The organism is Mesorhizobium sp. M1428 (assembly GCF_040317515.1).
Lineage (GTDB): Bacteria > Pseudomonadota > Alphaproteobacteria > Rhizobiales > Rhizobiaceae > Mesorhizobium.
Genome location: NZ_JAMYKT010000001.1, coordinates 1 through 54,363, shown reverse-complemented (window position 1 = coordinate 54,363; position 54,363 = coordinate 1). Strand labels below are relative to the sequence as shown.

Annotated in this window: 61 protein-coding genes (1 of these 61 only partly in view); 15 read left to right on the top strand and 46 right to left on the bottom strand. The window is 63.0% G+C overall.

Features of this window, described 5'->3' with window-relative positions:
• The 5 genes in view from NKG60_RS00305 to NKG60_RS00285 are tightly spaced (at most 9 nt apart) and all read left to right on the top strand, a layout consistent with a single transcriptional unit that may run on beyond the window.
• Positions 1-1,020: the 3' portion of a xanthine dehydrogenase family protein molybdopterin-binding subunit gene (locus tag NKG60_RS00305; RefSeq protein WP_352564312.1), read on the top strand. 348 nt of this gene lie to the left of the window's left edge; 1,020 of the gene's 1,368 nt are visible here — the last part of the coding sequence; the start codon falls outside the window, past its left edge; the stop codon is at positions 1,018-1,020.
• A 1-nt stretch (position 1,021) separates the two neighbouring features.
• Complete coding sequence (locus tag NKG60_RS00300) at positions 1,022-2,026, top strand: xanthine dehydrogenase family protein molybdopterin-binding subunit (RefSeq protein ID WP_254820526.1); 1,005 nt, start codon at positions 1,022-1,024, stop codon at positions 2,024-2,026.
• Positions 2,027-2,035: 9 nt separating this feature from the next.
• A complete protein-coding gene (locus tag NKG60_RS00295; RefSeq protein WP_352564310.1) occupies positions 2,036-2,917 on the top strand; it encodes an AAA family ATPase in 882 nt (293 codons plus the stop codon).
• Positions 2,914-4,047, top strand: coding sequence for a vWA domain-containing protein (locus tag NKG60_RS00290; RefSeq protein ID WP_352564309.1), 1,134 nt, complete (start codon positions 2,914-2,916; stop codon positions 4,045-4,047). The genes NKG60_RS00295 and NKG60_RS00290 overlap by 4 nt, the downstream gene beginning before the upstream one ends.
• Positions 4,047-4,934, top strand: coding sequence for an amidohydrolase family protein (locus NKG60_RS00285; protein WP_352564534.1), 888 nt, complete (start codon positions 4,047-4,049; stop codon positions 4,932-4,934). Before NKG60_RS00290 ends, NKG60_RS00285 begins: the two co-directional genes overlap by 1 nt.
• A gap of 215 nt (positions 4,935-5,149) precedes the next feature.
• Here NKG60_RS00285 and NKG60_RS00280 read toward each other — a convergent pair whose 3' ends face one another.
• From NKG60_RS00280 to NKG60_RS00180, 21 genes are all read right to left on the bottom strand, one after another.
• The gene (locus NKG60_RS00280; RefSeq protein WP_352564307.1) at positions 5,150-5,557 is read right to left on the bottom strand and encodes a carboxymuconolactone decarboxylase family protein; all 408 of its coding nucleotides are present in this window, start codon (positions 5,555-5,557) and stop codon (positions 5,150-5,152) included.
• A gap of 377 nt (positions 5,558-5,934) precedes the next feature.
• Entirely contained in the window at positions 5,935-7,431 is a 1,497-nt protein-coding gene (locus NKG60_RS00275; protein WP_352973784.1) for a sugar ABC transporter ATP-binding protein, read from the bottom strand.
• Complete coding sequence (locus NKG60_RS00270; protein ID WP_352564305.1) at positions 7,431-8,489, bottom strand: SMP-30/gluconolactonase/LRE family protein; 1,059 nt, start codon at positions 8,487-8,489, stop codon at positions 7,431-7,433. Before NKG60_RS00270 ends, NKG60_RS00275 begins: the two co-directional genes overlap by 1 nt.
• Entirely contained in the window at positions 8,486-10,609 is a 2,124-nt protein-coding gene (locus NKG60_RS00265; protein ID WP_352564303.1) for an ABC transporter permease, read from the bottom strand. Before NKG60_RS00265 ends, NKG60_RS00270 begins: the two co-directional genes overlap by 4 nt.
• 83 nt (positions 10,610-10,692) lie before the next feature.
• Positions 10,693-11,718, bottom strand: a complete 1,026-nt coding sequence (locus tag NKG60_RS00260; RefSeq protein ID WP_352973780.1) for a sugar ABC transporter substrate-binding protein — start codon at positions 11,716-11,718, stop codon at positions 10,693-10,695.
• Positions 11,719-11,775: 57 nt separating this feature from the next.
• On the bottom strand, positions 11,776-12,762 hold the full coding sequence (locus tag NKG60_RS00255) for an ABC transporter permease (protein WP_023675789.1): 987 nt from the start codon (positions 12,760-12,762) through the stop codon (positions 11,776-11,778).
• Between the two features lie 281 nt (positions 12,763-13,043).
• Positions 13,044-14,486: a DHA2 family efflux MFS transporter permease subunit gene (locus tag NKG60_RS00250; protein ID WP_352973776.1), complete on the bottom strand. Its 1,443-nt coding sequence runs from the start codon at positions 14,484-14,486 to the stop codon at positions 13,044-13,046.
• Between the two features lie 225 nt (positions 14,487-14,711).
• Positions 14,712-15,512: a 3-methyl-2-oxobutanoate hydroxymethyltransferase gene (locus tag NKG60_RS00245; protein ID WP_352973774.1), complete on the bottom strand. Its 801-nt coding sequence runs from the start codon at positions 15,510-15,512 to the stop codon at positions 14,712-14,714.
• Positions 15,513-15,549: 37 nt separating this feature from the next.
• A complete protein-coding gene (locus NKG60_RS00240; RefSeq protein ID WP_292167569.1) occupies positions 15,550-15,864 on the bottom strand; it encodes a MocE family 2Fe-2S type ferredoxin in 315 nt (104 codons plus the stop codon).
• Positions 15,865-15,908: 44 nt separating this feature from the next.
• A complete protein-coding gene (locus NKG60_RS00235) occupies positions 15,909-16,997 on the bottom strand; it encodes a fatty acid desaturase family protein (RefSeq protein WP_352973771.1) in 1,089 nt (362 codons plus the stop codon).
• A 91-nt stretch (positions 16,998-17,088) separates the two neighbouring features.
• Positions 17,089-18,270, bottom strand: a complete 1,182-nt coding sequence (locus NKG60_RS00230) for an aldose 1-epimerase family protein (protein WP_352973769.1) — start codon at positions 18,268-18,270, stop codon at positions 17,089-17,091.
• 70 nt (positions 18,271-18,340) lie between these two features.
• The gene (locus NKG60_RS00225) at positions 18,341-19,123 is read right to left on the bottom strand and encodes an ATP-binding cassette domain-containing protein (RefSeq protein WP_352668485.1); all 783 of its coding nucleotides are present in this window, start codon (positions 19,121-19,123) and stop codon (positions 18,341-18,343) included.
• The gene (locus NKG60_RS00220) at positions 19,120-20,124 is read right to left on the bottom strand and encodes an ABC transporter permease (protein ID WP_352668413.1); all 1,005 of its coding nucleotides are present in this window, start codon (positions 20,122-20,124) and stop codon (positions 19,120-19,122) included. The genes NKG60_RS00225 and NKG60_RS00220 overlap by 4 nt, the downstream gene beginning before the upstream one ends.
• A 61-nt stretch (positions 20,125-20,185) precedes the next feature.
• Positions 20,186-21,127: a sugar ABC transporter substrate-binding protein gene (locus NKG60_RS00215; RefSeq protein ID WP_023675781.1), complete on the bottom strand. Its 942-nt coding sequence runs from the start codon at positions 21,125-21,127 to the stop codon at positions 20,186-20,188.
• A gap of 37 nt (positions 21,128-21,164) precedes the next feature.
• Positions 21,165-22,079 (bottom strand): sugar phosphate isomerase/epimerase family protein, encoded by a 915-nt coding sequence (locus NKG60_RS00210; protein WP_352668416.1) that lies wholly within the window; start codon positions 22,077-22,079, stop codon positions 21,165-21,167.
• Positions 22,080-22,105: 26 nt separating this feature from the next.
• Positions 22,106-23,209 carry a Gfo/Idh/MocA family protein gene (locus NKG60_RS00205; protein ID WP_352668417.1) on the bottom strand — a complete coding sequence of 368 codons (1,104 nt, stop codon included), beginning with the start codon at positions 23,207-23,209 and terminating at the stop codon, positions 22,106-22,108.
• A gap of 35 nt (positions 23,210-23,244) precedes the next feature.
• Positions 23,245-24,306: an ABC transporter ATP-binding protein gene (locus tag NKG60_RS00200; RefSeq protein WP_352973766.1), complete on the bottom strand. Its 1,062-nt coding sequence runs from the start codon at positions 24,304-24,306 to the stop codon at positions 23,245-23,247.
• A 1-nt stretch (position 24,307) separates the two neighbouring features.
• On the bottom strand, positions 24,308-25,399 hold the full coding sequence (locus NKG60_RS00195) for an ABC transporter ATP-binding protein (RefSeq protein WP_352668420.1): 1,092 nt from the start codon (positions 25,397-25,399) through the stop codon (positions 24,308-24,310).
• Positions 25,396-26,355 (bottom strand): carbohydrate ABC transporter permease, encoded by a 960-nt coding sequence (locus tag NKG60_RS00190; protein WP_352564292.1) that lies wholly within the window; start codon positions 26,353-26,355, stop codon positions 25,396-25,398. The genes NKG60_RS00195 and NKG60_RS00190 overlap by 4 nt, the downstream gene beginning before the upstream one ends.
• Entirely contained in the window at positions 26,352-27,212 is an 861-nt protein-coding gene (locus tag NKG60_RS00185) for a carbohydrate ABC transporter permease (protein WP_292661980.1), read from the bottom strand. The genes NKG60_RS00190 and NKG60_RS00185 overlap by 4 nt, the downstream gene beginning before the upstream one ends.
• A 78-nt stretch (positions 27,213-27,290) precedes the next feature.
• Complete coding sequence (locus tag NKG60_RS00180; protein ID WP_352564290.1) at positions 27,291-28,904, bottom strand: extracellular solute-binding protein; 1,614 nt, start codon at positions 28,902-28,904, stop codon at positions 27,291-27,293.
• 371 nt (positions 28,905-29,275) lie between these two features.
• Here NKG60_RS00180 and NKG60_RS00175 point away from each other — a divergent pair, with 371 nt between their 5' ends.
• Positions 29,276-30,307, top strand: coding sequence for a LacI family DNA-binding transcriptional regulator (locus tag NKG60_RS00175; protein WP_352668423.1), 1,032 nt, complete (start codon positions 29,276-29,278; stop codon positions 30,305-30,307).
• 65 nt (positions 30,308-30,372) lie between these two features.
• Here the strand turns inward: NKG60_RS00175 and NKG60_RS00170 are convergent, their stop codons facing one another.
• The 6 genes from NKG60_RS00170 to NKG60_RS00145 are packed head-to-tail and all read right to left on the bottom strand — an operon-like array spanning position 30,373 to position 35,816.
• Positions 30,373-31,401, bottom strand: coding sequence for an aliphatic sulfonate ABC transporter substrate-binding protein (locus NKG60_RS00170; protein ID WP_352668425.1), 1,029 nt, complete (start codon positions 31,399-31,401; stop codon positions 30,373-30,375).
• Positions 31,402-31,440: 39 nt separating this feature from the next.
• Positions 31,441-32,349 (bottom strand): ABC transporter permease, encoded by a 909-nt coding sequence (locus tag NKG60_RS00165; protein ID WP_352973761.1) that lies wholly within the window; start codon positions 32,347-32,349, stop codon positions 31,441-31,443.
• 12 nt (positions 32,350-32,361) lie between these two features.
• On the bottom strand, positions 32,362-33,198 hold the full coding sequence (locus NKG60_RS00160) for an ABC transporter ATP-binding protein (protein WP_352973759.1): 837 nt from the start codon (positions 33,196-33,198) through the stop codon (positions 32,362-32,364).
• Positions 33,199-33,222: 24 nt separating this feature from the next.
• Positions 33,223-33,546, bottom strand: a complete 324-nt coding sequence (locus NKG60_RS00155) for a 4Fe-4S dicluster domain-containing protein (protein WP_352973756.1) — start codon at positions 33,544-33,546, stop codon at positions 33,223-33,225.
• Positions 33,543-35,177 (bottom strand): FAD-binding protein, encoded by a 1,635-nt coding sequence (locus NKG60_RS00150; protein WP_352973753.1) that lies wholly within the window; start codon positions 35,175-35,177, stop codon positions 33,543-33,545. The genes NKG60_RS00155 and NKG60_RS00150 overlap by 4 nt, the downstream gene beginning before the upstream one ends.
• A gap of 51 nt (positions 35,178-35,228) precedes the next feature.
• The gene (locus NKG60_RS00145; protein WP_352973750.1) at positions 35,229-35,816 is read right to left on the bottom strand and encodes a thioredoxin family protein; all 588 of its coding nucleotides are present in this window, start codon (positions 35,814-35,816) and stop codon (positions 35,229-35,231) included.
• Between the two features lie 201 nt (positions 35,817-36,017).
• On the opposite strand from NKG60_RS00145, the gene NKG60_RS00140 reads away from it, so the two are divergent.
• Both NKG60_RS00140 and NKG60_RS00135 read left to right on the top strand, forming a co-directional pair.
• Positions 36,018-36,158, top strand: a complete 141-nt coding sequence (locus tag NKG60_RS00140; protein ID WP_352973748.1) for a hypothetical protein — start codon at positions 36,018-36,020, stop codon at positions 36,156-36,158.
• Positions 36,142-36,348 (top strand): SIP domain-containing protein, encoded by a 207-nt coding sequence (locus NKG60_RS00135; RefSeq protein ID WP_352973746.1) that lies wholly within the window; start codon positions 36,142-36,144, stop codon positions 36,346-36,348. Before NKG60_RS00140 ends, NKG60_RS00135 begins: the two co-directional genes overlap by 17 nt.
• Here NKG60_RS00135 and NKG60_RS00130 read toward each other — a convergent pair.
• From NKG60_RS00130 to NKG60_RS00085, 10 genes are all read right to left on the bottom strand, one after another.
• The gene (locus NKG60_RS00130) at positions 36,345-36,767 is read right to left on the bottom strand and encodes an aconitase X swivel domain-containing protein (RefSeq protein WP_352973743.1); all 423 of its coding nucleotides are present in this window, start codon (positions 36,765-36,767) and stop codon (positions 36,345-36,347) included. The genes NKG60_RS00135 and NKG60_RS00130 overlap by 4 nt on opposite strands.
• Entirely contained in the window at positions 36,764-38,014 is a 1,251-nt protein-coding gene (locus NKG60_RS00125; protein ID WP_352973741.1) for an aconitase X, read from the bottom strand. The genes NKG60_RS00130 and NKG60_RS00125 overlap by 4 nt, the downstream gene beginning before the upstream one ends.
• Before the next feature lie 77 nt (positions 38,015-38,091).
• Positions 38,092-39,159 carry an ABC transporter ATP-binding protein gene (locus tag NKG60_RS00120; protein WP_352868826.1) on the bottom strand — a complete coding sequence of 356 codons (1,068 nt, stop codon included), beginning with the start codon at positions 39,157-39,159 and terminating at the stop codon, positions 38,092-38,094.
• Positions 39,159-39,947, bottom strand: a complete 789-nt coding sequence (locus NKG60_RS00115) for an ABC transporter permease (RefSeq protein ID WP_031194613.1) — start codon at positions 39,945-39,947, stop codon at positions 39,159-39,161. The genes NKG60_RS00120 and NKG60_RS00115 overlap by 1 nt, the downstream gene beginning before the upstream one ends.
• Positions 39,947-40,816 carry an ABC transporter permease gene (locus NKG60_RS00110; protein ID WP_352868823.1) on the bottom strand — a complete coding sequence of 290 codons (870 nt, stop codon included), beginning with the start codon at positions 40,814-40,816 and terminating at the stop codon, positions 39,947-39,949. Before NKG60_RS00110 ends, NKG60_RS00115 begins: the two co-directional genes overlap by 1 nt.
• Positions 40,817-40,882: 66 nt before the next feature.
• Positions 40,883-41,944 carry an ABC transporter substrate-binding protein gene (locus tag NKG60_RS00105; protein WP_352868821.1) on the bottom strand — a complete coding sequence of 354 codons (1,062 nt, stop codon included), beginning with the start codon at positions 41,942-41,944 and terminating at the stop codon, positions 40,883-40,885.
• 53 nt (positions 41,945-41,997) lie between these two features.
• Positions 41,998-42,972, bottom strand: a complete 975-nt coding sequence (locus NKG60_RS00100; RefSeq protein ID WP_352868819.1) for a PfkB family carbohydrate kinase — start codon at positions 42,970-42,972, stop codon at positions 41,998-42,000.
• The gene (locus NKG60_RS00095) at positions 42,969-44,024 is read right to left on the bottom strand and encodes an ADP-ribosylglycohydrolase family protein (RefSeq protein WP_352868888.1); all 1,056 of its coding nucleotides are present in this window, start codon (positions 44,022-44,024) and stop codon (positions 42,969-42,971) included. The genes NKG60_RS00100 and NKG60_RS00095 overlap by 4 nt, the downstream gene beginning before the upstream one ends.
• A 3-nt stretch (positions 44,025-44,027) precedes the next feature.
• Entirely contained in the window at positions 44,028-44,753 is a 726-nt protein-coding gene (locus NKG60_RS00090; RefSeq protein ID WP_352868885.1) for a GntR family transcriptional regulator, read from the bottom strand.
• A gap of 168 nt (positions 44,754-44,921) precedes the next feature.
• The gene (locus NKG60_RS00085; protein ID WP_352868816.1) at positions 44,922-45,176 is read right to left on the bottom strand and encodes a hypothetical protein; all 255 of its coding nucleotides are present in this window, start codon (positions 45,174-45,176) and stop codon (positions 44,922-44,924) included.
• A gap of 275 nt (positions 45,177-45,451) precedes the next feature.
• Here NKG60_RS00085 and NKG60_RS00080 point away from each other — a divergent pair, with 275 nt between their 5' ends.
• On the top strand, positions 45,452-45,784 hold the full coding sequence (locus NKG60_RS00080; RefSeq protein WP_352868814.1) for a hypothetical protein: 333 nt from the start codon (positions 45,452-45,454) through the stop codon (positions 45,782-45,784).
• 142 nt (positions 45,785-45,926) lie between these two features.
• Here the strand turns inward: NKG60_RS00080 and NKG60_RS00075 are convergent, their stop codons facing one another.
• Complete coding sequence (locus NKG60_RS00075) at positions 45,927-46,610, bottom strand: hypothetical protein (RefSeq protein ID WP_352868882.1); 684 nt, start codon at positions 46,608-46,610, stop codon at positions 45,927-45,929.
• A gap of 431 nt (positions 46,611-47,041) precedes the next feature.
• On the opposite strand from NKG60_RS00075, the gene NKG60_RS00070 reads away from it, so the two are divergent.
• Positions 47,042-47,356, top strand: a complete 315-nt coding sequence (locus tag NKG60_RS00070; RefSeq protein ID WP_352868811.1) for a hypothetical protein — start codon at positions 47,042-47,044, stop codon at positions 47,354-47,356.
• Positions 47,357-47,509: 153 nt separating this feature from the next.
• Here NKG60_RS00070 and NKG60_RS00065 read toward each other — a convergent pair whose 3' ends face one another.
• The 4 genes from NKG60_RS00065 to NKG60_RS00050 form a co-directional block, all read right to left on the bottom strand.
• Positions 47,510-47,743 (bottom strand): DUF2934 domain-containing protein, encoded by a 234-nt coding sequence (locus NKG60_RS00065; RefSeq protein ID WP_352868808.1) that lies wholly within the window; start codon positions 47,741-47,743, stop codon positions 47,510-47,512.
• An 86-nt stretch (positions 47,744-47,829) separates the two neighbouring features.
• Entirely contained in the window at positions 47,830-48,042 is a 213-nt protein-coding gene (locus NKG60_RS00060; protein WP_352452715.1) for a hypothetical protein, read from the bottom strand.
• Positions 48,043-48,166: 124 nt separating this feature from the next.
• On the bottom strand, positions 48,167-48,472 hold the full coding sequence (locus tag NKG60_RS00055; RefSeq protein WP_352564278.1) for a DUF1236 domain-containing protein: 306 nt from the start codon (positions 48,470-48,472) through the stop codon (positions 48,167-48,169).
• Positions 48,473-48,813: 341 nt separating this feature from the next.
• Positions 48,814-49,110, bottom strand: a complete 297-nt coding sequence (locus NKG60_RS00050; protein ID WP_352564277.1) for a hypothetical protein — start codon at positions 49,108-49,110, stop codon at positions 48,814-48,816.
• A gap of 292 nt (positions 49,111-49,402) precedes the next feature.
• Between NKG60_RS00050 and NKG60_RS00045 the strand changes: the two genes are divergently transcribed.
• The gene (locus NKG60_RS00045; RefSeq protein ID WP_352973736.1) at positions 49,403-49,573 is read left to right on the top strand and encodes a hypothetical protein; all 171 of its coding nucleotides are present in this window, start codon (positions 49,403-49,405) and stop codon (positions 49,571-49,573) included.
• A gap of 14 nt (positions 49,574-49,587) precedes the next feature.
• On the opposite strand, the gene NKG60_RS00040 is transcribed toward NKG60_RS00045, so the two are convergent.
• The 3 genes from NKG60_RS00040 to NKG60_RS00030 form a co-directional block, all read right to left on the bottom strand.
• Positions 49,588-49,749, bottom strand: coding sequence for a hypothetical protein (locus tag NKG60_RS00040; protein WP_352973734.1), 162 nt, complete (start codon positions 49,747-49,749; stop codon positions 49,588-49,590).
• Positions 49,750-50,132: 383 nt separating this feature from the next.
• Positions 50,133-50,537: a hypothetical protein gene (locus tag NKG60_RS00035; protein WP_352671698.1), complete on the bottom strand. Its 405-nt coding sequence runs from the start codon at positions 50,535-50,537 to the stop codon at positions 50,133-50,135.
• A gap of 3 nt (positions 50,538-50,540) precedes the next feature.
• The gene (locus NKG60_RS00030; protein WP_352868802.1) at positions 50,541-50,948 is read right to left on the bottom strand and encodes a hypothetical protein; all 408 of its coding nucleotides are present in this window, start codon (positions 50,946-50,948) and stop codon (positions 50,541-50,543) included.
• 513 nt (positions 50,949-51,461) lie between these two features.
• Between NKG60_RS00030 and NKG60_RS00025 the strand changes: the two genes are divergently transcribed.
• The 4 genes from NKG60_RS00025 to NKG60_RS00010 all read left to right on the top strand — a co-directional run bounded on the left by NKG60_RS00025 (position 51,462) and on the right by NKG60_RS00010 (position 53,557).
• Complete coding sequence (locus tag NKG60_RS00025; RefSeq protein WP_352868800.1) at positions 51,462-52,289, top strand: class I SAM-dependent methyltransferase; 828 nt, start codon at positions 51,462-51,464, stop codon at positions 52,287-52,289.
• A 280-nt stretch (positions 52,290-52,569) separates the two neighbouring features.
• On the top strand, positions 52,570-52,923 hold the full coding sequence (locus NKG60_RS00020) for a hypothetical protein (RefSeq protein ID WP_352868798.1): 354 nt from the start codon (positions 52,570-52,572) through the stop codon (positions 52,921-52,923).
• Positions 52,924-52,965: 42 nt separating this feature from the next.
• Positions 52,966-53,178 carry a hypothetical protein gene (locus tag NKG60_RS00015; protein ID WP_352671690.1) on the top strand — a complete coding sequence of 71 codons (213 nt, stop codon included), beginning with the start codon at positions 52,966-52,968 and terminating at the stop codon, positions 53,176-53,178.
• Between the two features lie 73 nt (positions 53,179-53,251).
• A complete protein-coding gene (locus NKG60_RS00010) occupies positions 53,252-53,557 on the top strand; it encodes a hypothetical protein (RefSeq protein ID WP_023675713.1) in 306 nt (101 codons plus the stop codon).
• Positions 53,558-53,596: 39 nt separating this feature from the next.
• On the opposite strand, the gene NKG60_RS00005 is transcribed toward NKG60_RS00010, so the two are convergent.
• Complete coding sequence (locus tag NKG60_RS00005) at positions 53,597-54,028, bottom strand: DoxX family protein (protein WP_352868794.1); 432 nt, start codon at positions 54,026-54,028, stop codon at positions 53,597-53,599.
• Between the last annotated feature and the right edge of the window lie 335 nt (positions 54,029-54,363).

The following is a 54,363-nucleotide window of genomic DNA, read 5'->3' as shown; positions in this document are numbered from 1 at the left end:
GCCGTGGTGGCGGTGCTGGCCGAGACCGAGCGCGCCGCGCAGGAGGCCGCCGCCAAGGTGAAGGTCGACTACGAGGTGCTGCCGGCCGTCTTCGACATGGACGAAGCGCTGAAGCCCGGCGCGCCGATCGTCAACGAATATCACGGCCGGAATTATTACCTCTACGACAGCGGCGAATGCCGCAAGGTGCGCTTCGGCGATGTCGAGGCAGGCTTTGCCGAGGCCGACCACGTGCTCGAACAGACCTACCAGTCTTCACCGATCGAGCATGCGCCGACCGAGACGACAGGCTGCATCGTCGCCCCCGAGGGCAACGACCGCTTCACCTGCTACACCAACACGCAGGCGATGTTCTTCACCCTCGACAACGCCTCGATTATCCTGCAGATGCCCGGCAACAAGCTGCATTTCGTCGGCGGCACTGTCGGCGGCGGCTTTGGCGGCAAGGTCGACGTGATCGTCGAACCCATCGCCATCCTCGGCGCCAAACTAACCGGACGACCGGTTTGTTTTATCTACAGTCGCGAGGAAGAGATGCAAATCTCCTCGCCGCGCGCCGCCGAAAAAGTCGTCATCAAGGACGGCGTGATGAAGGACGGCCGCATCGTCGCGCGCAAAGTGACCGGCTACACCGATGCCGGCGCCTATTCGCGCCATTCGCCCTACGGAGCGCAGAAGGGCGCCGGGCATTATCCCGGCCCGTATACGATCCCGAATGTCTGGATCGACACCTACTGCGTCTACACCAACCGCACCCCCTCCTCGGCGATGCGCGGTTTCGGCGTCACCATCGGCGATTTCGCGCTGGAGGTGCAGATGGACAAGCTCGCCCGGCTGATCGGCATGGACCCGCTCGAATTCCGCTTCATCAACGCCTACCGTGACGGCGACATCAAGGCGCATCGCCAGCCGACCGAGGGGGCGGCGCTGATCGAGTGTATGCAGGAAGCCTCGCGCGCCGCCAACTGGCCCGTGGCGGAACAATTCATGGCGATGTCGTCTTACGCGAAGGGAGCTTGAGATGGCGATCAGGCGCGGACGCGGCGTCGCCGCGATCAATTATCCGACCGGCATGAATCTCGGCGGCGACCCGACGCAGGCGCTGGTGCATTCGACGCCTACCGGCAATTTCATGGTCACGCTGTCGAGTGTCGATCTCGGCCAGGGCATGAAGCAGATCATGGCGCAGATCTGCGCCGAGACGATCGGCGTGCCGACCGACCGCGTCGTCGTCGACACCGCCGACACCGACACCGGTCCGCATTGCATGGGCACCTTCGCCTCGCGCGGCACCCATCGCGCCGGCAATGCGGTTATCCAGGCGGCCAGGGAAGCCCGCCAGGTGATGCTGGAAGTGGCGGCCGAGGAACTTGAGGTAAACGCCTCGGACCTCGAGACCGACGGCCAAGGCAACATCCTGGTCAAGGGGGCGCCGCAAAAGTCGATCTCGATCTTCGATGTCGCGCTGTCGGCGCATTTCAAGCGCGGCCGTTCGATTTCCGGCCGCGGCATGTTTTTGATCCCGCGCTCCTATCCGGAGAAGGAAACCGGCGCGATGAAGCCCTCGACCTGCTACGCGCACGCCTGCACGGTTGCCGAGGTCGAGGTCGATGACGAGACCGGCGAGGTCACCGTGCTGACGGTGAAGAACGTGTTTGAGATCGGCCGCGCGCTGAATCCGAAAATGGTCGAACAGCAGCTCGTCGGCGGCTCATGGATGGGCATCAGCCATGCGCTCTACGAAACGACCGAGCCCTACTATCCCAACCGCGACCATGGCGGCACCGACTTCAACCAGTATCTGATGCCGGGTCCTGGCGATCTCGCGCAAACCGAGATCATCGTGCTGGAACGACCCTCGGCGGACGGGCCGTACGGCGCCAAAGGGCCGGGCGAAATGTGCGCCAACCCGCAGATCCCGGCGGTCGCCAATGCCGTCTTCGACGCCGTCGGTGTGCGCATCGACACGCTGCCGATCACGCCGGAGCGCATCCTGCGGGCGCTGAAGGCGCAAGCGTCGAACTGAGTGCTGGAAATGGCCAAGAGACGTGCCGAGACAGTCGCGACCTCGCCGGAGGCGGTGGCGTCGCGCCTCGCCGCCTCGCACTATCTCGCCGATGAGAGCCTGGCAACTGCCATCTTCCTGGCGATCCGGCTGGGCAAGCCGCTACTGCTCGAAGGCGCACCCGGCGTCGGCAAGACGGAGGCGGCGAAGGCGATTGCCGACGTGCTCGGGCGCGATCTGGTGCGGCTGCAATGCTATGAAGGCATCGACGCAGCACATGCGCTTTACGAGTGGAACTATCAGCGCCAGCTGCTCGCCATCCGCCACGCCGGTGAGCATGAGGTTGACATCTACGACGACCGTTTCCTGATCGCGCGGCCACTGCTGCAGGTGCTTAAGGCGCCGGAAAAGCGCGTGCTGCTGGTCGACGAGATCGACCGTTCCGACCATGAATTCGAAGCGTTGCTCTTGGAATTCCTGTCGGATTTCCAGATCAGCATTCCCGAGCGCGGCACCATTCGCGCGACGGCGCAGCCGATCGTCATCCTGACCTCGAACCGCACCCGTGAGCTGGCCGAAGCGCTGCGGCGGCGCTGCGTCTACCACTGGATCACCTATCCCGACGCCGGGCGCGAGGCCGAGATCATCATGCTGCGCGCCGGCGATGTCGCCGAAGCCACGGCGCGCGCGGTGGCTGCCGCCGTGCGCGATATTCGCGCCCGTCCGCTGGCCAAGCCGCCCGGCATCGCCGAGGCGGTCGAATGGGCCAACGCCGCGACGATCCTCGAAAAGGGCGGCAGCCCGTGGCCGGAAGCGTTTCGCCGCGCCATCGGCGTGCTGATCAAGGACGAGGAGGATCTATCCTGCATCGCGCCCGAGCTCGGCAAAATTGTCGAGGAGGCGCTGGCGTGAGCCCCGCGGCTCTGCCTCGAGGGGCGACGCCGTTCCTCGGCTTCGGCCGGCTGCTGCGCCGCTACGGCTTTGCGGTGGCGCCCGAACAGGTCTCCGGCTTCATGCAAGCGGTGACGCTGCTCGGTCCCCGTTCGATGACCGACATCCGCGAAGCGGCCCTTGCCACGTTGGCGCCGCCGCCCGACCGCCGCGACGAATTCGAGGCGCATTTCCGGAACCATTTCTATGGGGACACCGCGGCGCTGGTCGAAGGCGAGGCCGACCAGGAAACCCGCATCAAGGACGATGGCGGAACGAGCGATGAGGAGAGCGAAGTGGTCCGCCAGGAGCAAGGCGGCGAACTGTCTTCGGCCAGCGAACAGTTGAGCGTCCGCGAGTTCCAGCGCGATGGCTACAGGCTTGCCGCCTTCCGCCGCAAGCTCGCCACCGCTTTGCCCGCCCGCCGCTCCTTCCGCACCGTGCGCACGCATGCGCGCGGCAAGCTCGACCTACGCCGCTCGCTGCGCGAAATCGTCAGTGCCGACGGCGATATCCCCTCGCCGCTGCTGCGCCGGCGGCAGACAGTGCCGCGCAAGCTTCTCATCCTGATCGACGTGTCCGGCTCGATGAAGCTCTACACATCGGACTATCTCAAGCTGGCACATGCGGCCGTGCAAGGCGCCGACCGGGCGGAGGTCTTCACCTTCGGCACACGGCTGACCCGTATCACCTCGGCGCTGCGCATTCGCGACCGCGACCAGGCGCTGGCCCGCGCCGCTGCCCAGGTCGACGACTGGGACGGCGGCACCCGCATGGGACCGACGCTGCTCGCGTTTCTATCGGTGCCGCGCTTCTCCGCCTTTGCGCGCGGGGCGGCGATCGTCATCCTGTCGGATGCGCTGGAGCGCGGCGACCATGCCGAGCTGGAAATCGCGATGCGCCGGCTGAGCGCCCGCGCCTTTCGGCTTTCGCTGGCGACGCCGCTGGCCGGCGATCCACGCTTCCGGCCGGCAACGGCGGCACTTCGCGCGATCCTGCCGGTGCTCGACGATCTGATCGACGGCTCTTCAATTGCCAGTCTCACCGAGTTCATCCTGTCGCTCGCCCGCCCCGCTCCGGCGGCCGCGGCAATCTGGAAAAGGGTTTCGTGATGCAGAAGGCGATCGACGCGCATTTCCACATCTGGCGCCAAAAGGACCAGCCCTGGCTTGTCGGACCGATGGTGCCACGCATCTTTGGCCCCTACGAGCCGATCCGCCGCGATTATCCGATCGAGGAATTCCTCGCCGACCAGCAAAGTTCAGGCGTCGAGAAGGCGGTCTATGTCCAGACCAACTGGGCCAAGGAGGATTTCGAGAAAGAGGTCGCCTTCCTGCAGAAGACCGCCGAAGAAACCGGTTGGCCGCACGCCATCGTCGGCTATGCCGACATGACGGTCGACGATGTGCGTCCCCAGATCGACCGGCTGAAAAAATATCCGCTGTTGCGCGGCGTGCGTATGCAGCTGCACTGGCACCAAACGCCGGCCTTCCGCTTCGCCGCCTCGGCCGATCAGGTCATCGACCCAAAGGTGCGGGCCAATATCGCCCGGCTGAAGGATTACGGCCTGTCCTTCGACCTGCAGCTTTTCCCCGCCCAGATGAAGGATGGGCTGACGCTTGTCGGCGACAACCCCGAGACGAATTTCGTTCTCACCCATGCCGGCATGCTGACCGACATGGAGCCGGAGACCACCGAGGCGTGGAAGACCGGCCTGCGCACGCTGTCAGCGGCACCCAACCTCTATGCGAAGCTCTCCGGGCTCGGCACCTTCGTCCACCGCAACGACCCGGCGCTGATCAGCTATATCGTCGACGCCGCGATCGCTATTTTGGGCAGCGACCATTTGATGTTCGGCTCGAACTTCCCGATCGAGAAGCTGTGGACCAGCCATGCCGAGCTGATCAGGACGCACCGGCAGGCCGTGGCAAAACACGGCGCGACCGCCGAGGCGGATATTTTCTGGAACACGGCGGAGCGGGTCTACCGGCCGGTGTGAGGCGCGCAGACCTTCCCTTCTCCCCCTGTGGGAGAAGGTGGATCGGCGCGTAGCGCCGAGACGGATGAGGGGTGCTGGAAGAAACTCGGTGGAGGAAATCTCGGCGATTTGAAGCACTTACGTCTCCAAGGTAGCGACCCTTCCAGCACCCCTCATCCGACCGAGCTTCGCTCGGCCACCTTCTCCCACAAGGGGAGAAGGGAAGGCGCCACGCCTCACCTCACCTCGAACTCTCGATCGACCGGGATCTGCATCGCCGTGACCATCTGGTTGGTCTGTCCGGCCAGGCCGATGATCGCGACCAGCTCGCCATGCTGCGCCTCGGTCATGCCCTTGGCCCGTGCTGCCGCCGTGTGTGAGTGGACGCAGTAGGAGCAGCCATTGGCTGTGGAGACGGCGATGTAGATCATCTCCTTGGTCAGCGGGTCGATGGCGCTGTCGGCGACCATCACCGCCTTGAGCTGCTCCCACACCCGCTTCAGCGATGCCGGATCATTGGCCAGCCCTCGCCAGAAATTGTTGACGAAATCGGATTTGCGCGTCGCGCGGATGTCGTCGAACACGGCCTTCACGGCGGGAATCGCCTCGACCTCGGCATCGGTCAGAAGTCTTGTGGTGGCCATGGGCAGGCTCCTTTCGTTTGAATCAGGTTTTGAGCAAAGGCGGCTAACCGGTTCGACCGATTCAGTTTCTACCGCGGAGTAGCGTAGAATCGTGGAGGTTGGCCGAAGCACCTCAGCGTCGTCATCCCAGGGCGGAGCAGCCGCGAAGCGGCGTCGCGAAGACCCTGGGATCCATGCCGTGACCTCTCGCGAGGGGTGCAGCGGAGCAGAATTCCGGACCGTCGCAACGCTTGAAAGTCACGGCATGGATCCTGGGGTCTGCGCCGCGTCGCTTCGCTCCTTGCTTCGCCCCAGGATGACGAAGCGGTGGACGTTTCTGCCAATCTCCAAAGTATGCACCAACGACCATCGGACATGTCGACCCTCTAAGCCAAGCCCTAATGAACCGCCGCATACATGATCTTCTCCTCCGTCGCCTCCACCGGCGAGAACTCCTCGACGATGCGGCCTTGCCGGCAGACCAGGATGCGGTCGGACAGGTTCATGATCTCCGGCAGGTACGACGAGATGACGACGACGGCCAGGCCCTCGTCGGCCAGCCGGTTGATGATCTGGTGGATCTCGGCGATGGCGCCGACATCGACGCCGCGCGTCGGTTCGTCGAAGATGACGATGCGCGGTTTCTGCACCAGCCCCTTGCCGATCACCACCTTCTGCTGGTTGCCGCCGGAAAGCTCGACCACCCGGGCATTGTCGTTGATCGCCTTGACGTTCAGCGTCTTCGTCCACTCCGCCGACAGCGCCCGCATCTCCTGCGCATCGATCACCCAGCTCTTTTCCCGTCCAGCCGCCAGGAAGCCGCCGAACAGGTTCTCGGCAACGTCCATCGTCTCGAAAATCCCCTCGCTCTTGCGGTCTTCGGTGACATAGACGATGCCGTCCGCCACCGCCTCGCTGGGCACGAGATAGCGCACCGGCCGGTCGTCCAGCTCGATGGTGCCGCCGCGCAGGAAGTCGCGCTTGTAGATGCCGGAGACGATCTTGAACGTCTCGGTGCGGCCCGAGCCGATCAGCCCGAAGACGCCGGTGATCTGGCCCTCGAAGATCGAGAAAGAATTGTTGCGCACGACATTGCTCATCGAGATGTCCTGCACCGACAGCACCTTCTTGCCGGGCTTGCGCAGCCTGGCCTCGTCGCGCTGGCTGTAGAGCTGCCCCGACAGCGTGCGCCCGACCATGGCGGCGACGATCCTGTCGCGATCGAAGGCGGCTGTGTCGTCGGTGATCACCAGTTCGCCGTCGCGCAGGATGGTGATGCGGTCGGCGATATCAAGCGCTTCCTCGAGCGCATGGCTGATGAAGACGATCGACACGCCCCTTGCCTTGAGCCGGCGGATCAGTGCGAAGAAGTGCCGCTTCTCCTCCGGCGTCAGCGTCGCCGTCGGCTCGTCGAAGATGATGATCTCGGCATTGTGGTGGACGGCGCGCGCGATCTCGACCATCTGCCGTTTGGCCGCGCCAAGCGTCGCCACCACGGCGTTCGGGTCGACCGGAAAGTTCAACGACTGCAGGAACTGCTGCGCCGAGATGTAGGTGCCGCGCAGCCGGTTGAGAAAGCGCTCGGTGCCGAGATAGAGGTTCTGCGCCACCGTCATCGACGGCACCAGGCTGGTCTCCTGGAATACCATGGCGATGCCGGCTTCAAGGGCGGCGTGCGGCGAGGGGTAGGCGATCTCCTGCCCGTTGTGGAACATCTTTCCCGATGTCGCGTCGACGACGCCGGCGATGATCTTGGTCAGCGTCGATTTTCCCGCGCCGTTCTCGCCGAGCAGCGCGTGGATCTCGCCCTTGCGCAGCTCGAAGCTGACCTTCTTCACCGCGGGCACGCCGCGATAGGTCTTGGTTACGTTCTCCAGGCGGACGATCGGTTCCATCAGCGATGCCCTTCTGGAGCCAGGTCGATGGCCAGCAGGCAATCGCCGCCTTTCGAGGCAATGAACAGGCGACCGTCTTTCTCCGCCACGCTGCAGATGCCATGACGCGTGCCGTTGGCGCGGCTGTGCAGGCTGTACTGCGGCCGCATCTCCCGATCGAGCCTGACGACCAGCCCGTAGGAGCGGCTCGGCGACCACGGCTTGTGGATGCCCATGGTGCGGATGCCACCGCATTGCAGCGGCTCGAGGAAGCTTCGATTCGAGGCGAGCGCCGGCGCGATCCAGTGCTGCGGCGGCACTTGCGCCAGCATGTCGTTTCGATAGTGCTTTTCCTGCAGCACGAATTCGATCAGCCGGTTGCGGGGCGCAAACAGCGCCAGCCAGGCACCGCCACCGGCGGCAGGCGACAGGCGAGAGGGATAGCCGGGCAGATGCGCCAGCACCGTCGAGCGGCTGCCCGTCGCGCCATCGAAGCGGATAAGTTGGTGCCGCCAGCTCTCGCTGACCAGCACATCCTTGCCAGTTGGATGCAGCCCATAGGGAAAGGCGATGTCACCGGCGACCTTGCGGAATTCGCTGCCTGCCGGATCGCGCTTCCACAACGAACCCGACGCACCCTTCTTCATCAGATCGGCGGCCCATTGCGACGGCCCGTGGTCGGCCGAGCCATTAGCCAGCCAAAGCGTGCCATCTTCTGCGTAGGCGAGTGCTGTTATGCAGCGTATCTCGGCCGGCAGGGCGGCCTCCTTGCCCGCGACTAACAGCTTGCCGCTTTCGAGCCCGACGGTCAGTTCGCCGGCGGGCGAGCGCGCGAGCGCGGTGACCGCGGCCGGAAATGTCTCGACCAGAACAGGGGCGGCACCGGCGGTGACCGCGTAGACGGCATTGGCACTGGAAACCAGCAGCCGGCCGTCGGCGACCAGCAGATTATCGGGCTCGGGCAGTTCGGCGAAGGCCGCAACATCGTCCAGCAGGGTATTCGGCCTGAAGGCACCGTCGAGCGGCGGGATGGTCACCGCCTTGCCGCGAAAGATGTCGAGGATAGGATCCAGCATCAAGGCTTCGCTCCCCAGTAGGAAGCGGGGCTGGTCCAGTTCGGGTCGGCGCTGGCAATCCTGTAGCGGCCGATCCGATTGTTGAGGATACCGCCGACGAACAGAAAACCCTTGTGCTCGCGCATCGAAGTGACCATCGGATGCGCGGCGCCCGACAGGTCGCCCATCGCTTCGACAATGCCGCCCTTCTCGTTGAATTTCACCACACCGCCGGTGTTGATGTTGGGGAACAGCCATTCGTCCTGCGGCAGCCGCCGCGTCATGCGCTTGCGCATGTCGGGATGCCGCAGCGACAGGTCGAAGCTCGGCGTGCGCATGCCTAACCAAGCCATCCAGTAATTGCCGTCGGAGGCACGGTTGATGTTGTCGGGGTAGCCCGGCATGTCGCGGATGACGCATTCGGCGGTGCCTGCTTTCGGCCCTTCCAGCCAATAGCGATGCACGCGGCAGGCCCAGCTTTCGGCGAAGAACAGCGACTTGCCGTCATGCGCCATGCAGACGCCGTTGGTATAGCGGTAGCCGTCGAGCAATGTCTTCGTCGAACCGTCCTTGGGGTCATAGACGAGCAGCCGCCCGGTGGCACGGTTCTCGATCGAGTCCAGCGCCCAATCGTGCGCGTCATAACGCTTGGTGGAATCGGTGAAGTAGATGCGGCCGTCCGGCGCGATGTCGCAATCATTGGGATCGCGCAGCCGCGCATCGTCAACGATCGAGGTCCAGGAGCGCGACGTTTCCGCGGAAAGCCGCTTCACCTCGCGCTGCGGCGAGACCGAATAGAGGCCCATCGCGCCGACGCAGCTGATCAGATTGCCTGTTTTGTCGAACGCCAGGCCGAGCGGAAAGCCGCCAATATGCGCAAAGACCTCCGAGCGCTTGTAGTCCGGCGCCAAGAAACGGACGATCTCGCCATGCCTAGTGCCGCAATAGAGATGGTCGTCGCGATCGAGGATGACGTCTTCCGGCCCTTCCAACTCGCCGAGCCCGATATGGTCAGCCTCCGATAGCCGATTGTCGAGTTCGTAAGGGGTGCCCGAGCTCGGTGCAGCCGACTGTGTCGCGCCCATCTTCAAATAGACCGGTGCGACATAGACCTCGTCCAGAACCTTGTGGCGGTTCTTCAGCCAGCGAATGTCGATGGTGACGGCAACGGCCAGCATGATGCCCAGCACCATCTGGTTGGTGCCGGTGCCATAGCCCAGCCGGATCAGCCCGTTGGTCATGGTCAGCACGATGATCGCGCCCATTAGCCCCTTGATCACCGAGCCTCGGCCGCCGCCCAGGCTGACGCCGCCGACGACCGCCGCTGTCAGTGCCATGACCTCGAGGTTGAGGCCTGTGCCCGGCCCCGCCCCGCTCAGCCGGCAGGCGATGAGGAAGCCGCCGAGCGAGGCGCAGAAACCGGAGAACACATAGGTCATAAACACGGTGCGGCGCACGCGAATGCCGGCATTGTGGGCCGATCGCCGCGACCCGCCCACCGCCTGCACATGCCAGCCGGGCCGCGAGCGTGTCAGCGCGACATGGGTAATGATGGCCAGGATAATCGCCGCCCACACCGCAACCGAGAGGCCCCAGAAGGTGTCGTCGCCGATGAAGTCCAGCACATCCGACGTGGCATCGGAAAGCTGGACGTCGGCGGCATAGGTGGTGACCAAAATGTCGAACAGCGCCCGACCGAAGATGAAGGTGACCAGTGTCGTCAGGAAAGCGCGCAGCCTGAAATAGCCGATCAGATAACCGTTGATCGCGCCGAACAGCAGGCCGGTGGCGATCGAGGCGGCCAGCGCCAGCCACACCGATTGTTCGAGGATGAAAAAGACGAACACGGCGGAAAAGCAGGAAAGCGCGAAGATCGAGCCGACCGAAAGGTCGATGCCGCCGCCAAGCATGACCACCGTCATGCCGGTGACGACCAGCGAAAACTCGCCGAGCTGGCGGGTCGATTCCTGCAGCGACATCGGCTTGAAGAAGCCGGGGATGATCGAACCGAACACGCCGAGCGTCGCCACCAGCGCCAGGAACGGAATGGCGTTGTCGGTCCAGCGTTTGCTCAGTATCTCGCCGACGAGATGGTCGGGCACGAGATTGTAGCGCCAGGATTGAAGGCGTTCGCGAAAGGACATCGGTTGCTGCTGCCACTCAAGAGAGAAGGAGGCGGCCGAACCCGGTCCGGCCACCTCGTCGATGCCTGCAACGGACCCGCGGTTTACTTGGCCGCAGCTTGGGCTTGCAGTGCTTTCAAGTCCCAGCAGCTGTCTGGCTTGAGGTCGGCCTTGGTCGTCGCCTTCTCCAGCGTGTAGATGTAGGTGTGCGAGGTGCCGGCCGGCTGGCCACTCTGCAGCAGGAACTTGATGACGGCGTTCATGTCGCCGGACTGGCGGGCAAGGTCGGTCATCACCACCGCGCCATAGGTGCCGTCCTGCAGCTTGTCGCAGTCGGCGGTTTTCTCGCCGCCACCGGTGGTGACCAGGAACACCTTGCCCTCGAGCTTGGCATCGCGGATCGCAGCCGATGCGCCCGTCGCGTCGCCGTCCCAGAAATCGATGATGGCGCAGATGTCGGGGTTCTGCTGCAGCATCGTCGTCGTCACATTGCGCGAGGTCGTCGCATCCCAGTTGGAGTCAGGCTTGGCCACGACCTTGAAGTCGGGGTTCTTGTCCAGCACCTTCATGATGCCGGCATACTGGTAGAGGCTCGACGAATTGGCCTGGTCGCCCTGCACCAGCCCGATCTTCTTGGAAGAATTCGGCCCACAACCCTTGATCGCCGCTTCGGCTTCCAGCTGGCCGAGCCGATCCCAGTCGCTGCCGACAAAGGCATCGGCCGGGAAGTTCGCCGGATTGTCGACCAAAAGCACATAGGTGCCGGCCGCCTGCGCCTTCTTCATCAGCTTGGCATAGGAGTTGAGGTCCGGCGAGTGGATGATCAGCACGTCCGGCCTGGTGTCCGACGAGATTGCGTCGGTTATCGCCTGCGCGCCGGCATCGACCACCCAGTTCGGGTCACGCGTCTCGAACACGCCGCCCCAGGCCTCGACCTCCGTCTTCAGGTAATGCGCCCAGCCCTGTGCCAGGTCGAAGCCCATCGCCATCGGCACCAGCATCACCCGCTTGCCCTTGAGCGCTTGCGAATAGGCGGCCGGACCCGGATCCTCGGCAGCGAAGCCTGGCGCCACGAAGGCGGAGACGGCAAGCGCTGCCGCGGCAGCCATAAATGTCCTGATGATTTTCATGTCACATCCTCTGGTTTGGTATGTCGTTCGCGGCCGGCCCCAACCGTTCGCGTCAGTCTAGATATCGCCTTGCTGCGCAGTCTGCTCGTCGCGCGGATTGATGAACCCATCGACGATGATCGCCGCCAGCAGGATCGCTGCCTTGATCAGGTTCTGATAGAGCAGCGGAATGTCGATGATGGTCATCGCGTTGAGCAGGATGCCGATCAGCGCGGCGCCCACCAGCACGTTGCGCACCCCGCCCCGCCCACCCGACAGACCGATGCCGCCGATCACCGCCACCAACACGATGTCGTAGAGCAGCGTGGAATTGACGATGCGGGTGTTGATCGAATGCAGGCTGGCGGCAGTGAGCAAGCCGGCCACCAGCGAGACCAGGGCCGACAGCACGTAGCGCAGCACCAGCATCGGGCGCACTGGAATGCCGATGTTGCGCGCCGCGACCGGGTTGTCGCCGGCGAAATAGACGTAGCGGCCCCATTTGGTGTAGCGCAGGAACAGGAAGAAGGCGAAAGCCAGCCCGGCGAAGACAAAAACCTCGACCGGGATGTCGAGGAAGCGCAGCCCGCCAAGCAGCTCTACCCAATGGCCGGGCGGCACCGGCACCGCGTCCTGCGTGATCAGTTGTGAACGCACATAGCCGAAGACAAAGGACGCGGTCGCCAGCGTCACGAAGATCGCCGGAACCTCGGCGTAGGCGACCAGGATTCCGTTCAACAGCCCGATGGCGAGAACGCCGGCGAGCACGTAGGCGAAGGCCAGCCCGTCGGATGTCCCCGAATTCAGCAGTTGCAGATACCAGGCGACCGACATCGCCATGATCGCCACCGCCGACAGGTCGATGCCCCTGCCGATTATGACGACCGCCATGCCGAGCGCCAATATGCCCAGCACCGAGACCGAGCGCACGATGGCAACGAGATTGTTCGAGTTGATAAACCCGGGCAGTCCGATGGCGGCGGCGATGAACAGCACAACCGCGATGGCAAAGACAATGCCCTCCTGGTTCAGGCTTCTCCAGTTTAGCCAGCCGGTCGCGTTCATTGCCCGCTTTCACCCGCGATGGCTACGCCCTGCTCCCTCTGCGGCCATCGGAACGAAAGCTAATCGGCTCAAGACCAATTCGTCAAATGAATCCGCGCATTGCGGGCCGGCTTGCGAGGAAATTCTGCGGTTGGACGCACCGACTGGCGAGATTGGCGCAATGCCTGGAACTCAAGCACTTTTGCAACTGATTGCGCCGGTCGAACCGCTGGCAAAAGTTTGTTCCAGGACGAGCGGAGCCGGCAGAAATTTATGTCTTCGCTCGCCGCGGAGTTCCTGCGTCAAATCCGCAAAACATGGCCCGAGACCTCGGCGCCGGCAGCGTTCGGCAACGCCAGAAAGCGGCACGAGGCGACGAGACCGATTGCGCCGATCACCAGGAAGGCAAGGCGGAAGTCGACGAGATCGAGCGCTTCCGCGCCTCTGGCGATCTGCGACAGGTTGAGCAGTGCCGCCGCAACCGCCACGCCGAACAGCATCGCCACCTGCTGCAGCATGCTGGACAACGTCGCCGCCGAGCTGCGCTGCTGTGAGGCCACATCGGCGAAGGCCAGCGTGTTCAGCGCGGTGAACTGCATCGAGCGCGAAAGGCCGGCGATCAGCATCAGCACCACCACCAACGCTTGCGGCGTCTGCGGCGAAAGCGCCGCGCAGGCCATGATCGACAAGGAAGCGATCACCCCGTTGACGATCAGCACCGAACGGAAGCCGAAGCGCCTCAGCGTCGGCGTCGTCACCGCCTTCATGCCGAGATTGCCGAGGAAATAGGCCAGGATCATCATGCCCGCATCGACCGGGCTCAGGCCGAAGCCGACCTGGAACAAAAGCGGCAGCAGGAATGGCGTGGCGTTGATGGCGATGCGGAAAATCGTGCCGGCCGACAGCGTCGAGATGGCAAATGTCTGCACCTTGAAAGCTGTGAGATCGAGCAGCGGATGGTTGGCGCGTCGCAGATGCCGGACCGCCAGCCAGCCGACCAAAACGCCCGTGCCGAGCAATGCCATGGTCGGCAACACACCGTCTTGCGGATGCGCGATACGCTCGAGGCCGTAGAGCAGGCAGGCAAGCCCGACCGAGGTCAGCAGGAAGCCCGGCCAGTCGAGCGGCTTGGCCCCGGCATCGCGGTCGCCGGGAATGAAGCGAGCGACCAACGCCAAACCGGCAACCCCCAGCGGAATGTTGATGAAGAAATTCCAGTGCCAGGAGAGATAAGTGGTGATGAAGCCGCCAAGCACCGGCCCGACCACCGGCGCAAACAGCGCCGGCCAGGTGATCAGCGCCGTGGCGTTGAGAAGCTCGGATTTCGGCGCATTGCGCAGCACCAGGATGCGGCCGACCGGCGTCATTAGCGCGCTGCCCAGGCCCTGCACCGCACGCGCGGCAACGAACTCGGCCAGGTTCTGCGAGATGCCGCAAACGAGCGAGGCCAAAGTAAACAGGGCAATCGCCACGAGGAAGATGTTGCGCGCGCCAAAGCGGTCTGCGAGCCAGCCGGACAGCGGCACGAACACCGCCATGGTCAGCATATAAACGGTGATGCCGATGCTCATCGCCACCGCCGGCACGCCGAAAGATTCTCCCATCTGCGGCAGCGAGGTCGAGATGATAGTCGAATCCAGAAGCTGCATGAAGAAGGCGACGGCGACGATCAGCGCCACCCGCCGGGCTTGCCGCGCCGCCGTCGCGGTTTCGGGCAAGGCTTCGTTTTCGGGAATGGCGGTCATGCGCAGAACTATCCGAAGGGAATTTTCACCCGCTCCATCGGTAACCGCACAATTGTCTGGCAAACCGATGACGCACCGGTTTCAACAGCATTTGGCCGGTGCCGTCCAGACATGGACCAACAAACTTTCTTGTGGCACCGCAGCCGACTATGCGATGACCTGGCCCTGCCGCCGAACCGGCCTTTCACGATCCGCCATGGCGCTTCGCGCCGCAGCCGGCGCGTCTCATGCGGCTTCGATCTTCTCCAGGAACAGGCTGAGCTGCTCCGGGTCCATGTGCACGACGTGCCTCTCTTCGGGATAGGCCAGGCTGTTTACATCGGCGACATATTCGGAAAAGGCGGCGATGCGTTCGGCCTGCAGCCGATCGTATTCGGCGGCGAAATTGCGATAGACCTTGGAATGGCGAGGCATGTGGCCACGGTTCTGGCCAAGAATGTCGTCGGCGAACAGATATTGCGCATCGCAGCCGGTGCCCGCTCCCATCGACAACATAATCAGCGACGTGCGTTCCGAAATCGCCTTGGCCACCTCGACCGGCACCACCTCGATCTCGGCGCCGATCGCGCCGGCGGCCTCCAGTTGCTTCACCGCCTCGAACACCTGCATGGCGGTGTCGGCGGTCTTGCCGACGGCCTTGAATCCGCCTGTCCAGGTGGCACGTGACGGGATGAGGCCGACATGGCCGATCACCGGAATGGCGTCGTCGGCCATCCGCTTGATGGTGGCGTAGCCGGCGCTGCAATAGACCGCATCGGCACTGGCCTTGTAGAGCCGGAACGCCCAGCGGACGAAATCATCGGCGGTGCCGATCTCGAAGAAATTCTCACCCGGCATGGTAAACAGGCTGGGTGCCGCATCGCGGTATTGCGGATTGAGCACCAGCTCCGGCGGCACCGAGACGATATCGACGCCGGCGCGTTCGGCGGCCTCGGCCTCGTCCATCGTCAGCACGCGCAGCATGGTCAGCTGCCGCTTGCCCTTCATGGCGCGCAGGTCTGCGACGGTCGGTCTTTTCCGGCTCATGGATTTTGGTCCCCTTTGCTACGTGACAGAAGGCCGGTCAGGCGATCTGGATCATCACCTTGCCAGCTTCCACCTTGACCGGATAGGTCTGCAGATTGACACAGACGGGAGCCCCTTTGGCCTGGCCGGTCTTGTAATTGAAGCGGCCATTGTGCTTTGGGCATTCGATGATGTCGTCCATCACAAGCCCATCGGCCAGATGCGCCTTCTCATGCGTACAAAACCCATCGGTGGCGAAGAATTCATCGTCCGGCGAACGGTAGATAGCGAAGGTGCGGCCGCCATGGTCGAAGCGGATGACATCTTCCTCTTCGACATCGTCCACGGCGCACGCTTCGACCCAATCGGCCATTTCTATCTCTCCTGAAATTTCTGCGTTGCGCTGATGCGCAGTACCTACTCAGCCGCCGCCGACATGTTCACTTCGTGGAACTCGCCACGATAGGGCCTCGCCGTTGGTGGCAGTTCGCGCTTGAGGAAATAATCCTCGTATTTGAGCTGCCTGAGCAGGACAGGCCAGACCTCGCGATAGGCATGCCACATCGATGGATTCGGCGCCGGCAGATCGTGCTTGATCAGTTCATGCAGCCTGGGCAGCGCGTGGTAAGGCACCATCGGAAACATGTGATGCTCGACGTGGTAGTTCATGTTCCAGTAGATGAACCGGCTGATTGGGTTCATGTACACGGTCCTGGTGTTGAGCCGGTGGTCGACGACATTGTCGGCCAGGCCGATATGTTGCAGCAGGCCGGTCAGCACCATGTGCCAGGTGCCGTAGAGGCGCGGCACGCCGATGAGCACCACCGGTATCCACGACCGCATGAAAACGGCGAGCGCGACCGTCGCGATGTAGATGGCGATATGCCAGCGCGCCGCGATGACGGCCTTGTGCTGTTCCATCTCGGGAACGTAGCTTTTCTCGTCGGGCGTCAGCTTACCGAACGCCTGGCGTACCAGCGCCGGAAGCGAATAGCGGAAATCGAGGATACCGGTGAAGGCCAGCGCGGCACGCAAAAGATCCGGCGGGCGCATCACGGCGATCTCGGCGTCGCGGCCGACGATGATGGTGTCTGTATGGTGCCGGGCATGGCTCCAGCGCCAGGTCACCGGATTGCGCATCAGCATGAAGCTGGCGATCTGATAGACGACATCGCTCATCCAGCGCGTGCGGAAGGCCGTGCCGTGGCCGCATTCGTGCCAGCGCGAGTCGCTGGACGAGCCGTAGAGCACGCCGTAGACGAAGAAGAACGGCACGCACCACCAGGTGCCCCAGAAGTAGACGGCGCCGGCGGCGGAGCCGAGGATGGCGACGATCCAGATGATCGTGTCGCGGATCGCCGGACCGTCTGAGCGCTGCATCAACTCCTTGATCGCCTTGCGGGGGACATCCGTGTGGTACCACTCCGCTGAGGCCAGTCCCGTCTCGATCGCCCTGCGCGTGCTCTCGCCGACCAGGCTGTAATCGCGCTTTACCGTGCCAGCCATTGTGACCTCCAATTCCAGCTCGACCGCGAGCCCTCCCCGCTCCGGCCTGAGCCAGCCTCCCAACTGGTGTCCCGTATCCTCTTCGCCATTATCACGACCTGCCTCCAAGAACAGGAAAATGGCCCGACGGCCGCGGGTAGTCCTCTCGCGGCTGTCTGGCAATCGCCGCGATCCGGCTTTCGGCGGCGGCGATCTCGCCAGCGCCGTCGAGAACCCGGAAAACGGCATTGTAGGAGCGGCTCTCGCCATGCTCCAGCCAGATCATCTCGCCGCGTTCGCGCGCCGCCAGATTGCCAAGCACATGATGCGTCGACGGCTCGATCCCAAGCGCGTACTGCCCGGCCTGGAAATTCTGCCATTGATAGGCGCAGGGCAACTGGCCCTTGCGCGTGATCACCTCGAAGCCGAGACCGAGACTGTCGTTGACCACCGCCACAGGGACTTCGCCGGTGCTGTCGGCGCCGAGCTCGTGCTGCCAGACCTGTTCCGTGAATCCCGGTTGCGGCGCCGGCACCGTACGGTACCCGACCTTCTGCGCTTCATAGCGCTCGCCGGCATGCCCGGCCCAGACGACGTCGCGGATCGGCGCCAGGTAGCGCGATCCTTCGTCGAGCACCGGATGACTGACATTGATGTGGTAGAAATACATATGCGGCGTCCGGTTGAAGCCGTGATTGACGACACGGTCCGAAAGCCGGATCTCGTTGCCGCCGACATCGGCCTCGATCCGCCGCAGCAGGTGCAGATCCTCGCCGAAGACGGTCGATTGCTGGACGATGCCTTCGGCCCACAACACACAGCGGTCGCCGTCCCAGGTCTCGCCGTAGCCGGTCAGCCGCGCTGGGATGGTGCTGATGCGGCCATGTAGCGAATGGCGCACCGTCTTCTTCGGCGGGTAGTTGTAGGTGTCGGCGGGTACCTCGTTCATGAACAATATATGGTCGAGGCCGCAGGTCAGCAGAAGACCGGAAAACGACCGCGCCCAGGCCAATCCCTCCTCGCCTTCGTATTCGTGCAGGCCGGGATGGCGAAAGCCGCTCGGCGAATGCCAGCCGATCGCCTGGCCCTTGAAATCGCAATCGGCGATATCGAGCGCCCGGTCGACCAGCGCGGTGAAGCGCAGGCCGGAGCCGGTGCGGAATTCGAGCATGCGGATGCCGCGCTCGACCCCGTCGCCAAGCGTCATCAGCCGCACGCCGGCGAATTGCGACAACATGCCGGAGCGCTCCGAGACCTGCCGGCGCGACAGCGTCTTGCCGTAGAGCTCTACCATGTGACGGCCAGTTCCTTCACTTTGCTCCTGTCCTTCACTTTGCTCCTGTCCTTCACTTTGCTCCTGTCCTTCACTTCGCTCTCGTCTCCTTGAGCAGGGCCGACATGTCGGCGCCGGTGATGATGCTTTCCACGGTCAGCAGATCGGTATCGGCGACCGTCTGCTCGGCGACGATCTCGCCGCGGCGCATAACGATGATGCGGTCGGCGACCTGGAATACGTGATGGATGTTGTGGGTGATCAAAAGCACCGAGTGACCGGCATCGCGCACCTCCTTGACGAAGCGCAGCACGCCGTGCGTTTCCTCGACGCCGAGATTGTTGGTCGGCTCGTCGAGGATTATGACCTTGGCGGCAAATTGCATGGCGCGCGAAATCGCGATCGACTGGCGTTCGCCGCCCGACAGCGTGCTGACCAGCGCATCGGCGTCGAGCTTCTTCGAGATGCCGACGCGCTTCAAAAGTGCCGAGGCAGCATCGCGCAATTGGGCGAGATCGAGCGGCGCGAACACGCCAAGCCATTTGAGGTTGACCGGCTCGCGGCCGAGGAAAAGATTGCGCGCGATGCTGAGGTCCGGTGCCAGCGAGGTATCCTGGTGGATGGTCTCGATGCCGAGATCCATCGCATCTCGCGTCGAGCGGATGGAGACCTTCTGGCCGCGCACATAGATGTCGCCGCGATCGACGGGAAAGACCCCGGAGATCGCTTTGATCAATGTCGATTTGCCGGCGCCGTTGTCGCCGAGCAAGGCCACCACTTCGCCCTCGTTGAGCGTGAAGGAGGCGCTCTTCAGGGCGCGGACGCTGCCGAAGGACTTTTGCAGGTTCTGCAGCCGAAGCACTTCCATGGTCAGCTCCTGGCGGCGTTCTTCTGCAGCAAAGCGTGCAGGATGAGCATGGCAAGTATGATGACGCCGACGAAGATGTTGTAGGCGAGCCCGGGCACGCCGATCAGCACGATGCCGTTGCGGATGCTGCGCAGCATCAGCGCACCGACGATGGTGCCCAAAATGGTGCCTCGCCCACCGGTCAGCGCGGTGCCGCCGACCACCACCATGGCGATCACTTCGAGCTCGTAGCCGGTGCCGGCCACCGGCGAGGCAGCAGAGATGCGGAAGGCGCTGATCATGCCGGCGAGACCGGCCAGCACCGAGGTCAGGATGAACAGCCAGATCTTGACCACATCGGCCGGCACACCGCGCGCCACGGCAGCGTTACGGTTCGAGCCGATAGCGCTGATCCAGTTGCCGAGCTTGGCGTAGCGCAGCACATAGATCGCCAATAGCGAAAGGCCGATGAACCACCACAGCGAGGTATAGAAACGGAACGTTCCGATATTGAAGCTGCCGGCCAGCAGCGTCACGAAGAAGCCTGGCTGGTCCCAGGATTTCAGCGGAAACCCTTGGGTGATGTAAAGCGCTGCCCCACGCACCACCAGCAGCATCGACAGCGTCACCAGGAAAGACGAGATGCCGATCTTGGTGACGATCAGCCCGTTGATCGCACCGATCGCTATGCAGAGCAGCAGGCCGGCCAGCAAGGCCACGCCAATATCAACCCCGCCGTTCTGCACCAGCAGCATGACCACGACCGGCGCCAGCCCGAATACGGCACCGACCGAAAGGTCGAACTCGCCCGCCGTCAAAAGCAGTGTCATGCCGAGCGCGATGATGCCGAGCTCGGGCAGGAACGCCATCATGTTGGAGATGTTGAGCGGCGACAGGAAATTCGCGTCGGCGATCGCGAACACCGCAAGCAGGACGATCAGGATGACGAGCGAAGAGAACTGCGGCGAGCGCATCAGGCTCGACCTGCGTTTGGCACGAGGCAATTCCTCTTCTGCGGCAATAGTCATGACTGCTTGGACCATATCTCAGGGTGACGCCCGCCGCCTGCGCGGCGAGCGTCAGTTCCAATCACTTGTTGTAGAGTTTCAGGATCGGTTCGACGCTCGAGGCGTCGTAGAGGCTGAACGTGTGGATGTCGTAGCCGATCGGTTCGCCAGCGGCGGCCAACCCGAGCAGCGCCACCGGCATGAAGCCCTGCGCTGACGGGAACTGCCAGGCAGCCGCGTTGATGAACCCAGACTTCACTGACTCGGCCGTTTCCTTCGAATTGCCCCAGCCGACGACCGGGATCTTGCCGGCCGGCACGCCGGCGCCGTCGAACACCCGTTTGACGCTGGCCGCAACGGAATCGCCGAGCGCGATGATCGCCGGCGGGTTGTTGGCCACCATGTAGTCGGTCATCTTGGCGATGATGCCGGCCGGATCGGTGCCGCAATCGACCACGTCATATTTGATGCCGAGCGGATCGAAGACGCTGGCAATGCCTTCGGTCTCGAGCTGCTGGTAGCTGGCGCCCGGCACTTCGACCGGCAGGAACACCTTGTCGCCCTGCTTCACCATCTTGTGGTCGACCAGATATTTCGCCCAGATGACACCGGCTTCCTTGAGATCGGCGCCGACATAGGCTTGCCGGCCGGTTGCCGGATCGTCGGTATTGAAGAACACGATCGGGATGCCGGCCGCCTTCGCTGCCTTGACCTCCTCGGTCCACAGGCCGGGCTGCGCCGAGGTGGTGGCAATGCCGTCCGGCTTAGCGGCAAGTGCCGAGTTGAAGGCCTCCTTCTGCGCCGCCATGTCGCCACCGCTGAACGAGATCTTGCAGGTCACCTTGAGCTGGTCGCAGGCCTTGGTCGCGCCGGCATTCCAGTCGATCCAGAAGGCATCCGACGGGCCGCCATGCGACAACAGGTAGAACGTCTTCTGAGCGTCCTGCGCCAGCGCCGGCGTACCCAGCGCCACACCGGCGAGAACGGTCGCCGCGGCCGCGATTTTCAACGCGAATTTCAACATTTCTCTTCCTCCCTTGTTTCGTAGCCGAACCGCGCCATCACAGTCCGTTGGCGCGGAATTTCCCATCGAGGAATTTCTTGGCACGCGGCACGTCGTCTTCCGAAAGATGCTCGATGATGACCGGGATGTTCGGGTGCTTTTCGGCCAGCCGCTTGAGATAGAGGTCGTAATTCAGCGAACCGAGGCCGGGCGCCGGCAGCTCGATCTCGCCGACGCCGCGGAAAGTGTGGCTCTCCAGCGCGTCCTCGTCACCGATGTCGGCGTGCTTCTCCGACTTGTCGCCGCCGGAACGCTTGACGTCCTTGGCGTGGGCTATCTTGATCTTGTCCGTCAGCGTGTCGAACACCTGGTTCAGGATCTGGTCCATCCTGTCGATGTTGTGAGTTTCGAAATAGTTGGTCGGGTCCATCAACAGGCCGAGGCCCGGGTGGTCGACCTGCGCGAACATCCTCACCGTCTCTTCGACCGAGCCGACGACATTGTTGACATAGGTTTCGAGCAGGAAGACCGCGCCGTGGTCATAGGCGGTCTGGGCAAGGTCGGCGATGACCTTGCGGCATTCCTCGAAACCTTCCTCGGTCTTGTTCTTCGGGTGATGCACCCAGTCGGACTCGGTGTTGTAGGTACCGGTTTCCGAGATCACGTAAGGGGTGCCGAAATGGCGTGCGTTGCGGATGATCTCCTTCAGATAGCCGACGCGCCTCTCGCGCTCGCCCAGGTCCGGATGGATGATGTTGGTGTAGCCCGATACGCAGCAGATCGGCAGATTGTGGTCGCGGAACGTATCGCGGACGGTCTTGGCCTTGTCCCTGGTGATCTGCCCGGCGGACAGTTCGATGTCCCTGAAATGCAGGTCAAGCTGCACGGTGTTGAAATCGAGCGCACGGATCTTCTGCGCGGTTTCCTTGAGGCCATACGGGAAATAACCCGTGAAAATACCTGCCTGCATCATGATGTGAAGTCCTCCCTGTAAGTGATTCAGTCAGTTGATATTTCGGAAAGTTTGACTGTCCGGCCCTTGTCGATCGAGCGGTAGCCCGCTTCAACCAGCGCCATGGTCTTGACGTTGTCGGCGACGGACAGCGCCGGCGGCTCGCCCGTCTTGACCGCGTGCTGGAGCTGCTCCATGACGCCGATGAAAGCATGCGGGAACCACATCGTGTCCCAGCTTGGCGTCACCCATTCACCGCCGGTGGTCTCGGTCGACGCATAGGTCAGCGTCGAGGCAGCGCCAGTCGGCCAGCCGATGGTGCCCTTGGCGACGCCCTTGGTGCCGTCTACGCGCCAGTTGATGTGCTGGTCGTCCTTGTAGCCCTCCTGGCGCGGACCGGACCAGACATCCTCCAGCGATACGGCGAGCACGCCGGACGGGAACTTGATCGTCGACACGGTGATGCCGTCCGAATGGTCGAAGCGGGTGCGCGGGTCCTTGCGGGTCAGGGTGGTGATCTCCAGGGGATCGCCGAACAGGAAGCGCAGTACGTCGAGATGGTGGACGCTCATATTGGCGAGCGTCAGCCGGTCATAGTCCTCAAGGAAGCTCTGCCAGTGCGGGATCGCATGCATGTCGATCTGGGCGAAGACGACGTCGCCGAGCGCGCCGCTGTCGATGATCTGCTTCAAGACGCGCATCGACTGGTCGTAGCGCATGTTCTGGTTGACCGAGAGGATCTTGCCTGCGTTGGCCGCCTCGTCGCGAAGCTTGACGGCTTCATCGAGGGACAGCGCCAATGGCTTCTGCGCCAGGATCGCCCTGATATGTGCCTGCTTCAGCGCATGGCGGATCAGCGCCGGCTGCTGGTCGGGCGGAAAGGCAAGATCGATGATCTCGACGTTCTTGTCCTCGATGAGCTGTTCCGGCGTGTCGTGGACGGTCGGGATATCCCAGCGTTTGGCGACCTTCTCGGCGCTGGCCTTGGTCCGCGAGGCAATCGCCACCACCGGGAAACCGGCTTCCTTGTAGGCGGCAAGGTGACATTCGGCCATGATCATGCCAGCGCCGACGCAGCCGATCCTGTATTCCCTGGTGCGGACTTTAACGTCCGGCTCGAAGCCGTTGCCCGCTATTTCTTCGCTTGCCATATGTTCCTCCCGAAGCTCGTTCCTTGCAGCCGCCGTCATCTTGCCAGCGCTCCCCCGCTTTGCCCGAAATAGTACACCCTGCCCGGCTCGCAGGATATCGCCACCATCGCGTCCGGCCTGATGTCCGGCTGGCCGCGCAACAGCGCCCGCAGACGCGCCTGCCCGGCGGCGAGCGTCACAACGGTGTAGCCGCCGAGCGGCTCGACCTCGAACACTCGCGCCGGGCGGCCCGCGCCCCCCTCCGCCCAGGCCCTAACCTTGATGTCTTCCGGCCTGAGTCCAATTTCCACGGCATCGGCCGGGGCGCCGGTATCCGCGATGCGGATCGTGCCTTCCGCCGCCTCCACGCCTTCAGCGCCGTGCACCGATTTCAATATATTCATCATCGGCGAGCCGAGCAGCCGCGCTACATAGGTGCTGGCCGGCCGGTCATAGATCTCGGCAGGCGCGCCGATCTGCCTGATCTTGCCGCTCTCCAGTATGGCCATGCGGTCGGCGACCGACATCGCCTCTTCCTGGTCGTGCGTGACATAGATCAGCGTCTTGCCGAGCTCGCGCTGGATGCGCTTCAGCTCGACGCGCGTCTCCTCGCGCAGCCTGGCGTCGAGCGCCGAGATTGGATCATCCATAAGATACGCGACGGGATCACGCACCAGCGCACGGGCGATCGCGACACGCTGCCGCTCGCCGCCTGAAAGCTGCGCCGGCGGCTTGTGCAGGATATGGCCGATATGCAGCTTAGCCGCGACATCGGCGACGCGTTTTTCGATCTCGGCTTCGGCGACCCGGCGTTCGACCAGCGGAAAGCGGATGTTGTCGCGCGCGCTCATATGCGGAAACAGCGCCAGGTTCTGGAACACCATGGCGACATTGCGCTCCGCCGGCGACACCGTGTTGACCGGCTTGCCGCCAATCAGGACCTCGCCCATGTCGGGGGTTTCCAGCCCAAGCACCAGACGGAGTATCGTCGACTTGCCAGACAGCGGCGGCCCGAAGAAGCAGAAGAACTCGTTGTCGTTCACCGCAAACGACGCATCGTCGACGGCCAGCGTGTTGCCGTAGCGCTTTGTGACATTGCGAAAGACGATATCGGCCATCTCAAGCTGCTCTCAACGCAACGCCAGCGGCGGCGTCGAAGACGCGCACCGCCTCCGCCGCAGGCGCGACGACGGCTGTCTGCCCGATCGCCAGCCCGACATCATTGTCGAACACCGCCTTCACCGCAGTCTCGCCCTCGCCAAGATGGATGATGGTGCGCGCGCCGATCCGCTCGACGAAACTCACCGGCATGGAGAGGCCACGGCCGCCTTCAGTCAGCGTCACCTGCTCCGGTCGAAAGCCATAAAACACCTCGCCGCGCATCCGGCGTGCGGCATCGGCGATCTCGACCGGCAGCGGCGGCGTCGCCCCGAGTGGGCCAAGATCGATGACCAGGCCACGGTCGCTTTCCGCCGGCCTGCCCTTGAGCAGGTTCATGCCCGGCGCGCCGATGAAGCGGGCGACGAAGACATTGGCCGGGTTGTTGTAGACTTCCAGTGGCGTGCCGACCTGCTGCAGCACGCCATGGTCCATCACCGCGATGCGATCGGCCATGGTCATCGCTTCGAGCTGATCGTGGGTGACATAGACCATGGTCTGCCGGAACTGCCGCTGCAGCTGCTTCAGTTCGGTCCGCATCACCGCCCGGAAGGCGGCATCGACATTGGAAAGCGGCTCGTCGAGCAGGAAGATCGCCGGCTCCATGATCGCCGAGCGGCCGATCGCCACCCGCTGCAATATGTTGACCGACAGCCTGTCCGCCTTGCGGTCGAGCAGCGGCGTCAGCTGCAGCATCTCGGCAATGGCGCCGACACGGCGGTCGATCTCGGCCTTGGGTGCGCCGCGCATTTTCGGCCCGTAGGCGAGGTTCTGCCGCACGCTCATATGAGTGAAGATCGCATAGTTCTGGAAGACGAAGCCGACGCCGCGCCGCCCCATCGGCACGCCGGCCATGTCGCGCTCGCCAAACAGGATCTTGCCGCTGGTCGGCTCTTCCATGCCGGCGATCATGTTCATCGTCGTCGACTTGCCGCAGCCAGACGGCCCGAGCAGCGCCATGAACTCGCCGTCGGCAATGGCCAGGTCCATCGTCTTCAGCGCGGTGAAGTCGCCGAATTTCTTGACCAGGTTCTGCAGATGGATGGTGCTCATGCCGCCACCTCGCGCACCCGGGCCATGCGTTTCATGGCAAACACCGCGGCAATGGACAGCACGATCAGTATGGCCAGCGCGATTGCCGCCACATAGCCCCAGATCAGGTCCTGAGTGGTGAGCTTGTAGATGTAGACGGAGATGGTTTCGGTAGCGACGCCGGGACCGCCGCCTGTCATGATATAAAGAGTGTCGAAGATCTTGAAGTTCTCGATCACCCTGATAGCCAGCGCGATGATGATGATCGTCTTCATCTTCGGCAGCACGATGGTGACGAAGCGCTGCCACGGGTTGGCGCCGAGCAGCGTCGCCGCCTTGATCTGGTCCTCGGGCACGCCGACCAGGCCGGCAAGCAGGATCAGGAACATCAGCGGTGTCCACTGCCAGATGTCGGCGACCATGACCGCGATGAGCGCCAGCGTCGGGTCCGACAGCCAGGCGATGGTGACGGGAGAGCCTGAGATCGCCGACAGGATGTCGTTGACCGGTCCGCCTGACTGAAACAGCATGAAGAACATATAGCCGGCCACCGCCGGCACCACCATCATCGGCATCAAGAGGATCGAGTAGAATATCCGCTTGCCGGGAAACTCGTCGGCAAACAGTGTCGCGAGCGCGAGGCCGAGCAGGAACTCCGCCGGCACGCAGACGATCATGACGATGGCCGTGCGCTTCAGCGCACTCCAGAAGCGCGCATCGGCGGCAAGGTCGGTGTAGTTGGCGAAACTGTTCCACATCGACCAGGCGTTCCACCAGCCGGTGCCCGACAGCGGCGACCAGTCGGTGAGGCTGATATAGAGCTGCATCAACAACGGGAAGACGGCGATGAACAGCACCAGGATCTGCGCCGGTAGGGTCAGCCGGAAGCCGAGCCGTGCGCCCTCGTCCGGCAACACCGACGTCGCTTTAGAGGCCTGCATGTCGCCCTCCGAAATCGTGGCTGTCACCGCGCTCATTGCTTGAGCGCCCCGAAGGTCAGCCCGCGAACCAGGTGGCGCTGGATGGCGATCCCCATGATGACAGGCGGCACGGCGGCGATCAGGCCGAGCGCTGCCTTGGCGCCGTAAAGCTGTCCGGTCATCGAGGAGGACAGCGAGGCCATGTAGACGGGGACCGTCACCCATTCGCGCGTCGTCAGAAGCAATGCAATCAGATAGTCCGACCAGTTGAGGATGAAGACGAACAGCGCGGCACTGGCCAGCGGCGCGCGCATCATCGGCAGCGTGATGCGGGTAAAGACGCGCCACCGCGAACAGCCCTCGACCAGTGCCGCCTCCTCGATCTCGCGCGGCATGTCGTCGAAGAAGGTCTTCATCAGCCAGAAGGCGAAAGGCAGCGTGACGATGCCATAGATCAGCGACAGCCCCCACCAGCTGTCGGTGAAGTTGAGGAAGGCCCACATGATCATCACCGGGGTCATGACCGCCATCGGCGGAAACAGGCGAAGCTGGATCAGTGCCAGCGGCAGGTTCTGGCCCGAGCCGAAGCGCGACAGCCCATAGGCCGCCGCTGTGCCCGCCGACATGGCGATTGCCGTGCCGAATGTGGCCGACAGCAGCGACGACAGGATCGGCTTCAAAGCTGTGCGGTCGAGCGCGACGATCAGATTGTTGGTCGATTCACCGAAGACGAAGCGGAAATTGCTGAGTGTCGGGTTCTTCGGCCACCATGTCAGGTCGGCGCCGGTCGCCGACCATTCGGCGATCGGCTTGAACGCCATCGACACCATCCACAGGATCGGCACCAGCGTCACCGCCATCGCCGCAAAGATCGCGGCATAGCGGAATATCTCGAAAGGAACTGAACGCTTCATCTTGCGGCTTTGCTGGGTCCTTCGTTGCCGAGGGGAAGGGCGACCGCTCCTCCCCTTCTTGGTAAGATCCTGCAAGGATCAGGCGATCGGGTCGAGGACGGTCGGCCAGGCCTCCTTGTTGGTTTTGATGGCCTCGAGAAGCTTCTCCTCGCCGGTGCGGCGGGCAATCTTCTTCCACTCGGCCTCGGTGTCGGCCATCGCCTGCTCGGCTGTCTTGGCCTTGGTCAGCGCGGCGACGAGGTTCTCGTCCAGCGCATTGTGGAAGGCGGTGGCGCCGGGATAGTTGATGGTGGGCACGGTGCGGGCGACCGTCTCTCGCACCACGTCCATGTGGTAAGCATGATAGGTCTGGCGAACCAGCGGATCCGAGAAATCCGATAGCCGGAACGGATCGAAGTAGCCGCCCGGATTGGCAGTCATCCAGGCGTAGATGCGGCTTGAACCCAGCCACTGCAGGAACAGGTAGCAGGCCTCCGGGTTCTTGGCTTGCGAGGACACCGACGCCGATAAATTGAGCCACAGCACCGACCGGCTGACCAGCTTGCCGTCGATCTCGCGGCCGGGTGGCAGCATCGAGCCGATCTTGCCGGTGACGGCTGAATCCTTGTTGCCGGCATTGTCGAGGAATTTCGGCAAATTGGAGAAGGCGCAGGTCATGGCCGCACCGCCCTTGGCGAAATTGCCGTACTGCTCCGGCCAGCCCCAGGAGATCGCATCCGGCGAATGATGCGAAAGCGACGCAATGTACTCGTTGGTCGCCGCGATACCTTGCTCCGAATTGATCAGCGGCTTGCCGGTATCGTCGAACAAGAACTGATTGGGCGAAGCCATTGAGACATAACGCTGATACCAGTTGGTGTAGCCCCAACCCTGGTTGCGCAGATCGGTCGAGCCGAACAAGCCCTTATCCGGGCGCTGGAAGAAGGCCGCGATCTCGTCATGCTGCTTCCAGGTCTTCGGCGCCGCCAGTTCATAACCGTATTTGTCGGAGAAGGCCTTCTTCTCGTTTGCGTCGCCGAACAGATCGGTACGGTAGACCCAGGTCTGAAAGTCGCCATCCAGCGACACGCCATAGGTCGAGCCGCGATACTGATTGAGCAGCGAGACGCCCTTGGCGCCGTCGACATAGCCGCGCTCGGGATCGTCCCATTCCGGCTTGTATTGCGCGACGAAGTCGTCGAGCTTGAGGATGCCGCCGGTTTCGGCGAGGTCGCCAAGGCGGTTCCATTCGACCGCGTAGATGTCATACGCCCCACCCTTGGTGGAGATGTCCTGCATCGTCTTGGTGAATTCCTGGCCGTTCGGCACACCGACGATCTCTAGCGGAATGCCGGTTTCCTTCTCCCAGAGATCCTTGATCGACGGCGCGCCGGCCGGAAACGGCTGGGTTAGCTGGCCGATCGAGCCGTCGGACAGGCCAAGTACGATCTTGGCCGGCGCCTTGCCGGCGCCCTTCATCGCCTTGGCCGCCTCGATGGCGCGGCCCTCCGGCGTATCGGCGCCATACTGATAGCGCTCCGAGCCGTCGAAGCCCGTTGGGCCACCGATCATGCCGGGCGCCAGGGCATCGGCCGCATAGGCACGGCTCGGGCGAATGAATTTCGGTGCAATACCTGCGGCGGCAACAAGGACTGCCGCCTTTCCACCGGACGCCAGCAAACGGCGCCGCGACACGCGGATCAAATTCGACATTGGAACTCCTCCCTCAGGGCCTTGTTCCTCCACGGCCCTATGATGGATATTGACGGCACTATACGAAGGCTGTCAACATCATAAATAATCAAGATACATCATAACATCTCATGGGAGGGGAGGAATGGCGTTTGTGAAGGCTCTCACACTGAAGCCGGTGCTTGAATTTGAGGGAGCCCGGCTGCCCACCTCCCGGCTTTGGTCCGCTTCGGCATTTTGGTGTAGCGCAGCGGCTTGCGCATCGGCCAAGGCCGGTTACATCATTTCCCATCAGAATCATGGGCGGCGATGAAGCCGCTCTGCGACATCGGACCCATGAAATGCGTAATCTCGATGCGCCGTTGGTGCATTTTGGAATGAGGTGATCGACAGTGCGGTCCACCCTGACAGACATAGCCCGGGAAGCCGGCGTTTCCGCCGCCACGGTCGACCGTGTGCTCAACAACCGCGCCGGGGTCAGGGCGCGCACCCGCGAGGTCGTGCTCGAAACGGCACAGCGGCTTGGCTATATCGCTGAAAATTCGAATAGTCCGAGCTCGCTCAACGCGCTGCGCAGTGAGGTCATAAGGCTCGATTTCGCCCTGCCAGCCGGCACCAATTCCTTCATCAAGATGCTGCACCGCCAGATTGAGGCGCAGGCGCAGGCGCGGCCGGACCTCGACGTCCGCGTCGCTACCATCGAAGGTTTCAATCCGGACCGGCTTGCGCGTCTGCTGCAGGAACTGCACGGGCAGACTCAAGGCGTCGGTGTGATCGCGCTCGACCATCCAACGGTGCGTGAGGCGATCCGCTCGCTTTCGGCCAGCGGCGTCAAGGTCGTCACCATCGCTTCCGACATCCTGCATGTGCCGAGGGTTGCCTATATCGGCATCGACAACCGCGCCGCCGGCCGGCTCGCCGGCTACCTGCTCAACCGCTTCATGGGCGCCGGGCGTCCGGGCAAGGTCGCGCTGTTCGCCGGTTCGCTCTCCTATCGCGGCCACGAAGAGCGCGAGATGGGCTTCCGCCACATACTGACGGAAGAATCGCCCAATCTGCAGATCGTCGAGATGCGCGAAATGCTCGATGACCGCGAAAAAGCCTATTCGGAGGCCTCCGCCCTGCTGGATCGGCACCCGGACCTGGCCGCCATCTACAATGTCGGCGCCGGCAACACCGGCATCGCCCGCGCACTCAAGGAGCGCGGGCGCGCGCTGTCGACGGTCTTTCTCGGCCATGAGGTGACGGAAGGCACCAAGGAGCTTCTGCTCGACGGCACGCTCGACGCGGTCATCGACCAGAACCCGCGCGTCGAAGCCCGCGAGGCACTCAACACCTTGACGCACGCGGTCAGGGGGTTGCCTTACGAACTGCACCAGCCACGGCTGCAGGTGATCTTCAGGGAGAGCATCCCGGAGATCTGAACGGAACCTTTAGGGATGAGAAAGGCCGCGCCGACTGGCGCAGCCCGCTACATCGTCAAGCAACGCTACTGGACGGCGGCGACTTCCGCATAAGCGCCGTCGACAAAGCTCTTGTCGACCCATTTGCCATAGTCGATCGACCCCTTCAGCAGCCCGGCGCCGGCCATGAACTTCTCCTCGCCCTTGAGCGCGGTGATCGCATCGTCGGTGAGCTTCGGGTCCTGGTAGAACAGGCCCTGGCTGTACGTCTTGCGCACGGATTTTTCCGACGACTTGGTTGCCTCGACGAAGGTCTTGATCGTCTCACCGGGGTGGGCGTCGGCCCAGCGCGAAATCTCGATATCGACCTTCAGCAGCCGCTTGATCAGTTCCGGGTATTTCGCCGCGAAGGCGCCGTTAACGGAGATGACGTTCGGCACGTTCCATTCCGGATGGGTGCTGGTGTCGTAGAGAACGCGGGCCTCTCCGGTGTCGACCAGCTTGGCCGCCGTCGAGTCAGTCTCGACGATGGCATCGATGTCACCGCGCAGCAGTGCCGGCCCTGACGCCTCGAAGGGTAGGTTCAGCCCTTCGACGTCGCCCGTCGTCAGGCCGACGCTGTTCAGCGCCTTGCTGAAATTCGAATGCCGTACGGTGCCGGTGAGATATGCGACCTTCTTGCCCCTGAGATCCTGCAATGTCTTTAGTGGCGAGTCGGCCTTGACGATGATGGAGGAGCCGCCAGCCTTCACATAGCTCGATAGGCCGATCAGCTTGACGTCGGCTCCAGAGGCAGCGACGCGCAGCGCTGGATTGTTGCCGGTATAGGCGACCTCGATCGCCCCGGTCGCCAGCGCTGTGGTCGCCTCGGAACCGCCATTGAAGGTCACCAATTCGACCTTGATGCCGTCCTTGGCGAATGCCTTCTCCCACCAGCCGTCCTGCTGGGCGAGGATGAATTTGAGGTGCCCCGGCGCTGTGCTGCCGATGCGGATGACATCGGGCTTGTCTTGCGCGAAGCCAGGGGCGACGAAGCCAATGGCGAGACCGGCGGCCGCGACAAGAACGCTCTTGAGCAGCAAGCGGCGAAAGGCACTGAAAAAGATCTTGGACACCTGGAATTCCTTTCCAATTGGCGTGAATTGGTTGCCTGTTTAAATCGGCGAAGCTTCCGACTGGCCCTTCCAGGCAGTTGCCCAGCGCTCGAACCCGACGAGCAGGTAGTTGACGGCAAGGCCGATGACGGTGAGGGTCAGGATGCCGGCATACATATCGGCCGTTTCCATCATCAGTTGCGAGTTTTGGATGAGGAAGCCGAGGCCGGATTTGGCGGCCAGCATCTCGGCGCCGATCACCGCGAACAACGAGGATTTCACGCCGAGCCGCGCGCCGGCGACGATAGAGGGAATACTGGCCGGCAGGATGATTTTCCGGAACAGGTCGAAGTCGGACGTGCCCATCGAGCGCGCCGCCTTGATCAGCAGCGGATCCACCGACTTAACGCCGCTGATCGTGTTTACGAGGAGGAAAAACACCGAGGAATAAAAGGTGATCGCCACCTTCGATTCCTCACCGATACCGAGCAGAAGGATGAACACTGGCAGCAGCGCGAACTGCGAGGTGTTGCGCAGTGTCTGCACCAAAAGGTCGGAGACCTTCTCGAACAGCGAATAGCGCCCCATCAAAAGCCCGAGCGGGATGGCCACGACCACGCCAAGCGCGAAGCCTATGGCCGCTCGCTGCAGGCTGATGCCGATATGCTCGACCAGCACGCCCGAGGCGAGCAGATCCCACCACGCGACCAGCACCTCGCTCAGCGGCGGGAAGAAGATGCGGTTCAGCCAGCCGAGCCGCGGCGCGATTTCCCAGGCGAGGAAGAATAGACCGAGCAGCGGAAGGCCATAGATGAAGGTGCCGAAGCTTGCTCCTCGCTTGCGCCTGACCGCGGGCGTAGCGCTGCGGGCCTTGAGTGCCGGAACCCTGGCGGCTACCATCGCCTCACCGGCTCCGGCAAACGGATGAAAGCCGCCGGCGGGGCCAAACTTTTCGGTCAGATAGGCCATGGCCCTAACTCCTCAGTGGCTGAACGCCGGCGACAGCGTCCAGTTCTCCTGCGCCTTGTTGACTTCGTCGCGCAGCGCCTCCCAGACACGGGCGCGGTGATGGTTGAAGGCAGCACTTGCGCGGATGTCGCCGTCGCGCGGCCGCGGCAGGTTGATATCGATGATCTCCTTCACCGTGCCCGGACGCGCGGTCATCACCACTACCCGGTCGGCCAGAAAAATCGCCTCGTCTATCGAATGAGTGACGAAGATCACCGTCGTCTTGATCTTGCCCCAGATCCTGAGCAGTTCGCCTTGCAGGATTTCGCGGGTCTGCTGGTCGAGGGCGGCGAACGGCTCGTCCATCAGCAGCACTTCGGGATTGCTGGCCAGCGCCCGGGCGATCGCCACGCGCTGCTGCATGCCGCCTGAAAGCTGGTTGGGAAACCGATCCTCGAAGCCCGCGAGGCCGAACAGCGATAACAGATGGCGGGCCGTGGCGGTTCGCTCGGCTTTGGCGACGCCACGCACTTCCAGCGCATATTCGATGTTGGCCAGCGCTGTGCGCCAGGGAAACAGCGCATATTGCTGGAACACGTAGCCGGTCTTGGGGTCGGGTCGGGTAATCCGCCTGCCGTCGAGCTGGACGCCGCCGCTGGTCGCTTGCGTCAGCCCGCCGATAATATCGAGCAGCACCGACTTGCCCGAGCCGCTCGGCCCGACCAAGGTGATGAACTCGCCGGTGCGGATGGCGAGATCGACGCCGTCTAGCACGATAACGCGGTCGGTCGCCTCGCCGTCGACGGTAACGAATTGTCCCGGCTTGAGCTGAAAAGTCTTCTTGATGTTGCTGACGACGATGCGGTCCATGTCTCTACTCCGGTCGTCTCTCCGTCACTGCGCCACGCGGATGCGGTGCGTCGGGTCGAACTCAGAGCCGCCGGCCTTGCCGCGCTGCCAGCCGAGCGCGCGGGCATAGCTGCCGAACAGATGGCGCGCTTCGACCTCCATCTCGCTGATGCCAGTCGGCCCTTCGGCGAACTCGGCCACATAGAGCGCATCGGTCGGGCAGTAGATTTCGCAGAGAAAGCAGGTCTGGCAGTCTTCCTGCCGCGCGATAACCGGCACGCCGTCCGTCGCGTCGAAGACATTCGCCGGGCAGACCTTGACGCAGATGTCGCATTCGACGCAGCTCGTGGCCGAGACGATCTCGATCATGACGCCAGCTCCGCCAGCCGATCGGGTGCTCCGGCGATGCGGAAATCATCGACGCCGGTGATCACCAGCCGGTGCGCAAAGGCGGGGTTCTTGCTCGGAAGATCGGTGCGGCGGTGCATGCCGCGGCTCTCGCTGCGATGAAGCGCGGCAGCGACGGACCAGCGCCCGGCAGCAGCAATAGACGCCGCCTCGCGGGTGCGTATCCGCTCCAACCCCTCGCCTTGCAGATGGTCGCGCACGTCGCGCCAAACGCTCTGCAGCCGCTCGCCGCTTTTTTCGAGACCAGCACTGGTGCGGAAGAAATTCTTGTCCAACGGCACGACTTCCGCGCGCACCGTCTCGATGATCTCGTTGGTGGCGATATCGGCACGCGGCAAAGCCGCCGGGCGCAGGCCGGCTTGGCCGAGCGGCTGGACCTCGCTGCGGAACGCCTTGCCGGCGCGGCGCCTGGCATGGGTCGAAGCGCCTTTGCCGGCCCACCAGCCGCTGGCCAGAGCCCAGGACGAATTGACGGCGCCGCCGCCCGAAACCGCGCCTGTCATGATCTCGCGGCTGGCGGCGTCGCCGGCGGCGTAAAGACCAGGCACGCCGGTGCCGCAGTCGTCGGACACGATGTCGATGCCGCCAGTACCACGCACAGTGCCTTCGGCGCGCAGCGTGACGCGGAACAAATCGTTGAAGGGGTCGATACCGGCACGGTCATAGGGCATGAAGCAGTTCGGCTGGCCCTGGCGCAGCCAGCGTTGCAGCGCGAGCTCGGCCTGGTCGAGCCGCGCATAGACAGGCCCCTCGATCAGAGCACGCGCCACTTCCTCCTCGCGGTCGCCGATGCCGTTGCGTAGCGGCTCACCGGTCGGGCCGAGGATCGGCGAACCGTCCTCGCGGTGGAATGACGCCCAGCGGAACGGCAGGCCCTTGTTCAGCGACGAGCCATGCGGTGCCAGCGTGTACTTGCCGGTGAACTCCATGCCCGACAGGCTGGCGCCGGCTTCCGCCGCCATCAGGTAGCCGTCACCGGTCAGCCCGCTCGAGCCGAGGATGCGTTCGCGGAAGGCGCAGCCGCCGGTCGCCAGCACCACCGCCTTGGCATCGACCCGCCAGTCGCGCTCGACCTGGCGGCCGACGCCGGCAGCACCGACGACCGCATCGCCGTCCGACAGGAGTTCGAGCGCCGGATGATGGTCGAGCACGGTGATGCCGGCCAGCAGCACCTTGCGGCGCATGAAGCGCATGTAATCCGGTCCGCGCAGATTGGCGATGTAGAGCCGCCCGTCATCCTCGCTCGGAAACGGATAGCCCCATTCGGAAAGTTGCAGCAGATTGCGGTACGCCGTGTCGAGGCAGCGAAGCATCCAGCGCTGGTCGGCGAGCTCGCCGGTGCGCTGCCAGCGCCGCTCGACCACCGCGTGCCTGTTGTCGCCCGGCGGCACGCACCAGGTGCCGGTGTTCGACGGTGCGGTAGCGCCGCTGGTGCCGAGATAACCCTTGTCGGCCAGCACCACGCTCGCCCCGCTTTCAGCCGCCGCGATGGCCGCCCAGGCGGCTGACGGGCCACCTCCCAGCACCAGTACATCGGCGGCAAGATGCAGCCTTTCGGGCGCGGATCGAATGGCTGTCGTGGTCTTCGGCATGATCACTCGCGGAAAGGGAGTTGGCGGCGGGCTAAGGGCGGCAGGTTCGGCTCAAGCCGCCCTGGAGAACCACACCGGCTCGTTGCCGGCGCTCCACTTGATGTTGCAGCCGATCGACGGCACCTGGTCGGCGGCAGGCGTTTCGCCCTTCAGCACCGCGTTGACGGCGACGCGCAGATCCACCCCCGTCACCGGCCTGCCGTTGCCTGGCCGGGAATCGTCGAACTGGCCGTGATAGGCCAGCCGACGGTCGGCGCCGAACAGGAAGAAATCGGGCGTGCAAGCCGCGCCATAGGCTTTCGCCGTCTGCTGCGAAGCGTCCTTGAGATAGGGGAAGGTATAGCCGAATTCTTCGGCCTGCTCGCCGATGCGGGCCAGCGTCTCCTCGGGATGTGCTTCATGGTCGTTGGCGTTGATCGCCACCACCTGCAACCCCTTGTCGGCATAGTCCCTGGCGAACGCCGCGAATTGCTCGCGGATCAGCAAGACGAACGGGCAGCGATTTGAGATGAAAGCCACTAACAGCGCCGGCTTGGTTTCGAAATCCGCGAGCCGGTGCAACACGCCACTGGCGTCCGGCAGCAGGAAATCGGCAGCTCTGGTTCCAAGGTCGATAGGATTCGATTCAGTTTTCGGCATCGATGCTCTCCCTTTGGGCGCCCGGCATTGCGGCATTCTCGCCTTGTAAGGCTTGGGCGAATGCCACGGCCGCTACAAATTCACTTTAGTCTATGAACTTAGTAGAATTATAGGCCAGAGAGGCAGTTCGCGGTCAAGCTAGCGGGATAGAATATCGTGCCAATGTTTGTGCCGGCCCGGCAACTTTGTTTGGCTGGGCAAGTGCCTCTGAGAAAAGAGCGCGCCGGCCGGGTAAGGGCAGTCGGCGTGGCTTTCGTCGAGATCGCCGACGAAGGCGAACGGCAGGCCATCGACAACGCGACCGGCATGGCTGCCGAGAAATGGCGTGCAGGCCGGCGTTGACGACAGGCTGGCGCACGCCATCCGGTCGGTCGCATGGCCGACCGGTTTGGCATTCGGCTGGTTCGCGGCCGAAGCGGCTGCTGCCAGGACGGTGCGCGAACACTGGCGCGGTACACTGGCGCTCGGCCGCAACGAAACACTGGCGGCAGCCTATTGGCGGCGGGGCGCGGCGGGACTGATGGCCGGCTAGAGCTTGCTCACCATCGCTTGCGCATCTTCGCCCAGACCGATGGCGATCCGGTCGCCAGAGACAATACCTGTTGTGTCGCAGACGACCAGCGGCATGCTGATGTCGTAGAGGAATTCGGCAACGATGGCGCCAACGGCAAGGATCGGGTCCGGCCGCTCCAGGATAATGCCGGCCGGCGCCGTGCCCCTGCGGATCGCTTCGGCCAGAACCGAAGACGAGGACGACGACCCCCGCCCGCTCGGCATCACCAGGATCTTGCCGGCGATATTGCCGCCCAGGTCCGGATGCGAATAGTCGATGATGTCGCCCGTTTCGACGTCGATCCCGCCCCAGAAGCTGAGCGCCTGCGAAAGCACCAGCGCCGGGCCTTGTGCCGAGCCGGAAAGGTGGAATGTACCGGTTCTGGCCGGCGCCTTCATGGCGCGGCTCGCACGACGCGGCCGGCCGCAGCCGAGCGGACGCAGTCCTCCATGTCACCGAAGGCCACCGAGACACCGATATTGCCAGGTGCGTAATGCGCCCATTTGCCCGAATTGGTCATCACCACGCCATCGAGACGCTCGAGGATCGACGTGACATAGGTGCAGGTGTCGGTGACCGGAACGAGGCCGAAGGCTTCCATGCCGGCCAGTGCGCCTTCGTCCTGCAATCGCGTCAGCGTGGCACGCCCTGTGTTGACATAGATCGGGACGCCCCTGCCCGGCGCAACTTCGCGCAGCAGCGGCAACAGACGCATCCACTCTTCATGGGAGAAATGCGGCGTGCCTAACGACACGGCTGCAAGCTGCACGCCGTCGGGGACGCTCGACAGCCTGACCAGCGCATGGTGGATGTCAGCGCGAGAGATCCGGATTTTTTCCTCCGGCACTAGGCCGTGCAAGGCCTCATCCAGCGTCTCCGCCTCCGGCGTGATGCCGACGGCATGAAATAGCGCCACCGCACCCGTCGTTGCCGCCGCCGCCCCCAGCGCCTTCAGTTGGTCCTCGTCGCGCGGCTGCGGCAGACCCGATATGACAGGGATGCGGTCGCCAGCCCTGTGCCCAACGATCAGCCCGACGCCGACAAACAGGGCGTCGCTTGGCTCGAAAGCAGCGTCAGTCAGCTCAAACAGGATCTGGCCTCGTCGATTTTCACTCAGATGCAGCCCCCAGGCCGGCGCGCGCCCGGTCATTGCGCAGCACAAATCGATGAAATCGCCATAGCGGTTGGTCCGCGCGCCGATCACCGAATTGGCAAAGACGATGGCGTTGGATTCACCCCAGGCGATCTGCTCGCCGAACCTTGGCCGGAACCGAGTCTGATAGGGTGCGCAGGTGAAGGTCGCCTGGCAGCCGAGTTCCAGATGCGCATTCATCAGGCGTCGCGCCGGCGCTTCTTCCGCGGCCGGCATCTTCACCAATCCGGGATGGATCAGATCGAACGAACCTACGTTCAGCGTCGTCGGCACCCGAACGCGGCCGCCGCCCTCGATCAGCCTTTCGACGAAATCGAGGCTGGCCTGGCCGTGATAGAGGCAGCCGTCGATATGCGCACCGGCAATATCCAACAATTTGTGCGCGCCGACCGCCTTCGAAAAGGCAACCAGGATCTTCATGGCGGCAGCCGCTGCCGAGCCTTGCTCGCCATGCAGCATCGACTGGTCGCCCGCATTCAATTCAAGCGACATCGAGTATTCCGCTCACACTTTGCCCGACCATGCTCCCCGATTGCGGACCGCCTGGCAAGACTGAAGGATTGGATCTGCTAGCTCGCGTCGATCAGCACCGTACTCTCCGACGACCAGCGCAGCACCACCTCTTGTCCTTCCGCCAGCTTTTCGATGCCGGTGTTCTGCACGATGACCTTGATTGTCTGGCCATCGCGATCGACAAAATACGTGCTGTTGTTGCCGGCGAAGATGCGCTTGGAAACCCGCCCCGTGAGCATGTTGGCACGGGCTTCGTCCGGAACGCCGGCATTGGTGGCGATGCGGATTCGTTCAGGCCGCACGGCGCAACTCGCCTTCATGCCGGCGACAAGCGTAACCCCCGCGCCTGCGGCAATCCCCGTTCCGTCAGGCAGCCGGATGCCCGTACCAGTGGCGTTGCCGCGAAGGATGTTGGCGTCGCCTAGGAAGGTGGCGGCAAACTCACTCTTCGGCCGATCGTAGATCTCCTCGGGAGGGCCTTCCTGCACCAGCTTGCCATCGCGCAGAATGCCGATGCGGTCGCTCATCGTCAGCGCTTCTTCCTGGTCGTGGGTGACGAAGATCGTGGTGATGCCGATCTCGCGCTGAATACGCTTCAATTCGATTTGCATGTCCACGCGCAGCGCCTTGTCGAGCGCGCCGAGCGGCTCGTCGAGGAGAAGCACGCGCGGCGTGGTGACGATCGCGCGAGCGAGCGCCACCCGTTGGCGCTGGCCGCCGGAGAGCTGGTGCGGCCGGCGACCACCGAGCGTGCCGAGTTGCACGAGGTCGAGTGCGCGCTGCACCTCGCTGGCAATCACCGCCTTGGGCTCGCCGCGCACCGACAGTCCGAAGGCGACATTGTCGGAGACGCTCATATTGGGAAAGAGCGCGTAGTTCTGGAACACCATGCCGATGCGCCGCTTCTCCACCGGCACCCGCTCAACACTTTCGCCGCCTATGGAGATGCGACCAGAGTCGGGAAAGTCGAAGCCTGCGATCTGGCGCAGCAGCGTGGTCTTGCCGCTGCCGGAGGGACCGAGCAGGGCGTAGAAGCCGCCGTCGGCGAAATCGATCGAGACATCGTCCAGCGCCTTGTGCGCGCCAAAACTGCGCGACACATTCGATACCTGCACGCCCGCCATTATTTCTCTCCGCCGAATTTGAAGAAGCGCGCCGTCAGCAGCATCAGCGCCATCGACACAACAATGATGATCGTCGAGACAGCATTGATCTCGGGCGTGAAACCCTTGCGGATCGCCGCGTAGATTTCGACCGGCAGCGTCGTTTGGCCGGGCGTCGACAGAAAGTAGGAGACGACGAACTGGTCGAAGGACACGGCGAAGGCGAACAGCCCGCCGGCAATGACGCCCGGCATGATCCAGGGCAGCGTGACGCGGTTCGTCACCTGCCATTGATTGGCGCCGAGCGAGCGCGCCGCCTCTTCCAGCTCCGGCGCAAATGTCTGCAGCCGGGCCGAGACGACGACGATGACATAGGGCAGCGCCAACGCCACGTGGCCGAGCAGGATGGCATGCAGCCCGCGGCCGATGCCAACGCCGAAAAAGAAAATCAGCATCGCCGTGCCAGTGATCAGCCACGGTATGGCGATCGGCGGAAACAGTAGCGCCTGCAGGAATTTCTTACCGCGGAAGTCGTAGCGATAGAGCCCTAGCGACGCCGCGGTGCCGAGCGCGGTGCAGATGATGGTAGTGATGACGGCGATCTCGACGCTGTTTCGCGTGGCCGCGATCAGCTGATTGTTCTGCCAGAGCGAGGCATACCATTCCGTCGTCCACTCGAACGGCAGCTGGTAAAAGGGCGAGACGTTGAATGACATCAGCGCCATGATGATGATGGGCAGGTACAGGAAGGCGAGCAGCATCAGAATGTAGACCCGGCCGAGCCATTCCAGGATTCGGGTCGTCGCCACTAAGCGGCCCTCCGCAGCACCGGCGAAGTAACCGCCAGGATGACCAGCACCACAGCCAGCAGGATAAAGGACAGTGCGGCACCCAGCGGCCAGTTGAACACGGCAACGAACTGGTCCTCGATGACAGTGCCGTAGAAGGTGCCGGTGCGGCCGCCGAGGATGCGCGGTTCCATGAACGAGCCAACGACCGGCACGAAGATGAGTACTGCGCCCGCCACTAGCCCCGGCATCGACAGCGGAATCATGACCCGCTTCAGCACCTGCAGCCGCGAGGCGCCGAGCGAGCGCCCGGCCTCGATCAGCGAGTCATCGATGGCCTGCAGGGTCAGATAGCAGGTCAGCACCATGTAAGGCACGTAGGAGTGCACCAGCCCGATGATGACGGCCGGATAGGAATACATGAGATCAATGTTGATCTCGAACGGCAGCACGGCGTTGAGCGCTGTGTCGAGAATGCCCCCTTCACGCAGCACCATCGCCCACGAGAAGATGCGCACCAGCCCGTTCGACCAGAACGGCAGGATGACGAGCAGGAAAATCGCCTCGCGGCTGCGGCCTTTCAGCACCTTGGCCAGCACGTAAGCGGCGGGATAACCGATGACGATGCACCACAGCGTCACCTCGAGGCCGAGGCGCAGCGAGGCCACCAGCAATGTCAGGTAAAGGCTTTGTGAAAAGAAGGCGGCATAGTTTTCGAGCGTGAATGCCCACGGTTTTCCCGACAGCGGCAGGTCGGTCATGAAGGAGAAGAAGACCATGGCTGAGAGCGGCAGGAAAATTGCAACCGTCAGCCAGAGATAGGCAGGCGCCAGAAGCGGCAAGGCCGATCTCAGCCCGCTGCGCGACGCGGCTGCGATCTGTACTGCCATGACATCTTCTCCCAGGATAGGAAGGATCAGCCGACATTGATGGTCGGCTGATCGCGGCTTCTGCTGTTACTTCACGTCGACCTTGAGCTGCTGCCAGAGTGCCAGATAGGTCTCGCGCTGCGCATCAGTAATCGGCGCTTGGAACTGGATGCGCTTGGCGACTGCCGGGTCGCCCATCACCTTGCGGTTGAAGGAACCCTCTGGCAGCGCTTCGACCGCCTTGGTGTTGGCCGACACCGGCGCGCCGACCTTGGTGACCCATTCGACATAGAACTTCGGGTCGATCATGTAGTTGATGAAGGCTTGCGCCCCGGCGACGTTCTTGGAACCGGCCGGAATGGAAAAGGCGTCAAGCCAGGCGACGGCACCCTCCTGGGGAATGACCAGCGAGACCGGCAGCTTGAAATGCGTCTTGGCGCGGTCGGCCGAGCCGCTCCAATAGGTGCCGATGTCGATCTGGTTGGAGGCAACCATCTGGTTCCAGTCGTTCTCCGAGCTCCAGAACGTCTTGATCTGCGGCATCAGCGAGGTCAGCTTCGCCTTGACCGCCTCCATGTCCTTGACGTCGTTGATGTTCTGGCCGGTAGCGATGGCGCCGAACTGCACGGCCTCGACGGCATCGTCACGGATGGTAACGCGGCCCTTGTGGGCGGGATCCCACATTTCGGCGATGCTGGTCGGCGGCTTGTCGAATGACTTGTCGTTGATGGCGAGCGCCGTCAGCCCCCAAACCCACGGCACCCCATAGACCTTGCCGTCATGGACGAGCATCGATGATCCGGCCTTGTCCTTGCTGATGTCGGCATAGTTCGGCAGCTTGGACGTGTCGATCGGCTGAATGAGCTTTTCCGCCATCGCCTGATCGTTGAAGGCGGCATTGATCATGACGACATCGTAAAGGCCGGGATTGGTCCTGAGCTTGGTCAGCATTTCCTGTTCGGAATTGAAGAAGTCGTTGACGACCTTGTTGCCGGTTGCCTTTTCGAAGGCGGCTATGGCCCAGGGCTCGTCGGCGCCATAGCCCTTCCAGTTGAGTACGTGCACCTCGTCGGCCCTGGCGGCCAGCGTAAGGGCCGAAGCGAAGACAGCGGTTGCCGTCAGAAAAGCAGTCAGTTTGGGCATGCGCATGTTCGTTCCTCTCATTATTACCCGGTTGGCGGGCTTGTTATCCCATTAGGCTGTCAGAAATGGGCCTCTTGCTTCCGGCCATGCACGGTCGTCGGTCGATCGTCATGGCTGAGGAATCGCTGGATCTCCTGGTCGTTCGGCGCCGACGACCCGCCGTGGCGGGTGACCGAGAGCGCCGCCGCCGCATTGGCGTAACGCGCCGCTTCGAACGGCGACACGCCATGCGACAGCGCGCTGACGAAGGCGCCGATATGAGTGTCGCCGGCGCCGTTGGTGTCTACCGCCGCGACCTTGAACCCGGGCACATCTTGGGCGGTGCCGTCGGCCAGCCGCACGAAGCAGCCTTTTGCGCCAGCGCGGACGACCACGCCTGCCGCGTTGGGGCAGTGGCTGGCCAGCAGCCGGGCAGCAATAGCCTCGACATCGCCGGTGCCGGCGATCTCAGCCGCTTCGGCGGCGTTGCAGCTCAGCCAGCTCGTGCGCGCCAGCACCCGGTCGAGAATGGTGCGCGGAATGTCTGAGATGATCGGCGTCGGATCGAAGACTAAAGGAATTTCCGCCGGCAGCACCTCGATCCAGTCGACAAGCGCCTCTCGGCTTCCCGGATAGCTAAGCGTATAGCCGGAGGTGAACACCCAGTCGCCCGGTGCGACCGAGATGAGCGCCATCATGTCAGGGCTGAGCAAACTCTCTGCACCAGGCCACGAGACGAAGGTACGCTCGGCATCGCTCGAGATCATGGCGACGCAATTGCCACTGTCCAGAACCGGCGATGGCGGCGTCAGTATCTCGATCCCCTCAGCGGCTAAGGCCGTGCGCAGGAAGTCGCCATTGGGTCCGCTGCCGAGCTGGCCGCCGAACACCACCTTCATGCCGGTGCGGCTAGCCGCGACCATCATGTTGAAGCCGCCACCGGCAACTTGCGCATAGCTAGACGCGGTCTTCTCCGTGCCCGGTGCCGGCAAGGCGTCGATACGGTAGACATAGTCGACCACCGCGCTGCCGACATGGACGAGACGCCCCTTCATGCCGCCGCATCCTTGCCGCTACTGGTCTTGTCCACACGGCCCTTGGACATCCGCGCCACAACAAGGTCGGCGGCGAGCGCGCTGACCTCCGTCATGTCGATACCTTTGAGGCCAGCAATGCGGTTCTGAGGCAATAGGGAAAGGCCGGTGCAGGCACCGGCCATGCCGGCCGCGATGGCGCCGATCGTGTCGGTGTCGCCACCGAGATTGGCGCTGATGACTGCCGCCTGCCAGGGATCACCGCTGGCGACTTCCAGCACCGCGAATGCAGCAGGGACGGATTCCTGACTGGCGACGCCTGTGCCGACCAGCTCGGTGATCAGCCGGATCGCGTCCTTCGTCGGCTTGCCGCGTACGAGCTCCTGCGCCCACCCAATGCGCGCGGCGATGTCACCGCCGGTCACCCAATGGCCGAGCGTTTTCCCGTGCCTTGCCGCGGCGATGGCGCTGTCGGAAGCGGCGCGCCAATCGCCGCCGGCGACGCCGTAACTGACAGCGGCCGCAACTGCAGCTGCGGACGCAATGGCAATCGAGGTGTTGTGCGTCGCACGGCAGGTCTCGGCAACTTTGGCGACCAGCGCTTCCAGCGGCTCCGGCGGCATCATGATGCCGACTGGCGCGATGCGCATGGCCGCACCATTTGTGTCGCCGCCGCGCCCCGCTTCCTCCGGCGCCACGCCACTTTTGATGGCGTCGATGGCGCGTTTGGTCGATGGTCCCAGCAGGTCGTAGCTGCCGCGCGCTTTGACGTCGCGCTCCCAGTCGAGCAGCGCGTTGACCCACCGCGCATGGTCGAACGAGTTACCGGATTCGACCAGGATGCGGCCAAGCAGAAGCGCCTGTTCGGTGTCGTCGGTGATCGTTCCGGCCGGGAGTCCCTTCGACACCGGATGGTCGGCGAAAGGAGAAATGAAGCCTTCGACATGGCCGTAGAGTTCGCCAATCCGGGCCGGCGACAAAAGCTGCGTCGGCATGCCCAGCGCATCTCCCAGTGCCCCGCCGACAAGCGCTCCCATGGCCCGATCGGTCATGTTCCCGGCGTCGTCCAGCATCACTCAGAACCTCATGTGCAGCGCAAAATGCGCCGGGTTGAGCAGGCTGGTCACATATTCGATCGGCCGGTCATCGGCCGCACGCGTCAACCGACGACCGCGCAGGAACGGCGTGCCTTGCGGGCAGCCGAGGATGGCGGCGTCCTCTGCGTTGAGCATTTCGATGCCGACCCATTCCTCGCCATGGTCTGGAATGAGGCCGGCGCCGCGCAGCGTCTGGTGCAGCGAGCCTTCGCGCAGCCCACGCAACGGCACGTCCTCCAGTTCGGGTGACAATGGCAGGCGGCTGCGCTCGATGGAGATAGCATGGCCGTCGCTGGCATTGGTGCGCACCCGGTCAACAGCGATGAAGAACGGATTTTCTATTCCAAGCAGTGCGGCAAGATCGGGGTCCTCGATCACCTCGAGCCGCAGTGTCCGCGTTTCGGCATTGGCGCCGGCGTTGGCGAGCGCCCGCGACCAACCGATTGAGTCATCAACGGGCTTGCCATCGAAGGTGACGAAAGAGCCGATGCCGACCTTCGTGGTGATCAGCCCGCGGCTGGACAGTTCCTCGAGGCCCTTACGGACGGTGTTGCGGCTGACGGAGAAACGCTGGACGAGCTCGTTCTCGCTTTGCAGCCGGTCGCCGAAGCCGAGGACACCGGAGCGGATTTCCTGTTCGAGAACGGTGGCGATCTGTTCGGGCTTGCCCGTGCCGGGAGACGATGGAACCACGCGGCGGACCATAAGCATACCTGTTCATTGCACCTGTATAATCCTGTGCAATGTATCTGCAAAGCCAGCTCTGTCAACCAACAGCGGGAGGGGCCACACAGATAAACCAACCTACTTGATGATACCCAGTGGCCATGAAGCCATGCGAGGTGCGGCGGGCGAACGGGGTCGCTGGAGATGTCACTGTTCGCTGCTGGAAGACCCCTCGACTGCCCCGTCACCATCTGCAGAATGCGGCAGAATGCCGAAGTCGCGCGACTTGGTCCCATGCGCCGCCGTCAGGAAACCATCGGCTGTGAGACCTCGCCTCAAAAGCTCACGTACAGCGGCCGACCGGCTCGGCATGTGCTTGTCGAAGCGCCAGTTCTCCAATGCCGCCAGTTCATCGACGGTCAGCATGATCTGCAATCGTTCCGGGCGTTCCAGTTCGGACATCTCGGCCTCCAATCATACCAGCCTAAATGCAGCTGAGTTAGTATGTTCCTAATTTTCTGTAGAATTAGGTACGTGAGCAGAATGCGTCAAGGCCTTCAGATGAGCGAGTCATGCAGAAGTCCGATGAAGCGGATCAAGCATCAAATGGGTAATCAACAAAATACGCTAACTATTTGACATAAAATAGTTTTTAAGGAATTTCGCTTGCCAATCACGGAACCTGGGCGCATGGTAGAACACGAGGGACAAACCGCTCCTGAAGGGAAGGTTTTTCCATGCGCTACGGATTTTCGGTTCGCCTGCACGAAGACGTCAGTTCCCGAGTTCGGGCTACATTGCGGTCCGGGATTGCTATCAATCTGACTGCTGTCGCCGAAGCCGCGCGACTGCAGAACCTCGCCGAGAATGTTGCGCGCGAAGACATCGAATGGCTCGTCATGCAAGCAGCCCAGCTCTACGGGGCGGCTATCGAGTTCGACGGCTTCGCGGAAACCGATCTGGCGGAATTTGCGTGCCCTCAGCTAACGCAAAGCAGCCCCGCAGTGGGCTGGGATTCCCTGGAAGACGGAGCGTCCGCTTCGCCGGATCTTGGCCGTCAAACGCATTGAGGCGCGTGCTCTTGTGAGCCCCACCATGCTGCCGCCACGTGCCCCGGCAAAAAGCCCGCCGCAATGGCGGGCTCTGGGCTGCTGGAGGTTTGGTGGACGAAGCCTCTAGGCCCGGTCCGACATTTCATCTGATGTATTCGCCTTAGCGGCGGGCGATAAGCAGGCACAATTGGCGCAGATCGCTGTCGTAAGTGCCTTCGCTGCTGAGCACGTCAACGCAGCGCTTTTTCATTCTGGCCAACTTGTCGCCCGACATGTCGGCAACGACCTGGGGCAAGCTGGGATTGCTGGGATTGGACGGGCTGCCCGGGTTGGGCGGATTGCCCGGATTGCTTCCCCCACCGATCCCGACACCGGCGCCGACATTGATGCCACTGCCGACCGTGACCCCGGCGCCAGCGTTAACGCCGCTGCCGATACCTACCCCGGCGCCCGCCGCGATGCCGCTGGAACCGCCGATCGTCGCGCCGGCACCGGCGTTGATGCCGCTTCTGCCCCCGACCGATGCGCCGGCGCCCGCGGCTAAGCCACTGGAACCGCCAATCGTTGCGCCGGCACCGGTGTTAACGCCGCCGCTGCCGCCCACCGAGGCACCGAGGCCTGCCTTGATGCTGCCGCTGCCACCAACCGTTGCGCCGGCACCGGCGTTGATGCCGCCGCGACCGCCAACCGTCGCGCCGAGGCCGGCTTTGATGCCGCCGTTGCCGCCGACGGATGTTCCAACACCAACGGCAATTCCGTCCGCGGCATTCACGGGCATCGAGAGCATGAAAATAACTGCGCTGCCTGCCACCGCATCGGTGATTGTTTTGATTATGGTGGTCATAACACTCTCCTTGCTGTAGTTGCGCTGAACAGCCCGCGACGTCGCCGGTTGCATACCTACTAATTTGCAAGAAGATGATCGGTTTCTTTGACGATCAACTCGCTGGCTCCATGGTATATTTTCAAAAAAAAACCGCGCGAAATTTGTAGTGAAATTTTCTGAAAGTTTTACTTCTGGATGACCTCTACCGATTGAAGCGATGCGAGAGTCAGCTGACGGCCGCCGCAACAGACGAACGTCGCGACGGTTGGCGGCCAAAGAAGGCGAATTCCTAATCTGCAAACCACAACATCAAACCGACCCACGGCAATAGAACAATGGGCCGAGAAGTCCGCGCTGCGCCGGTTTGCTTCACCTGCTGCGTCATTTTTGCCGGAACCTTTGCATCACCCGGGTTGTTTTCTCTGTAGTCGCCACATGATGATAGCCGAATGATGGAGATCAACATGCTTATGAAAATCCTGACAGCTTCCATACTTGCAGCCGGTCTGGCGACCGCGGCGATGGCCCAGAACGCCGGATCGGACAACAACGCGCCTGGCAGCGAGAAGAGCATCGTCGTCCAGCCCAAGCCGAACGGTATTGACCCTGGCACGACCAGCAGCACGATGGGTACGACAGGTGCCATGAACTCCAATGCGGATGAAAACTGCCCTGCAACCCCGCAAGGAGCTCAACCCGATGCGTCCAACAAACCTGCCGGGACGATTTCACCGACTGTCAACGACAACAATTGCGGTAAGTAGTTACCCGCACCAATCGGGCTTACCATCGCAAGTGGGCTTGCGGCAGCAGGACCGGTCAGGACTGGTTCCGCTGCCGATCACGGAACGACGTGCGCCAAGTTGATGGGCTCAACCAACTGCGAGATCCAGCGTTGGAATCAAATCCGCTCGAGTTCACGCTTTACGTGGTCGCGCCTTGGGTTTGCTTCCGTCCTTGGTGGCGGGCGTCGTCTTAGGCTGACGTGGTGTCGGCTTCGGCCGGCTGGCAGTCTTCTCTTTCGTGGCGATTTCTGCGTCGATTTCGGCGGTAGCCTGATCCCAATGCTGCTGATGCGCCCCGTCGGGCCTGCCTGCCTGTTCCCAGATCGCGTGTGCTCGCTGGCGAATCCGTTCCTGCCTGTCCGTCACTGATACCTCCGTCGGCTCGGTTCATGCGTAAACAACTTTGTTTTAGCTGAAATTTCGACCGGCGTCTTGAGCGGCAGGCAACACCGTCATTGAACCTCTCTGTCACACAGGACGGCGACCCCGAGGAGCGCCGCCTTCTTGATGATCAGCCCTTCAAGGTCCGCGTCCGAGCGCTCGGTTCCGGTGCGTTCGCGCAACAGTGCTATCGCTGCCTTCATCGACAGCAGGCCATCGCCTCGTTCAGCAAGCAGTTTGTCGACGGCTGCGGCCACGTTGACCGGCTCGACATGCGGCAGCATGGGAATGGCTCCTTTCCTTGTTTCGAGACGACAGCGGCTCCATCCCGATCCCTCGGGATGGAGCTCTGATTTGGTTATTAGACCGTGACCTTTCCAAACCCGGTTCGCGGTTTGGGAACGCCGATCACTCGATGACCTGCACGATCTTGCGGGTGCCTGGGTCGACGAGCACGGTGCGATTGCCGACGACAACGTATCTGTAATGTACGTCGGGAACATCGATCGGCTGCAGCTCGACCGTATCGGGCAACGTGGAACCGATATTGAGCTCCACCCCCAGAAGATTGATCGACGCCAGCGGGTGCTTGTGGACGTATTCGCGGATGACCGTCTGCTGTTCGGGCGTGACAATCACCTGGTCCGCGGTGGCCACGCCGACGCCGGCAAGCAACGCCAATCCCGCCGCAGCAGGAACAAGGTGGATTTTCATCGTCTACTCCTGTTGTTACGGGCCTCGCCCTTACAATTGCGACACGGCATTCCGGTCGAAGCGGCGAACCCTCTAGGCAAACGCCCACGCCACCTTGTTGTTCCGTAAGTGGCGGCTAATCGAATAACGGTGAAGTGCCCGCGCGATGCGGCGAATGCACTGCGAATGAACGGCGGTGGCCCGCGTCGCAAGACGCGGGCCGATCGGTTTCCCGATCAGCAGCAATACCGGAGGGGGTGATATCTACTGCGTCTAAAATAACATTTAGGACAAGCTAATGTTCCTAAGCGAGTGCAACAAACCTGCCGGCGCAAGCGGCGCGAAGTTGCCGCTCGTCGCTGCTACTGCTTTGGCGGCTGTGGCGGCACCTCGCCGGGCTTGATCACCGGGGTCCTGCCCTCATCCGGCGGTGGCGCCGCCATGCCCTGATCGCCCGTTGGCGGCGGCTTCAGGACCCCACCGCATGGCTCGAGCGTATCGGACAAATTGTTGCCGGCCGGCTTCTGCTGCTGGCTGTTCTTGTCGGGCGGCTCGACTTTGCAGCGGTCGGATTGCGCCTGTTCGCCCGGCTGCGCGGCCGCCGGCACCGCCAGCACCAGCGCACCTAGCATATACGGCAAGAAAATGAGCGGTCTCATGTCAAGCTCCTTTCGCGCCAAGATCTTCTGAATGTGCCAAGATCTTCTGAATGTGAAGGCAGGCAGGCGCGATTGGTTCCGTCGTGCGGCAATGCGCCTGGAACCGCAGTGGCCCGGAACCGGACGCCAGACTTATGAGTTCAACCACTGAGCCAATTCAGGGCCGCTGACATTATGGAGAACCGGCGATGGAACCGCGCAGGAAAGATCGAACCGACGACGAGACCGAGAGCCCGACGATCCAGCAACAGGACTGGATGCCATCCGGAGCGGGAGAATCCTCCCTGACGGCGTGCCGCAAAACGGCGATATTCGCTATGACGTCGAGAAAGACGGCGAACTGCCGGAGGAAGATGACGATAACGCTTATCAGGAAAGCGACGAGGCCTTGCCGGACGATGCCGACGAACGCGTCATTTCGCGCGACCTTGCAAGCGAGGGTGGTTCTTTCGACGAGGAATGAGCCGCCGCCTGCTTTCAATTCGGGAGGTCGAAGACCGGCTCCTGGCAGCGATAGACCAGACATCGACCGTCACGCGTCTTGATATACGCGGCGCGCGGCACCTGCGGCCAGTCGCATTCATTGCCGAATTGGCGGACGTAACGGTCGTAGGTGTTCTGGCCGGTGGTCAGCACCACCGAGCGATCAGAAGCTGTGCCTGTTCGCACATCATCGCGCGGCTGTCCGGCCGAGCGTCGGCCGTCGCGGCAAACAGAAGCGCCCCGGCTGTCAGGACTGCCGCTTGTGTCAGCACTCTGGCAAGCATGAAACCACCTCCCGCTAAGCCTGACGCGCATGCTGCTCTGGCAGCGCCGGATCGAGCCGCCCTGTCGCGAAAGAAAGATCGTACAGAATGCGAGGAAAAATGCAAAAAGCCCGCCGCACCTTTCGGCGCGGCGGGCTCCAACTGAACGTCACTATTTCGTCGCGCTTGGGCGGCTTACTCCTCCTTCACCGGCCCGAACCGGCGCACGATCATTTCGAAGACGATGTCTGATAAGGCCGATAGGCGGCAAGCTGGTTAGTGCGGCGCCTCCGGTCCAGCTCCGCCAGCAGGCTGAGATATTCCTTCCTTGCCGCCCGGCTGTGCGAGGCCTTTTGCGGGGCCTTGTCTTTCGAGAAACGGCCGGAGGACGGCTTCGAGGCCGCGGATGCGCTGCCTGATTTCGTCATCGCTCAATGCATCCAGATTGTTGATGTTGACACTAAGATCCTTGGGCAGCACCGACAGCACCAGCTTCAGGTACTGGTCGGGTTTTTCGGCGCGCACCTCAGCGATGACGCCGGCGCCATGGGCGCGAAAATCGGCGCGGATCGCCTCTAGGAAACCATCGGCCAGCGTCTTCTTCGCGCGCTTGGTTCGGCCGGGCTTGCCGGGTGCTTGATCGTGCGGCTGCGGATCGCCGGCGGAAGGGGCCCTGGCCATGCCCTACTCCGCCTTCCCGGCGGAGATCGCCGGCTTCTTGTTGGCCGGCCGCACGATGCGCTTGCGCGGCTTCGCCTTCTTGCCGGCGCGTGCCGACTTCGGCTTCCGCAGCTGGCTTGCCGGTCTCGCATCAGTCGTCGTGCCGGGCTTCATCGCACCGGCGTCAGGCAAGGCATTCAGCCTTGCCCTGAGAATTGCCATCGCCTTGCCGTCGAGTGCTCCCGACGGGAAGCCGAAGCCGCCGACCGCATCGACGGTACCGCCACGCATCATGCCGATCCGCACGCCGGCTGCGACCTGCTCGAAGCGGCCATGGCGGGCATAGGGTGCGGCGCCGGCGAACTCGCCAATGGCGCTGACGACCTCTCGGCCGTCATCGTCGGTGATGATGGTGGCGTAACGGTTGGACATGGGGGCTTCTCTGAAGTGGGCGCACGGGGGCGCGTTAATCTGAGGATCGTCGGGGTCGCGTTCCGTCGCGCCCCCCTCTGTCCTGCCGGACATCTCCCCCACAAGGAGGGAGATTGGCCGTCATCACCGCTTTCGCCAATTTTGTAGGATGCAAAAAAGTGCTGTCGCCCAAGCTGCCGATCTCCCCACTCGTGGGGGAGATGTCCGGCAGGACAGAGGGGGGCGCTGTCCCGCCGACTTACAGCCGGCAGCACGCACATCATTCGATCGAAAAGGAGCCTAAAACAAAAAACCCGCCTCGGCGGGCGGGTCCTTGGAGCCAATTAGCACCATACCCAGATTAGTAGCATAGCTGCCGGCACAAAGCAAGAACAAAATGTGGCACCGGCTGGAAAAAATGCACTGACGACCTCACACCCCCTCGGTGAACGGCTGGAAAGAGTGCGAAAAAGGCGGGGCATTGCGTGAGGCTTGCGTTGATGGGATGGTGGTTGCGCTTGAGGGGAACGCGTCATGGGCAATGTCACCAGTCACTACGGCAGCGAGGGCAGCGACGGCATCGTCGATCGCATATTGGCCGCGATCCCGGACGCCGACCCGGCCGGCAAACTCGCGGCGGCGCAACTCTATCCGTTCGATCAGTTCCATGGCCGCGAACTGACCGCCACGCAGGAGCATGCGGCCCGTCTTGCTCCTTTGCCGACAGATCGAATCCTGGATATCGGCAGCGGCATTGGCGGGCCGGCAAGGTTTCTGGCCTCGACCTATGGCTGCGAGGTCGACGGCATCGACCTGACACCAGCCTTTGTCGCCGCGTCGAGCCGACTGACTGCATTCAGCGGACTGGCAGACAAAGTTCGCTTCCATCAGGCCGACGCAACGAAACTGCCTTTTGGCGACAGCACCTTCGATGCGGCGATCTGCTTCTATGTCGGCATGAACATCGAGAATAAGGCCGCGGTCATCGACGAGGCCTGGCGCGTGCTGAAACCGCGAGGCAGGCTGATCTGGACCGAAGCCGCGCTCGCCGGCGGCGAGCCTTACTATCCCGTGCCCTGGGCGGTTTCTGCGGAGACCAGCCACCTCGCCGATCGGGAAACCTTGAAAACCCTGTTTGTCGATGCCGGATTTCGCATCGACGAAATCGTCGACGAAACCGGCGAACATGTTGAGCTGGCGCTGAAGAGAGCCAATTCCGGCATCGTGCCCTCGCCGGCCCAGCAGCAGGCAAATGAAGTCGTCATGGGCACGGAATTCCTGCAGCGCCGCCGCAACTACATCCGAAGCCTGAGTGACGGAAAGCTCGCCTCGCTCGCCGTGATCGTCTCCAAACCGGCCTAAAACAAAAAACCCGCCTCGGCGGGCGGATCGTTGGAGCCAATTAGCACCATACCCAATTTAGTAGCATAGCTGCCGGCACAAAGCAAGAACAAAATGTGGCGCGGCGGCAAAAAAAATGCGAACACCCTCCTCATCGGCTCCTTTGCTGGCGCCGCGCGACCACTTCTGAATTTCACGCCCTTTCGACCGGCAGGACTGCAATAGAAATTTTGGCCGGAACCGGCTTGTTGCGTGGTCAATTCGATGCTTTGCTGCACGCCTTGGTTGAGGGCGGGAAATCATGAATATTGCAAGGCGTTATCTGGCGGCTGTCATTGGCGCTGCCATGCTCACCGGATGCACAACGATCAGCGAAAACGAATACAAGAATGCTCAAGCCATCATCGGCGGCAGCCCGGCAATCAAGCGCAGCGTGATAACGGGTTGCATTGCACGCCAGGCTGCCAGACCGCTGGTGGAAAGGAAATCCGAAAGCACGATCATGAACGCCAGCCTGGCAAGCTTCCCGACGACATTTTGCAATCGTCTTTGGAATGCGTTTGCAAAAGGACGCATAACCTATGCGGATTACCAGGATCTCTCCTCGTCGACGGCCGACCACAGCAAGGTGATCAAGATCATGCAAGGCCGGTAACCATCCCGTTTCTGCTGCAGCCAAACAAATCAAGGTCTCGACATGGAAGACGGTTCGAGCTCTCCGCTCGGCATTATTATCAGCTGGCTCCCGATGGTTCTGATGCTCGGGGTGTTCGGCTATTTCGTCATGAAACTCCTGCGCGTTCAGCGCGGGTCAGTCGCGGCTCTCGAGGCCATTGCGCAGAAGCTGAGCGACATCGACGCTCGCCTGGCCAAGAACGCCGCGGAGCCATCGCCACCCGACCGGTCGTAGACCTGGCCGCCGTCCCACACTGGATCGCAACGCGCGCTGGCGCGTTTGAACCCTAGCCAATGGGAGCAAAGCTATGAACGTCGCCAATCTGCAACTCGAAGGCCTGCTTATGGCCATCGCATCGATCAATCAGGTGCTGGTCCGCAAGGGCGTGCTCTCCGTCGAGGAGATCGACATCGCATTGCGCAAGGCCGAAGCCAGCGAGACCAACGAGGAAAGGTCTGAAGGCATGTCGGCGTCGAGCCGCGACGCCGTCAACTTCCCGATCCGACTGCTGGAGTTGGCCAACCAATGTCAGCCGGAGACGGACATGCCGTCCTTCTCGAAACTGGCGCGCATGGTCGGCCAGATCAAGGAACCTTACAACGACCAAATGTGACGCGGCGACCGAGAATGACCGCCGCAGCAAGCTTTGGCGTCACCCCCTGCCAAGCTTCAGCGCCAGGACGCGGCCCGGCCCATGCACGGCGGCGAACAGCAGCCCGGCCAGGAAGGTGAAGTGATCGACGAAGAAGCCGAACTCCGCCTGGTTGCCGGCCCAGTGCGACGGCCCGTGGAAGGCGAAGCCCAGGAACAGCACATAGGCGCCTGCGACGAGTGCTGCCCAGGAGAAGAAGGCGCCCGTCAGGAAGCATAGAACGAGGACGACCTCGAGCAGGGCTGCGCACCAGGCCAGGAACAGCGGGAATGGAAACCCGGCCGCCGCGATATAGCCGGCGGTGGCGCCGATATCGACGAATTTGAATATCACCGCCATCAGGAAGACGGCGGCAAAGATCAGGCGGGCGATAAGGATTGCCGCGGTCTGCCACGGCGACTGAACGGTTGATCGAGCGGTTTCCAAGGTCATGATGTCCTCCCAAGAGTTACGTGGTTGTGCCCCAAGGACGCACCACCAGCCGCAAGCCCGACATCATCCCCCGAAAAACCTGAGAGATACAAGCGCGGGGCGAGAAGGCCTTGCAGGACCAGGGTTCCTCGCCCTCACGAAGTGGGGGAGAGGTGGCGCGGCGAAGCCGCGACGGAGAGGGGGCCTTCGCCTGCAAGGAAGAAAAGCCCCTCTCCGGCCGCGTCGCGGCCACCTCTCCCCCCGCTTCGCGCGCTATCGGATTCACACATTTTGCAGATTGAGTTTGGTTCCGTACTTGATGGCGTGGAATTCGGCGAGGCCGATGCGCATGACCT

What these genes read in the sequence shown, in the direction of transcription:
- NKG60_RS00300 (WP_254820526.1), top strand. Translation starts at nt 1,022, where the DNA reads ATGGCGATCAGGCGCGGACGCGGCGTCGCCGCGATCAATTATCCGACC.
- NKG60_RS00295 (WP_352564310.1), top strand. Translation starts at nt 2,036, where the DNA reads ATGGCCAAGAGACGTGCCGAGACAGTCGCGACCTCGCCGGAGGCGGTG.
- NKG60_RS00285 (WP_352564534.1), top strand. Translation starts at nt 4,047, where the DNA reads ATGCAGAAGGCGATCGACGCGCATTTCCACATCTGGCGCCAAAAGGAC.
- NKG60_RS00280 (WP_352564307.1), bottom strand. Translation starts at nt 5,557, where the DNA reads ATGGCCACCACAAGACTTCTGACCGATGCCGAGGTCGAGGCGATTCCC.
- NKG60_RS00275 (WP_352973784.1), bottom strand. Translation starts at nt 7,431, where the DNA reads ATGGAACCGATCGTCCGCCTGGAGAACGTAACCAAGACCTATCGCGGC.
- NKG60_RS00265 (WP_352564303.1), bottom strand. Translation starts at nt 10,609, where the DNA reads ATGTCCTTTCGCGAACGCCTTCAATCCTGGCGCTACAATCTCGTGCCC.
- NKG60_RS00260 (WP_352973780.1), bottom strand. Translation starts at nt 11,718, where the DNA reads ATGAAAATCATCAGGACATTTATGGCTGCCGCGGCAGCGCTTGCCGTC.
- NKG60_RS00255 (WP_023675789.1), bottom strand. Translation starts at nt 12,762, where the DNA reads ATGAACGCGACCGGCTGGCTAAACTGGAGAAGCCTGAACCAGGAGGGC.
- NKG60_RS00250 (WP_352973776.1), bottom strand. Translation starts at nt 14,486, where the DNA reads ATGACCGCCATTCCCGAAAACGAAGCCTTGCCCGAAACCGCGACGGCG.
- NKG60_RS00245 (WP_352973774.1), bottom strand. Translation starts at nt 15,512, where the DNA reads ATGAGCCGGAAAAGACCGACCGTCGCAGACCTGCGCGCCATGAAGGGC.
- NKG60_RS00240 (WP_292167569.1), bottom strand. Translation starts at nt 15,864, where the DNA reads ATGGCCGATTGGGTCGAAGCGTGCGCCGTGGACGATGTCGAAGAGGAA.
- NKG60_RS00235 (WP_352973771.1), bottom strand. Translation starts at nt 16,997, where the DNA reads ATGGCTGGCACGGTAAAGCGCGATTACAGCCTGGTCGGCGAGAGCACG.
- NKG60_RS00230 (WP_352973769.1), bottom strand. Translation starts at nt 18,270, where the DNA reads ATGGTAGAGCTCTACGGCAAGACGCTGTCGCGCCGGCAGGTCTCGGAG.
- NKG60_RS00220 (WP_352668413.1), bottom strand. Translation starts at nt 20,124, where the DNA reads ATGACTATTGCCGCAGAAGAGGAATTGCCTCGTGCCAAACGCAGGTCG.
- NKG60_RS00215 (WP_023675781.1), bottom strand. Translation starts at nt 21,127, where the DNA reads ATGTTGAAATTCGCGTTGAAAATCGCGGCCGCGGCGACCGTTCTCGCC.
- NKG60_RS00210 (WP_352668416.1), bottom strand. Translation starts at nt 22,079, where the DNA reads ATGATGCAGGCAGGTATTTTCACGGGTTATTTCCCGTATGGCCTCAAG.
- NKG60_RS00205 (WP_352668417.1), bottom strand. Translation starts at nt 23,209, where the DNA reads ATGGCAAGCGAAGAAATAGCGGGCAACGGCTTCGAGCCGGACGTTAAA.
- NKG60_RS00200 (WP_352973766.1), bottom strand. Translation starts at nt 24,306, where the DNA reads ATGGCCGATATCGTCTTTCGCAATGTCACAAAGCGCTACGGCAACACG.
- NKG60_RS00195 (WP_352668420.1), bottom strand. Translation starts at nt 25,399, where the DNA reads ATGAGCACCATCCATCTGCAGAACCTGGTCAAGAAATTCGGCGACTTC.
- NKG60_RS00190 (WP_352564292.1), bottom strand. Translation starts at nt 26,355, where the DNA reads ATGAGCGCGGTGACAGCCACGATTTCGGAGGGCGACATGCAGGCCTCT.
- NKG60_RS00185 (WP_292661980.1), bottom strand. Translation starts at nt 27,212, where the DNA reads ATGAAGCGTTCAGTTCCTTTCGAGATATTCCGCTATGCCGCGATCTTT.
- NKG60_RS00180 (WP_352564290.1), bottom strand. Translation starts at nt 28,904, where the DNA reads ATGTCGAATTTGATCCGCGTGTCGCGGCGCCGTTTGCTGGCGTCCGGT.
- NKG60_RS00165 (WP_352973761.1), bottom strand. Translation starts at nt 32,349, where the DNA reads ATGGCCTATCTGACCGAAAAGTTTGGCCCCGCCGGCGGCTTTCATCCG.
- NKG60_RS00160 (WP_352973759.1), bottom strand. Translation starts at nt 33,198, where the DNA reads ATGGACCGCATCGTCGTCAGCAACATCAAGAAGACTTTTCAGCTCAAG.
- NKG60_RS00155 (WP_352973756.1), bottom strand. Translation starts at nt 33,546, where the DNA reads ATGATCGAGATCGTCTCGGCCACGAGCTGCGTCGAATGCGACATCTGC.
- NKG60_RS00150 (WP_352973753.1), bottom strand. Translation starts at nt 35,177, where the DNA reads ATGCCGAAGACCACGACAGCCATTCGATCCGCGCCCGAAAGGCTGCAT.
- NKG60_RS00145 (WP_352973750.1), bottom strand. Translation starts at nt 35,816, where the DNA reads ATGCCGAAAACTGAATCGAATCCTATCGACCTTGGAACCAGAGCTGCC.
- NKG60_RS00130 (WP_352973743.1), bottom strand. Translation starts at nt 36,767, where the DNA reads ATGAAGGCGCCGGCCAGAACCGGTACATTCCACCTTTCCGGCTCGGCA.
- NKG60_RS00125 (WP_352973741.1), bottom strand. Translation starts at nt 38,014, where the DNA reads ATGTCGCTTGAATTGAATGCGGGCGACCAGTCGATGCTGCATGGCGAG.
- NKG60_RS00120 (WP_352868826.1), bottom strand. Translation starts at nt 39,159, where the DNA reads ATGGCGGGCGTGCAGGTATCGAATGTGTCGCGCAGTTTTGGCGCGCAC.
- NKG60_RS00110 (WP_352868823.1), bottom strand. Translation starts at nt 40,816, where the DNA reads ATGGCAGTACAGATCGCAGCCGCGTCGCGCAGCGGGCTGAGATCGGCC.
- NKG60_RS00105 (WP_352868821.1), bottom strand. Translation starts at nt 41,944, where the DNA reads ATGCGCATGCCCAAACTGACTGCTTTTCTGACGGCAACCGCTGTCTTC.
- NKG60_RS00100 (WP_352868819.1), bottom strand. Translation starts at nt 42,972, where the DNA reads ATGAAGGGGCGTCTCGTCCATGTCGGCAGCGCGGTGGTCGACTATGTC.
- NKG60_RS00095 (WP_352868888.1), bottom strand. Translation starts at nt 44,024, where the DNA reads ATGCTGGACGACGCCGGGAACATGACCGATCGGGCCATGGGAGCGCTT.
- NKG60_RS00090 (WP_352868885.1), bottom strand. Translation starts at nt 44,753, where the DNA reads ATGGTCCGCCGCGTGGTTCCATCGTCTCCCGGCACGGGCAAGCCCGAA.
- NKG60_RS00085 (WP_352868816.1), bottom strand. Translation starts at nt 45,176, where the DNA reads ATGTCCGAACTGGAACGCCCGGAACGATTGCAGATCATGCTGACCGTC.
- NKG60_RS00080 (WP_352868814.1), top strand. Translation starts at nt 45,452, where the DNA reads ATGCGCTACGGATTTTCGGTTCGCCTGCACGAAGACGTCAGTTCCCGA.
- NKG60_RS00075 (WP_352868882.1), bottom strand. Translation starts at nt 46,610, where the DNA reads ATGACCACCATAATCAAAACAATCACCGATGCGGTGGCAGGCAGCGCA.
- NKG60_RS00070 (WP_352868811.1), top strand. Translation starts at nt 47,042, where the DNA reads ATGATGGAGATCAACATGCTTATGAAAATCCTGACAGCTTCCATACTT.
- NKG60_RS00060 (WP_352452715.1), bottom strand. Translation starts at nt 48,042, where the DNA reads ATGCTGCCGCATGTCGAGCCGGTCAACGTGGCCGCAGCCGTCGACAAA.
- NKG60_RS00055 (WP_352564278.1), bottom strand. Translation starts at nt 48,472, where the DNA reads ATGAAAATCCACCTTGTTCCTGCTGCGGCGGGATTGGCGTTGCTTGCC.
- NKG60_RS00050 (WP_352564277.1), bottom strand. Translation starts at nt 49,110, where the DNA reads ATGAGACCGCTCATTTTCTTGCCGTATATGCTAGGTGCGCTGGTGCTG.
- NKG60_RS00035 (WP_352671698.1), bottom strand. Translation starts at nt 50,537, where the DNA reads ATGGCCAGGGCCCCTTCCGCCGGCGATCCGCAGCCGCACGATCAAGCA.
- NKG60_RS00030 (WP_352868802.1), bottom strand. Translation starts at nt 50,948, where the DNA reads ATGTCCAACCGTTACGCCACCATCATCACCGACGATGACGGCCGAGAG.
- NKG60_RS00025 (WP_352868800.1), top strand. Translation starts at nt 51,462, where the DNA reads ATGGGCAATGTCACCAGTCACTACGGCAGCGAGGGCAGCGACGGCATC.
- NKG60_RS00020 (WP_352868798.1), top strand. Translation starts at nt 52,570, where the DNA reads ATGAATATTGCAAGGCGTTATCTGGCGGCTGTCATTGGCGCTGCCATG.
- NKG60_RS00015 (WP_352671690.1), top strand. Translation starts at nt 52,966, where the DNA reads ATGGAAGACGGTTCGAGCTCTCCGCTCGGCATTATTATCAGCTGGCTC.
- NKG60_RS00010 (WP_023675713.1), top strand. Translation starts at nt 53,252, where the DNA reads ATGAACGTCGCCAATCTGCAACTCGAAGGCCTGCTTATGGCCATCGCA.
- NKG60_RS00005 (WP_352868794.1), bottom strand. Translation starts at nt 54,028, where the DNA reads ATGACCTTGGAAACCGCTCGATCAACCGTTCAGTCGCCGTGGCAGACC.